Raw genomic sequence first — 55,597 nt, forward strand, 5'->3', positions numbered from 1 at the left:
CGTGTGCATCGCCGATGAGGTACAGGTCGGCTACGGCCGGCTGGGCGAGTATTTCTGGGGCTTCGAGCAACAAGGCGTGGTGCCGGACATCATCACCATGGCCAAGGGCATGGGCAACGGTCAGCCATTGGGCGCGGTCATCACCCGCCGGGAAATCGCCGAGGCGCTGGAGGCTGAAGGCTATTTCTTCTCGTCCGCCGGCGGCAGCCCGGTCAGTTGCCGGATCGGCATGGCGGTGCTCGATGTAATGGATGAAGAGGGCTTGTGGGGCAACACCCGTGATGTCGGCAGGCACTTCAAAGCGCGCCTGCAGGCATTGGTCGATAAACATCCGTTAGCCGGTGCGGTGCATGGCTCTGGCTTCTACCTGGGCCTGGAACTGGTCCGCGACCGCAGCACGCTGGAGCCGGCCACTGAAGAAACCACCTACCTGTGCGATCGCCTGCGCGACCTGGGGATCTTCATGCAGCCTACCGGCGACTATCTGAACATCCTCAAGATCAAGCCGCCGATGTGCACCACGCGCGAAAGCGTGGACTACTTCGTCGACAGCATCGACAGGGTGTTGTCAGAAACGCTCTAACGCGTGGATTGAGCGCCGCTTAAATCGATTGTTATCGGTTTAAGCGGCTTTTTTATGCTTAAATATTTTGCATTGTTGCTTTTAAAGCAGATATTTATCGGATATAAAGTTGTGTATAACACCTGCACTTTAGGCGCTCAATGAGACCGAATGAAGGTGTGCTGGAATCCTGATCATTCAATGACCTCGACACCATGCCTGATGCCTGCGTCGAGCCTTGCAAAGGTTTACTCATGAAAACGCTGAACAGCACTCCACGCGCCGACGGCTTCTACATGCCGGCCGAATGGGCACCGCAAACCCAAGTCTGGATGGTCTGGCCCGAGCGTCCGGACAACTGGCGCTTGGGCGGCAAGCCGGTACAGGCTGCACACGTGACGCTGGCCAAGGCCATCGCCCGCTTCCAGCCGGTCACCGTGGCCGTTTCGGCCGCACAGTACGACAACGCCCGCGCCCGTCTGGACGTGCCGAACGTTCGCGTGGTGGAAATCAGCAATGACGACGCCTGGGTGCGTGACACCGGCCCGACCTTCGTCATCAACAACAGCGGCGAAGTCCGCGGTGTTGACTGGGGCTTCAATGCCTGGGGTGGCTTCGAGGGCGGCTTGTACGCGCCATGGAACCGTGACGAGCAAGTGGCCAGCAAAGTCCTCGAGATGGAACGCTGCGCGCGCTACCACACCGAAGGCTTCGTGCTTGAAGGTGGCTCGATCCACGTCGACGGCGAAGGCACCCTGATTACCACCGAAGAGTGCCTGCTCAACCACAACCGCAACCCGCACCTGAACCGTGAGCAGATCGAAGAGGTGCTGCGCGAGCACCTGGCGGTCGAGACCATCATCTGGCTGCCGGACGGTCTGTACAACGACGAGACCGATGGCCACGTCGACAACTTCTGTTGTTACGTCAGCCCGGGTGAAGTGTTACTGGCCTGGACAGATGATCCTCAAGACCCCAACTACGCGCGCTGCCACGCCGCACTGGAGGTCTTGCAGAACAGCCGTGACGCCAAAGGGCGCACCTTTACGGTGCACAAAATGCCGATTCCGGGACCGCTGTACGCCACTGAAGAAGAGTGCGCCGGCGTTGATCCGGTGGCCGGTAGCCAGGAGCGTAACCCGTCGGTTCGCCTGGCCGGCTCTTACGTCAACTTCCTGATCGTCAATGGCGGCATCATTGCACCAAGCTTTGACGACCCGGCAGATGCCCAAGCTAGAGCGATTCTGGCGCGCGTGTTCCCGGAACATGAAGTGGTAATGATCCCTGGCCGCGAAATGCTCCTGGGCGGCGGCAACATCCACTGCCTGACCCAGCAACAGCCGGCGCCATTCAAAGGTTGAATGTAAGCCGATAAAAAACCCGTCTCCGGACGGGTTTTTTTATGCGTGGGCGACAATCGGCAGCTGCAATGGCACACCTCTTGTATTTGTTTTGCATTGTATTTCAAGCAGATAGAACAGCGATGTTCTGTCACAAAGTATGAGTAGGTTAGCCGCTCACGGCCCAGGGAGTACGTGTCGAAATGAATGCAGTAAGTGAGCCGGCTTCGCCCTCATCATCCATCAACCACGAGTCGCTGCAACGTGTGGCACAGTGGTTGAAACACCATGGAAGCGCCCGGGTCAGGCAGACCAAACACCGACGCACACTGCTGGAACGCTACCCGGCGGGGCTGCTCACCGATGCAGAGCTTGAGGCCTTGCTGGGTGACAGCGCAGGCTGAGTGATGCGCTGGCGGCACAATAGAAAAGGGCGGCACTGCTTGTGCAGTGGCCGCCCCTTTTGCTTGTGCCAGGATCAGAAACTGTAGGTGCCGGTCACCACCAGGCTGCGCGGGTCGCCGAACTGGATCTGCGCGGCGCTGGTCGCCGAGCTGTAGTAGGTCTTGTCGGCAATGTTGTTCAAGGCGGCACGCAGGTCCCAGTCCTTGGTACGGAAGCCTGCCAGTGCGTCCCAACGGCCATAACCAGGCAGCAGTGCAGTGTTCTGGTTGTCGGCATAACGCTCGCCGACCAGGGTCAGGCCGGTTTCGCCATACCAGCCCATTTCCGGCTTCCAGGTGATAAACAGGCTGCCATTGCGCTTGGCCACGTTGCTGACGCGATTGCCTTCCTGGCCGTTGTTGTCTTCAACAATGGTTGCATCCTGAATGCCGATGCCGCCGCGCATGTACCAGTTGCCAACGATATTGCCCATGGCCGTCAGCTCTACACCGCGCGAGCGCTGCATGCCGGTGAGCAGGGTGATGCCCGGGTTGTTCGGGTCGCTGGTGCGGCGGTTGTAGAGCTCCAGCTCATACACGGCGAGGGTGGTGCTCAGGCGTTCGTCGAACCAGTCGCTCTTGATCCCGACCTCTTTCTGGCGGGTTTCTTCAGGGCTGGTCTCGTTGGTGTTACCGGCCGCGCCCGGGGTGATACCGATCAGGCCACCGCCCACCGGCGAGAAGGTTTTGCTCCAGGAGGCGTAGAAGGAATGCTCCTTCCACGGCGAATAGACCACGCCCAGGCGCGGGCTGGTGCTGTTGCTGTCCTGCTTTTCTGAAATGTTCCTGAGCTTGTTGGTGGTCTCGACGTCGAACTGGTCGAAGCGCACACCTGCCAATACCTGCCACTGATCGTTCAGGCGCAGCTGGTCCTGGATGTACAGGCCACGGCTGTCGACCACGGTGTGGTTGTTGCTGGACGGCACCATCAGGCCATTGTGCTGCAGGTGGCGGTTGGGGCTGTTCAGGTCCAGGCTTGGTATCGGCTGGGCGCCGGCACCTCGGGTCGCGGCGGTGTAGAGCAGCGGGTCACGGCGCTGGTTGCCGAACTCAAGGCCGGTGAGCAGGGTGTGTTGCAGGCCGAAGGTGTCGATGTTGCCTTCCAGCTCAAGGGTGTTGAACAGGTTGCGGGTGTTCAGGTCCTGCTGCCAGCGCTGGCGGGTGACCTGATTGGTGCTGGCGTTGTAGCCGGTCTGGTAGGTGTTGTCGAAGTCGCTGTTGAGCTTGAACAGGCCCAGGGTGTGGCGCACCTGCCAGTTTTCACTGAGCTGGTAGTTCAGCCGCGAGCGCAGCGATTGCGCCTTGTCGTCGATGAAGTCGCGCTGGGTGTCGCCGTAGGTGGTGTCACGGTCAACATCCGCCGGGCGCCCGTTAACGCTGGGAATGCCACGGTCGGGTGTGCGGTTGTAGCGGCTGTATTCGTACTGCACCAGCCAGTTAAGCTCCGGGGTCAGCTGCCAGCTCATCGACGGCGCGAACAACTGGCGGCTGCCATCGATGCCATGGCGGAAGCTGTTGTTGTCCTGGTTGCCCATGTTCAGGCGCAGGCTGATGTTCTCGGTCGGGTCGGCACTGAAGTCAGCGTACAGGCTGCGCAGGTCTTCACTGCCGCCCTGAGCTTCAATGCTCGAGCGACGGCCGGGTTCCGGCATCTTGCTCACGCGGTTGACGATACCACCCTGGCTGCCGCGGCCGTACAGCACCGCTGCCGGGCCCTTGAGCACCTCGACCCGCTCGATGTTGTGCAGGTCGCGCACGTACTGGCTGTCGTCGCGAATGCCGTCCAGATAGAAGTCGTTACTGGCATCGAAGCCGCGAATCCGCACGCTGTCGAAGCGGGTGTCGGCGCCGCTGCTGACGTTGGGGATACCGCTCAGTGCCTTGCCCAGATCGTTGGTGCCATAGTCCAGCACATTGCTGGTCTTCACCGAGTCGATCGCCTGGGGAACATAGCGGGCCGGGGTGGCGGTGCGCGTGGCGGTGGTCACCTCTTTGACGCGCGGGTCATCCTGTTCGCGGTCGCTTTGGGCCGTGACCGACACTTCGGGCAGGGTGGTAGTGGCCGCCAGGGCAAGGCCGGAACTGAGGAACAGGGAAACACCCAGGGACAAGGGTGAAAGACGGCAGGGGGCAGGCATGCAAGAACATCCGAGGAGGTTGGCGTGTTAGACGAAAGTCGTACCGGAATTTTTGCGCGGATGATAATGCTTTGCATTTACTTGTGTTAATTGTTTCTGTTGCCCTCGGTTGAATTAGTGTTTCTGGATGTTTCACGTTTAATGCATTGATTTGGATCCACTTTTGCTCGGCTTTGGTGCGCAAAAAATGTAGGAATCTTCCCTTAACGGCTGCAGATCACGTCAATAGTCATCACTTTTTCACGTTTTTTTGACACGGCGATCCGCGCGCGGATAGGATTCGGTCAACGCCTGTAGGCCCACCAGCCAAGAGTCCAAAATAAAAGGCCCGCTGCGATCATTCGCATGCGGGCTTTTTATTTTCTGACCCGTGAGCGTCAACCCACGCAGGGGGCGTGGTTCTGGCGTCGGCTGCAGAGCGTATTTGACTACGTAATAAGGAAAATAAAATGTTGAAAACCAGGATCAGCCTGATCGCGCTGGGGCTTATGGCAGCGACTCAGGCCATGGCCAATGACCAGGCCGCGTCGAAGGGCTTCGTAGAAGACAGCAGCGCAAACCTGCTGCTGCGCAACGCCTTCATCAACCGTGACAAGAAGCATGGCACCGAGGACCAGTCCGAGTGGGGCCAAGCGTTCATCGGTAAGTTCTCCTCCGGCTTCACCCAGGGCACCGTTGGTGTGGGTGTGGACGCTTTCGGTCTGTACGCAGTGCGTCTGGACGGCGGTAAAGGCCGTAACGGCGGCGCCGGTATCGACTTCTTCAAGCCAGGCAATGGTGACAGCGACGAAAACCCTACCGGCTCGCCGCACAACCTCGCCCGTGCGGGTGCAGCGGTTAAATTCCGCGTCTCCAATACAGTTCTGAAGTACGGCGACCAGATGCCGGAACTGCCAGTGCTGCAGTACGACGATGCTCGTCTGCTGCCAGAAAGCTTCACCGGTACTCTGATCACCTCCAAGGAGATCGAGGGTCTGGAACTGAATGCTGGTCGCTTTACTCAAGAAGCCCGCAAAAGCATGGAGCACCGCGATAGCGGTGGTCTGAAGTCGATCAATGTTCTGGGTGGTAGCTACAAGTTCACCGAGAACCTGTCGGCTTCGGTATACGGCTCTGACGTCGAAGACGTGCTGAAGAAGTACTACCTGGGTGTTAACTACGTTCACCCGCTGGCTGATGATCAGTCCCTGACCCTGGACTTCAACGGCTACAAGTCGGACATCGACAAGAAGTATGTCGCTGAAGCTGACCTGACCGGTGACTCCAACACCATCTGGAGCCTGGCCGCCACTTACGCCTTCGGTCCGCACTCGATCACTATCGCTCACCAGCGCAGCACCGGCTCCACCGGCTACCAGTACGGCTGGTACCAGAACGAGGGTGGTGTGGGTGACGGTGGCTCGACCATCTACCTAGCCAACTCCTACTGGTCTGACTTCAACGCTGAAGACGAGCGTTCCTGGCAGATCGGCTACGGCCTGGACTTCGGCGCCTTCGGTATTCCGGGCCTGAAGTACAACGTTGCCTACGTGCGTGGTGACAACATCAACACTCACGGCTTTGGTGAAGGCACCGAGCGCGAGATCTTCAACCAGGTCAAATACGTAGTTCAGGAAGGCCCTGCCAAGGACCTGTCCATCAAACTGCGTAGCTCGTTCCTGCGTACATCTGAAAGCGTTCGCTTGAGCAAGTACAACGATGACGGCAACGAAGTTCGTGTGTTCGTCGAGTACCCGATCAGCATCTTCTGATAGCTGTTTGGTGTTGCTGACAACCCCGGCCTAGGCTGGGGTTGTTTGTTTCTGCGGCAGGGAACGCTTGACCACTGTCGTCTCGCCAGTCTCCGGTTCGAAGCTATCGCTGCGAGCCATCCGCCACATCCGTGCATAGAACTCGCTGTCGATCGAGCCGCTGAGCAACTCACCGGGCTTGAGGAACACGTGCAACTGCGAAAACAGGCGGATTTCGCTGGCGCTGATACGCCGTACCAAGTGTTTCGGCTTGAGCTGGGACGGGTGATCAAGGCCTGCAGCAGCGAGCATCTCGGCCAGTGCATGCAGGGTGTTGCGGTGAAAACTGTAGACCCGCTCGGCCTTGTCCGGCACTACCAGGGCGCGTTGGCGCAGTGGGTCCTGGGTGGCCACGCCGGTCGGGCATTTGTTGGTGTGGCAGCTCTGCGACTGAATGCAGCCAATGGCAAACATGAAGCCCCGTGCCGAGTTCACCCAGTCCGCGCCGATGGCCAGTACGCTGGCGATGTCGAAGGCACTGACGATCTTGCCGCCGGCACCGATGCGCACCTTGTCGCGCAGGTTCAGGCCGACCAAGGTGTTGTGCACGAACATCAGGCCTTCGCGCATCGGCACGCCGATGTTGTCGCTGAATTCACGTGGTGCTGCGCCTGTCCCACCTTCCTTGCCATCGACCACGATGAAATCGGGAACAATGCCGGTCTCCAGCATGGCCTTGGCGATGCCCATGAACTCCCACGGATGCCCCAGGCAGAACTTGAAACCGACCGGTTTGCCGCCAGACAGCATGCGCAACTGGGCGATGAATTCCAGTAGTTCGAGCGGCGTGCGGAAGGCGCTGTGCGCCGCCGGTGAGATGCAGTCTTCGCCGACCGTCACGCCACGGGTGGCGGCGATCTCGGCGCTGACCTTGTGCCCAGGCAGAATCCCGCCATGCCCGGGTTTTGCACCCTGGCTCAGCTTGATTTCGATCATTTTCACCTGCGGGTCACGGGCTTGCTCGGCGAAGCGTTTGGGGTCGAAACGGCCATCGCCGGTGCGACAGCCGAAATAGCCACTGCCGATTTCCCAGATCAGGTCGCCGCCGTGCTCGCGGTGGTAAGGGCTGATGCTGCCTTCGCCGGTGTCATGGGCGAAACGACCACGCTTGGCACCCTGGTTCAGGGCGGCAATGGCGTTGGCGCTGAGGGCGCCGAAGCTCATCGCGGAAATGTTGAAGATCGAGGCCGAGTAGGGTTGACGGCACTGCGGGCCACCGATGGCGATGCGAAACGAGGCGGGGTCGGGGGTGTCTGCCGGCAGCATCGAATGGCTGATGAACTCGAAGCCCGGGCGGTAGACGTCATTGAGCGTGCCGAAGGCTTTTTCCGCGCTTTCATTCTTGGCGCGTGCGTACACCAGCGAGCGCTGGGCACGGGAGAAGGGCAGCTTGTCGTCATCGCCTTCCAGCAGGTACTGGCGAATTTCCGGGCGGATGGTTTCGATCAGGTAGCGGATGTTGCCCAGGATCGGGTAGTTGCGTCGCACCGCGTGGTGGCTTTGTCGCAAGTCATTGAGGCCCACCAGGCTGAGCAGGGCGCTGATCAGGGTGAAGGGCCAGAGCCAGGTTTGGCTCGACAGGTAGTTCAGGCTGATACCGGTAAAGAGCAGACAGCCGACCAGACAGGCGTAACGGCTGGGAAGCGAAGCTTTCATGAATCTTCCGCTGACATATGAGGTTCGCCCTAGGATAGGGTAAGCGTGCGCGCGGAAAACCCGTGAAATCGGTAAAAGACTTTTATCCCCGACGTGCTTGCAAAGGCGCGTTGCAGCGCGTTAGTTCGCTGTTGACTGAACCCAACTCCGGCAGTTGCATAACAGCCGCTCGGCAGCCCCGTGTTACAAGGCTTCTCCCGTCATTTTCAAGTGAATCCGCACGATGTCCGCACCGCGCACCGAAAACGCCGGACAGGGGTTCGGCCTGCTCTGCCTGGCCAGCTACCTGCTGTCGTTGTCTTATGGCTCGACCTTTTTACTGTCGCTGCTGGTCAGTAGCCGGGGCGGCAACGAGCAGGACGCCGGCCAGATCATTTCCCTGGCGATGCTCAGCACCGTGGTTGCCGTGCTCGGCAGCGGGCATCTGGCCGACCGCCTGGGTTCGGCCCGTGCCATCGCGCGTTCGGCGCTGTGCCTGGTTGGCGCCTGCCTGGGCTTTGCCCTGGTGCCCGGCACTGGCGGCGGGTTGATGCTGTGTGGCCTGGTTCTGGGGCTGGGGTGGGGCGCGTTCTATACCCTGGGTCCGATTCTGGTGGCCGAACGGGTCGATGCTCAGCGTCGTACTCACAGCTTTGCCCTGCTCTCGGGCAGCATGATGAGCGGCATCGGTTCCGGGCCCTTGGTGGGCAAGCTGGCGAGCTTTTTCGCCCTGCCGGTACAAACGGCGTTCTACACGGCGGCGCTGGCTGCGCTGATCGGCCTGGTGATATTCAACCACCTGGCACGCCAGCAGCGCCCGGCGAGCAGCCGGGTCAGCATCAGCCGTCGGGCAAGCATCGCGGTGCTGGGTTCAAAAGCGCGCTGGCCGATTCTCATGGTGGGCCTGGGGGGCGCCATTTTTGGCGGCCTGGGCAGTTTCCAGACGTCGTATGCCGCCGGCCGCGGGCTGGACTACTCGCTGTTTTTCATCGGCTTCATGAGTGCAGCGATCAGTTGCCGCCTGCTGATCGCCGGCTGGGTGGTCAAGTGCGATGCTTATCGCGCGTCCTGCCTGCTTTCGGGGTTTATCGTACTGGCGGTACTGGCCCTGGGCTGGCAGGTGCAGGGCAATCTCGGTTACTTGCTGGCCGCCGCACTGCTGGGCGTCGGTTACGGGCTGAACTATTCGGTGATCAACGGCCTGGCCGCCAATCAGGCACCGCTCGGGCACACGCCGCAGGCGCTGTTGCTGTTCAGCCTGTCGTACTTTCTGGGTGTGTTCGGCTTTCCCTGGCTGGCCGGGCACCTGATCGTCAGCGGTGGCACCGAGGCAATGATGGTCTGTTTGCTGGTGGTCGCCCTGCTCAACTGGGCAATCAGCCTGGGTCGACTGCTGGGGCGCCGATTGGGGAAAACCAGTGGAATTATTGATCCTGGTTAATAGTTGTACAAAAAACTCTCCCTAGAATGGTCGCTTCGCACCCTTACAGGGGGATTTGGCATGACGATTATCGTGACCGGCGCCGCCGGGTTTATCGGTAGCAACCTGGTTCAGGCCCTTAATCAGTGCAACGAAACCGACATCATCGCCGTCGACGACCTGACCGATGGCGACAAATTCAGCAACCTTGCCGACAGTGACATCGCTGACTACCTGGACAAGGATGATTTTCTTGACCGCTTCAGTCGCGGCCAGTTCGGCAAAGTGCGCGCCGTGTTGCATCAGGGCGCCTGCTCAAGCACCGTCGAAGGCGACGGGCGCTTCATGATGGACAACAACTACCGCTTCAGCCGCGACCTGCTCGATGCCGCCCAAGGCCTGCAGGTACCGATGCTCTATGCGTCGTCGGCGGCGGTGTATGGCGCCGGGCAGGACTTTCGCGAACAGCGCGAATGCGAGCGCCCGCTGAACGTCTACGGCTACTCCAAGTTTCTGTTTGACCAGCGCGTACGTCGGCAACTGCCGGTGGCGCGCAGCCAGATCGTTGGCCTGCGTTACTTCAACGTCTACGGGCCTCACGAGCAGCACAAAGGTGCCATGGCCTCCGTGGCCCTGCACTGCTTCAACCAGTACCAGGCCCACGGCAAGGTCAGCCTGTTCGGCAGTTATGGCGACTACCCCAGTGGCGGTCATCTGCGTGATTTTGTTTCGGTTGAGGACGTGGTCAAGGTCAACCTGTTCTTCCTTGACCGCCCGCGGTTGAGCGGCATTTTCAACGTCGGCAGCGGCCGGGCCCAGCCCTTCAACGATGTCGCGCTGGCAGTGATCAACCGCCTGCGTGAACAGCAGGGCCAGCCCCCGCTGTCACTGGAAATGGCCTTGCTCGAAGGCATTCTGGAATACAGTGAATTCCCTGATCACTTGCGTGGCAAGTATCAGTGCTATACCTGCGCCGACCTTGAGCGCTTGCGCGCTGCAGGTTTCATGGCACCAACACTGACAGTCGAGCAAGGCGTTGCCCGCTACTGCGACTGGTTGCAGGGAATACAAAGCCCGCCACCTGCTCCGTTCAAGCAAGCGGCGGCTGCTTAATTTTTATGCAGGGCTTTCACATCGCTCTTGGCTGAGGTCTCGCGCAGGTACTCCTCCAGCGAGTCATCCATGGCCTTCAGCCAGCGCGTGTGGTGGGGCACCGCTGCCGTCCCGGTAATCACCGAGCGGTAAGACTTGTCGCGGTAACCCATGATGTCCTGCTTCTTGTCCGTCTTCCATTTCAGGAAGATGCGGTTTACTGCATCGATATCGAAACTCGGATAGTCGGTCTGCTCGATCAGGTGCGCGATGTAGCGGCCCTGGAACTCATACATCGACGCAGTGGTTTCCAGCGCTTGTTCCTGTGCACGCCATTGGGCGTTGTCAGCCTGCATGTCGGCAATAGTCGGTAGCGTGATGCGCCCGAGCATGTAGTCGCGGGCAAACCAGGCCTGGGCGTCGAACAGGTTGAAGCTGTACCAGAGGTCCTGCATGCCGAGGTAGATCAGCTGCGGGTTGTGCTCCCAGATTACGCCCTGATACAACCCCAGCGGCCACAGGCGGTTGTCGGTCTTGAGCGTCAGCTCGTCGGGCAGGAAGGGGAAGTGATGCTGGTAACCGGTGCACAGAATGATCGCATCGATGCGCTTGCTGGAGCCGTCGGCGAAGTACGCCATGTCGCCTTCCACCCGCTGCAGTTGCGGGCGCTCTTCCCAGCCCTTTGGCCATTTGTAGCCCATCGGCTGGGTGCGGTAAGCGCTGGTGATTGAGCGGGCGCCGTATTTGAAGCATTGCGAACCGATGTCTTCGGCCGAATAGCTGCTGCCCACGATCAGCACGTCCTTGCCCTTGAACTCCATCGCCTCGCGGAAATCGTGTGCGTGCAGAATGCGCCCGGAGAAGCGCTCGAAGCCTTCAAAGTCCGGCACGTTGGGCGTAGAGAAATGCCCGCTGGCCACCACCACATAATCGAACACCTGCTCGATGCCTTCACCGCGTGCGTAGTCGTAGGCATTGACCGTGAAGGTGCGGCTGGCCTCGTCGAAACGTACGGCTTTTACCGCCGTGTTGAAGCGGATGTAATCGCGCACACCGGCTTTGATCACCCGCCCCTGAATGTAATCCCAGAGCACCTCGCGCGGGGGATAAGACGAGATCGGCCGGCCGAAATGCTCATCGAAACTGTAGTCGGCGAACTCCAGGCATTCTTTCGGCCCGTTCGACCACAGGTAGCGGTACATACTGCCGTGCACCGGCTCGCCGTGCTGATCCAGCCCGGTGCGCCAGGTGTAGTTCCACATCCCGCCCCAGTCGGCCTGTTTCTCGAAACACACCACCTCGGGCATGGCTGCGCCCTGGGCATGAGCGGATTGAAAGGCACGCAGTTGCGCCAGGCCAGAGGGGCCCGCGCCGATAATGGCAACACGAATAGTCATAAGATTTCCTGACAGAAAACACTGAAAAAAGGCAAAGCGTCTCCAGCCCTGAACGGCATAACCGAGGGCAAGGGAAAGCGAAGAACTTCAGGTGTCAGCGGGCAGGCGGAGGGACGGGTCGCTTGCGTTTATGCGCGAGAAGGATGTCGCGGGGTGGAATCGACAGCGTGTGGAACAGTGTCGAGAGGGGTGAGTGGGTGGTGGGCCCGATCGTCTTGCCGAACAGTGCGGCAAACGGGCCTTGGGGGCGAAAGATACGTGTGGTCTCGTTCATGACGGGCTGATTCTGCCTCTTTTGGTTATGGATGCCTTTTTAGCTATAACGGATGGGGGGTGGGATTACAAGGTTTTGGGCGTCGGCAACATGCTGCGGTACTTCATGGCGAGAGGGAAATGCTGGCTTGGTCATACTGCTGGGCTACCGGCCTTGGCCGAGTGTGCCAGATGCTTGGTAGGTATAGTGTTGATAAATTCAGGTTGGTGGTTATAATAACCACCAGCCGGCTGGTCAAGGATGACTATGAATAGCCGACAGCTCATTGCTCAAATCGAAGCGGACGGTTGGTATCTGGTGAGAATCAGAGGAAGCCACCACCATTTCAAGCATCCAGTTAAATCTGGGCTGGTGACGATCCCTCATCCCAAGAAGGACCTGTTAGCCAGTACTGCGAGCAGCATATTGAAGCAAGCCCAGCTCTGATGAGGATTTCGAGATGCTTTTTCCGATTGCGATTCTCCCTGGTGACGAGAGTCACGCCTGGGGGGTAGAAGTTCCGGACATTCCGGGCTGCTTCTCTGCAGGAGATGATCTGGACGATGCCATGGCGATGGCGCGTGAAGCCATCGAAGGCCATCTGGAGATTCTTGCCCAGGACGGGCAAATGATTCCCAAGGCCAGCAAGGTGACAGCCCACGCGACCAACCCGGCTTATGCGGGGTGCACTTGGGCAGTGATTGATATTGATGTGAGCAAGTATCTGGGCAAGGCCGAAAAGCTGAACATCACACTGCCGGCGTATTTGCTTAGCCGTATCGATGCCTATGTGAAGAACCATCCAGAACAAAAGAGCCGATCAGGTTTTTTGGCAGAGGCTGCGCTGAAAGTCCTGCAGAGTTCCTGACTGTAGGAGCTGGCGGCAGCCTGCGATCGAGCGCGCAGCGCTCGCAAGTTCACTGCTGCTCCGTCGGAATACCTGCTTGCTCACTTGCTCAATCAATTGATTCACGTCATTGTAAAGACCAGTGTCATTACAATGAGGCCGGAACCATGGCATCCATCAATGTCCGCATCGACGACGATCTTAAGGCACGCGCCTACCGCGAGCTTGAAAAGCTCGGTGTCACCCCCTCCGAGCTGATGCGCCAAGCCTTGCAGTATGTGGCAGAGCGTGGACAGCTACCTTTCAAGCCAGTCTTGATGACTGAAGAAGATGAATCACTGCTTGCAACCGTGCGTGAACGTCTCGCCACTCCCCAGAGGGTGAAGGTCTCGCTGGATGACCTATAGCCTTGAATTTGATGCGCGAGCGCTTAAGGAATGGCACCAACTGGGCGACACCGTTCGCCAGCAGCTAAAGAAAAAACTGGCTATGGTTTTGCTCAACCCACGGGTTGAGGCGAACCGGCTGCATAGTTTGCCCGATTGCTACAAGATCAAGTTGCGGTAGCGGCTATCGTTTGGTTTACCAAGTGATTGACCAAGAGGTCGTGGTGTTTGTAGTCGCTGTGGATAAACGAGAGCGGGAGCAGGTTTATCGCAAGGCGGCCGAGCGATTGGGAGATTGAACCCAAGCTTGTGAGCGCGGCGCCTTCCGGGCACAAAAAGGCCCACCTTTCGGTGAGCCTCTTCGGCTGTAGGACCAGCCCAGCTGCTATGCCCTCAACCTGTCATTTCATCGAACTAACCGAAGCTTGCTCCACCGATGGCATCAGCACAGTCATATCCCGCCACTTGACCCAAGCTTCGTTCTGCCAATTCAACACGCTCACTGAGCGCTCTGCCCACTGCAACGCGCTGAAGGATGGCCCTTGTCCAAGTGACGTGGTCGAAGCGCTGCGCAATGCTGGAATCACCTCGTGAGTAAGCCACAGGCGAAGATTCCGGTTCTCGGGAATGTGGTGATACACCATCAGTGCGTACATGCCCGACTCGCTGACCATCAAAGTCTTCTTCGCTTCCCCGTGATAGGTTAGCCAGACAAACCGATGCTGGTCGCTGCCGAGCTTGTGGAGAAGACGCTCATCCAAGTGAAGGCCCATCATGCGGCCAAGCTCGTTAACACTGAACCACGCTTGAGATTCCAGCATCAGCGCGTGGATGACACGATTATTGCGAGTAAACCGGGTTGGTTCGAAATGCTCGTTCATTTTGAAGTGTCCACTAGTCGTGATAACGCCGCTTTCGCGGTCCATGTGTTACCCCACTAGACAGGACGCCAATCCCGTATCGCTAACGTGTAGCGATGGTCGAATCTATCTGGCTGATTCTTGGTTGGGCAAGAGAGAAGAGGTAGTGGTGGCTGTGCGAAATTTCTAATTTTGGTCGGTGCGGAGGTGGCAATGCTGCCGAGGTGTGTTTACGCGTGCGGCTTTTCACCTTGAATTGAGTGCCGGGTATCCGGTCGGGCTGCTTCACTGCCCATCGCTGGCAACACCGGCTCCCACAGGGACAGCAGTGTTTTCCAGGCGCAAACAAAAAAGGCCCACCTTTCGGTGAGCCTCTTTTTTACTGCGTATGGTGCCGGCACCAGGAATCGAACCCGGGACCTACTGATTACAAGTCAGTTGCTCTACCATCTGAGCTATACCGGCACAGGGGCGTCATTATAGCGATCAGTTTGCGTCTGTAAACTACTTCTGCAATTTTCCTTTCAAGGCCCTATTTCAGCGGCTTTCCGGTGGTGATTTCTGGGATGCAGCCAAGGGGAAGAGGGCGCTCGCCTTGGTTTTTGAAGGCGACAAAAATAATTTACAACGCTTTCCGTCGCCTTTAAGGGCTTTCTCCTGAATCCATCCTGAAGGACGCGAGTTTTTATTAGTTATTTTCTATCGCTTTGACTTTAGCGATGTCTTCAGCTAATTTAGTGTCCATTATGTTGAACACTAAAGCGTTTCCGCTCTTCACCTCCCGCCTGGTTTCCCGTGAACGTCACTGGACCGGCGATCTGTAGCGCCTCCCCCGACAAACAGTCTTTCTTCTCTTTTTGTCTGTAGCCGACGCCGCGAGTGCGGTCGGATTGTGTCGCCCGTGGGAGGGCATCATGCGTTCCTGGATCTATCTGTTCATTGCCATCACCGCTGAGGTGATCGGTACCGCGTCGATGAAATTCGCCGCCACTCATCACCCGATTCTTGGTCATGGCTTGATGTATGCCCTGATCGGCCTGTCGTATTTCTTCCTCGCCCTGGCGGTCAAGCGGGTGCCGGTAGGTGTTGCCTACGCGCTGTGGGAAGGTATCGGTATCGTCTTCATCACCCTGATCAGTGTCACCTGGCTGGGCGAAAGCCTGGGCCTGCTGAAGGCCGCGGGCCTGGGCGTGATGATCGCCGGTATCCTGCTGATCAAGTCGGGTACCCGCGCAGCACCTGCCCCGCGTAACACGGAGGCACTGCCATGCTAACCATGAACTGGATTCCCTTTGCCTGGCTGGGCCTGGCTATCGTGCTGGAAGTGATCGCCAACCTGCTGCTCAAGTACTCCGATGGCTTTCGCAAACGTGCCCTGGGTATTGCCTCGATTCTCTGTGTACTGGCGGCCTTTACCGCGTTGGCACAGGCGGTTCGCGATATTGAACTGTCGCTGGCGTATGCCATCTGGGGCGGCTTCGGCATTCTCGCCACGGTGGCCATGGGCTGGGCCTTGTTCGGTCAGCGTCTGGCCGGGCGGGGCTGGTTGGGCCTGGTGCTGTTGCTGGCGGGCATGAGCCTGTTGAAACTGGCCTGATCAACGCCCTTAGAGCCATTCGCTGGAAAGCTTATGCACAAGGCGCATGCCAGGTATGTAGCGCATACATCGGACCAACGCTTGCCGTTGGTCTTTGCGCAAATGGCTGTTTTTGCTGGCCATAAACGGCTGAACAAAAAGCAGCCAGTCGCATAAAGCGCTTGGATCCAAGGTTTTTCAGGGTTTTTTCAAAAGGTTTCCCACAGACTTATCCACAGGCTGCGCACAGTTGCGCGGCAAGCCTAGTGACGCTCTGCCAGTAGCATCAGGTTGCGTGGTGTCAGTGGTTGTTCGCAGAAGACACCCAACTGTAGCTGGTAACCCTGTTCCTGCAAGTACAAAGCACGATCCAGTACCAGCCACAGTTCCAGCGGGCGACGGAACAGGTTGCGCAGCAGCTCAAGGTTGCGCACCTGCGCCAGACGCTGCCAGCCCATGGCCTGAAGGGCACCCCAGTCTGGCTGGTGGTCGATGTGCAGGCCCTTGAGGGCAGCCAGCCCCCGGCAATAGTCGGCATAGGGCTTGTGGAGCCAGCTGACTGGCAACGACGGTGTAGGCAAGTACTCGTCCTCGTCGCGCAGCTGGCGTTGCAGCAGATCGAACCCCAGGCGTCTGGCCATTGATTCGTCGCGCTGCCGGCGCACCCGGGCGCCAGCGGTAACGGTTTCGCTCAGTGGCAGGCCGAGGTCATCAATCGACAGCTGCAGGCCAGAGGCAATGGCCGCAGCAGATAGAGGTTGATACGCCGGCGCTTGAATGCGGTTGTAGCAGCACGGCGCGATCGCCAGCTGACGGCAGCCCTGTTGACTGGCCAGTTGCATCAGGCGCACATGCAGATCGCCGCAGGCATGCAGGGCCACGGCGGTATGTTCCGGGCCCAGTTGCTGTGCGGCGTCGTCAGCCAGTACATCCTGCAGCCGGTGGTCGGCGCCCAGTTGGTGATGCTGGCTGAGTTCGCGGCCGGCTTCGACCAGCGTCGGGTCGAACTCCAGGCAGGTCAGGCGTTGCCGGTCGGCCTGCAACAGGCGTCGGCCGAGGTGGCCTTTGCCTGAGCACCAGTCCAGCCAGTGCTGCGGTGGGCGGGCAAAGTCCAGATGGCTGGCGAAGGCCTCGATCTGCTGCCACTTGCGTCCCGGTACATCCACATTCAGGCGATGGCTCGCGGGTGCCAGGGCAATGCTCGGCAGTTCGCCGACTTCAGACAGTTGCCCGGCCTGTTTTGCCAGCTGGGGAAAAGGCGCGGGTGCCTCCAGCTGTTCAGGGTGGTTGTGCGCCGCCTCGGCCTGCTCCAGTGAACGTTGCCGCAGCCAGTGAGCCAACGCCGGGTGTTCGGCCTCCCAGGGGAGTTGTAGCTGGGTAAAAGGACGTGGTCGCCACAGCGCCTGATGCTCGCGCACAAAGCCGTCCAGGGCCTGGAAGCGGCTGAGCAGTTGGTCGTTGGTGAGCGGGCGTGGGGTGGTCATGGGCAGGTAGAAAAAACGGGGCTGTGATCAGCCCCGTTATACAGGATCAACGACCCTGGCAGGCGTCGACGCGCAGCCAGCGTTCAAGTTGCTTGAACGCTTGCACCAGCAGGAACGAGATCACCAGGTAGAACAAGCCGGCGGCGAAGAAGATCTCCACAGGCAGGTAGGTACGGGCGATGATCGTGCGCGCCATGCCGGTCAGCTCCAGCAGTGTCACGGTGCTCGCCAGGGCGCTGGCCTTGAGCATGAGGATCACTTCGTTGCTGTAGGCCGGCAGGCCGATCCGCGCAGCGCGGGGCAGCATGATGTAGAACAGCGCCTTGGCCCTGGACATGCCCAGGGCACGTGCAGCTTCGATTTCACCGCGAGGGATGGCTTGCAGCGCGCCACGCAGGATCTCGGCGATGTAGGCGGCCGTGTGCAGGGTCATGGTCAGCACGGTGCACCAGAACGGATCGCGCAAGTACGGCCAGAAGGCGCTATTGCGCACCGCATCGAACTGGGCCAGGCCGTAGTACACCAGGAACAGCTGGACCAGCAGCGGCGTACCGCGGAAGAAGAAGATGTAGCCGAAGGGCAGTGCCCGCACATACCAGTGGCGCGACGAGCGCGCGATACCCAGCGGAATGGCCAGGATCAGGCCGGCAATCACGGCGATGGCGACCAGTTCCAGGGTCAGCGTGGCGCCTTGGGCCAGGCGCGGCAGCCACTTGATGATGACTTCCCAGTTCATTGGTTAGGCCTCGCGAAGCCGCGTGCGGCACGTTTTTCCATGAAGTGCATGCCGGTCATGGCAAGTACGGTCAGGCCCAGGTAGATGACGGCGGCGACCATATAGAAGGTGAAGGGCTGCTTGCTCACCGTCACGGCGATCTGCGAGTGACGCATGATCTCTTCCAGGCCGATCACCGATACCAGCGCGGTGTCTTTCATCAGGATCATGAACAGGTTGCCCAGGCCCGGCAGGGCGATGCGCCACATCTGCGGCAGAATCAGCCTGGAGAAAATCCGCCCTTTCGACAGGCCCAGGGCCAGGCCCGCTTCGCGGTGGCCTTTGGGGATGGCGAGGATCGCGCCGCGGAAGACTTCCGTGGCATAGGCGCCAAAACACAAGCCCAGGGCGATCACGCCCGCAGCAAAGGCGTTGAGCTCCAGGCCGGGAATATTCAGGGCTTCGCCAAGCCGGTTCATCAGGCTGACGGTGCCAAAGTAAATCAGCAACACCCAGAGCAGTTCGGGCACGCCGCGAACCAGGGTGGAGTAGAAACCACCCAGCCATTGCAGGGGTTTGTACGGTGAAGTTTTCGCCAGGGCGCCAAGCAGCCCCAGTACCAGCCCCAGACACAGGGCCGACAACGCGAGTTTGACGGTCATCAGCGTTCCGGCCACCAGGGCCGGACCGAATCCGTAGAGATCAATATTCATGGGCAGGTTTGTTCAAGGGACCGGCATCGCCACCAGGGCGATGCCGGTCGGGGCGAATCAATAGATGCTGAACGGGAAGTACTTGTCGTTGATCTTCTTGTAGGTGCCGTCGGCAACGATTTCCTTCAGGGCGGCGTTCAGCTTGTTGCGCAGTTCATTGTCACCTTTGCGCACAGCGATACCGACCTTGTCGCTTTCGTTCACCGGCTCGCCTTTGAACTCGTAGTTCTGGCCTGCAGCAGACTTGAGCCAGTCGTAGTTGGCGTACTTGTCGGCCAGCAGGGCGTCGACGCGGCCCGAGGTCAGGTCCAGGTAGGCGTTTTCCTGGGTGTCGTACAGGCTGACCTTGAAGTCGCCGTCCATGCCGCCGTTATCGTCCAGCCAGGTAGCGGCCTGGGTGGCGCGCTGGGTGCCGAGGGTCTTGCCCTTGAGCGAGGCTTTGTCGGTCTTGAAATCGACTTTTTTCGGGGCGATGAACTGTTGCTTGTTCGAGTAGTACGGGTCGGTGAAGTCCACCGCCTGCTTGCGCTCGTCGGTGATCGACAGCGACGAGACGATGAAGTCGAACTTCTTGGCGTTCAGGGCCGGGATGATGCCGTCCCAGTCGGAGGTAACGACTTCGCACTCGACCTTCATCTTGGCGCACAGGGCATCACCGATGTCCTTGTCGAAGCCGACGACCTGACCGCTGGCGTCCTTGTTGTTGAACGGCGGGTAGGCCGCCTCGATGCCCATCTTCAGTTTCTCGGCAGCCATGGCATTGGCCGAGAACACCAGCGTGGCGGCAGCTGCCAGGAGGAATTTCTTATAGGTCTGCATGCGTGTTGCTCCGTTAGCGGTTGCTGGACATGAATTGTTTACAACGCGCCGAGTTCGGGTTTTCAAAAACCTGCTGCGGCGTTCCCTGCTCTTCGACCAGCCCTTGGTGCAGGAAGATGACTTCGCTGGACACCTGGCGGGCGAAGCCCATTTCGTGCGTAACCAGTAGCATGGTACGGCCTTCTTCGGCCAGGGCGCGGATAACGTTGAGCACTTCCTGGACCATTTCCGGATCCAGGGCCGAGGTTGGCTCGTCAAACAGAATAACCTTGGGCTTCATGGCCAGGGTGCGGGCAATCGCTGCACGTTGCTGCTGGCCGCCGGACAATTCGGCCGGGTAGCTGTGGCGCTTGTTGTGAATGCCGACCTTGTTGAGCAGGGCTTCGGCATGTTCGATGGCTTCGGCCTTGCTCTGGCCGAGCACGCGACGGGGCGCCTCGATAATGTTGTCGAGGATGCTCATGTGCGGCCACAGGTTGAAATTCTGGAACACAAAGCCGATCTCGCTGCGCAGGCGATTGATCTGCTTGTTGTCGGCAGCCACCAGTTCGCCGTTCTTCGCGGCTTTGAGCCGCAGCTCTTCACCGGCGACCAGGATCTGGCCCTGGTGCGGGTTCTCCAGCAAGTTGATGCAGCGCAGCAGGGTGGACTTGCCGGAGCCGGAAGATCCCAGGATCGAGATCACATCGCCATCGCGAGCGGTCAGCGAGATGCCCTTGAGGATCTCCTGGTCGCCGTAGCGTTTGTGCAGGTCGCGGATTTCAAGCGCGGGCGTGGCCTCAGCCATGTGCGGTCCTCATGTGTTCTGGTGCGCTCCTGCTGTTGGCGGCCTTCTTGGCGAGCGCCAAGCTAGCATAGCGGCCGAATGACAGCCAACAACGTCGGGCGGGGCAAGCGGCTACCGGGAGGGCGGGTGTCGCATCGTTGCAGCGGACTGTCGCGCGGATGACCACTTACCCTCGTTTCCAGGGCCGGAGCCTTGATGAAAAAAGGCGCGATGGTGCCAGTTTTGGCCAGTGCTGGGAAGTCGTTTCTGACCTTGCGCAGCGCTTGGGCGGCTGATTGTGGCTGATGGTTGCTCCTTCGGGTTGCTCCTTTTTTGCCCTTGACGTGTGCGTAAGGTGTTACCGCTGCCGGATTTTGGTGCGCCCGGGTAATTGTAAGTGGGTATTTCGGTAATTGAACGTTTGCGCGTATTTTACAGGGGCTTTCGGTCAGGTTATGGCCGAAAGGCCTGTAAGCCTTGTTTTACGAGGGCGTGAGATATTTCGAACGAACGGTCATCGTGCTGGCGCGGATATTGCGATCAAGACCGGCAACAGGATGTAGCAAACTTTTTATCCAAGGCGCGCCTCAGGTCGCAGGGTTAAAACGCAATTCTTGCAAAGGTAGTTTTATGAGCGGTACGCACAATTCCAATGACCTCGCTCAGGGGCTCAAACAGCGGCATGTCACCATGCTGTCCATTGCTGGTGTGATCGGTGCCGGCCTGTTCGTAGGTTCCGGCCACGCCATTGCTGCAGCCGGCCCGGCCGTTTTGCTGGCCTATGCCGCCGCCGGTACCCTGGTGGTGCTGGTCATGCGCATGCTCGGGGAGATGGCGGTTGCCTCGCCGGATACCGGGTCGTTTTCCACCTATGCCGACAAGGCCATCGGTCACTGGGCCGGCTTTACCATCGGCTGGCTGTACTGGTGGTTCTGGGTGCTGGTGATTCCGCTGGAGGCCAACGCCGCCGCGACCATCCTGCATGCCTGGTTCCCCGATGTGGCCATCTGGGTCTTTACCCTGGTCATCACCTTGCTGCTGACCGCGACCAACCTGTTCAGCGTGAAGAACTACGGTGAGTTCGAGTTCTGGTTCGCCCTGCTCAAAGTCGTCGCGATCATTGGCTTCATCATTCTCGGCCTGGCGGCAGTGTTCGGCTTCCTGCCTAACAGCCAGGTCAGCGGTGTCAGCCACCTGTTCGATACTCAGGGCTTCATGCCTAACGGCCTGGGCGCCGTGCTGGCGGCGATGCTGACCACCATGTTCTCGTTCATGGGTACCGAGATCGTCACCATTGCTGCTGCCGAATCCAAGGATCCGGGCAAGCAGATCTCCCGGGCCACCAACTCGGTGATCTGGCGGATCTTCCTGTTCTACCTCGTGTCGATCTTCCTGGTGGTGGCACTGGTGCCATGGAACAGCAGCGAACTGGCTGAAGTCGGTTCCTACCAGACCGTGCTGAACCTGATGGGCGTTCCCAATGCCAAGCTGATCGTCGACATCGTGGTGTTGATCGCGGTAACCAGCTGCCTGAACTCGGCGCTGTACACCTCTTCGCGCATGCTGTTCTCCCTGAGCAAGCGTGGTGATGCCCCGGCCGTGGCCCAGCGCACCACCTCCAGCGGTACCCCGTATGTGGCCGTGGTGCTGTCGACCGCTGCTGCGTTCCTGACGGTAATTGCCAACTACGTGGCACCTGCCGCAGTGTTCGAGTTCCTGCTGGCCAGCTCTGGCGCCATTGCCCTGCTGGTGTACCTGGTGATTGCCGTGTCGCAACTGCGCATGCGCCGTCAGCGCATGGCCCGTGGCGAGAAGATTGCCTTCAAGATGTGGCTGTTCCCGGGCCTGACCTGGGCGACCATTGTCTTTATCGTCGGTATCCTGACCGTGATGCTGATCCGTCCGGATCACCGTATCGAAATCATTGCGACGGGCCTGCTGTCCATCGCCGTGGTTGCGGCGGGGCTGCTGGTAGCGCGCAAGCGCAAGGCCGAAGTGGCTGGGCGTGTGGCATTGAACAACTGATTCAGTGACGCTGAAATGAAAAGGCCGCGATCTGTGAAGATCGCGGCCTTTTTTGTTATTGCCGGAGCCGCGTGGGTTTAGCCGAACTGCTTCTGTTGCTGCTTGGCCACCGCCTCGGAGGCGGAGATGTAGGCGGCCTGGAACTCATCGCTTTCCAGCCAGGCCATGGTGGTGGCCTCATCGGCACCGTCCAGCCATTTGCGGTAGGCGGTGAACACCATGACGATGTAGTCGGTAGCGTGTTCTTCCTTGTGGCCTTTGAGCACCAGGGCCAGCAGCGGGTCGACCAGGAACACCGAGATCAGGGCGACCAGGCCGTTTTCCTGGGCCGCCTTCATCTTCTCGAACAGGGCGTTGTAGCTGCCCGAGTCCATGGCCTTGTTGAATACCTGCTCGACACTGGCGCTGGCGCTCTCGCCGCTGCTCTTGACCGCCTGGCCGCTGCGCACCATGCGGTTTTCCCGGGCCTTGGTGGCGGCGCGCTTGGCGCGTTTTTGCTGTTTGCTGCTGGAGGCCATCGGTGAATCCTTGTGGTAAGCCGGAAAATGCTGCGTATTGAATCGCAGTTGGCCGGGAAACCCAAGTGCATCCGACGACCTCGATCAGGCAGGTTGGGCCAGTTCGCCGCGATCTTCTTCCACCAGCACCCGTGAAGCCCGCTCTACCAGCAGCGGGTCCGGCTGGTGGGCGACGCGCAGGTCTTTGCCCGGGTAGTCCAGCGAATGCAGGAAATGGCGGATGCAGTTGAGCCGGGCGCGCTTCTTGTCGTCGGACTTGATCACCGTCCACGGCGCGTCGGCAGTGTCGGTGTGGAAGAACATGGCCTCTTTGGCGGCCGTGTACTCGTCCCACTTGTCCAGCGACTTGATGTCGATGGGCGACAGCTTCCAGTGCTTGAGTGGGTCGTCGCGGCGCGAGATGAAGCGGCGCAGCTGCTCTTCGCGGTTCACCGAGAACCAGTACTTGAACAGCAGGATGCCACTGTTGCAGAGCATGCGTTCCAGATCAGGTGCCTGGCGCATGAACTCCAGGTATTGCAGGGGCGAGCAAAAGTCCATCACCCGCTCAACGCCCGCGCGGTTGTACCAGGAGCGGTCGAAGAAGACCATTTCGCCGGCAGTCGGCAGGTGCTGGATGTAGCGCTGGAAGTACCACTGGCCCTTTTCCTGCTCGGAGGGCTTCTCCAGGGCGACGATGCGCGCCCCGCGCGGGTTCAGGTGCTCCATGAAGCGTTTGATGGTGCCGCCTTTGCCGGCGGCATCGCGGCCTTCGAACAGTACGACGATGCGCTGGCCGGTTTCCTTGACCCAGCTTTGCACCTTGAGCAGTTCGATCTGCAGGTCGTGCTTGGCCCTTTCGTAGTCGGCGCGGCGCATGCGCGTGCGGTAGGGGTAATTGGCCGGCAGGGCCGCCGAGGTACTGTCTTCGTTCGAGCCGCGCGGGGCCGAAGCGACCTTGAGCGCAGCAGGTTGCTGGCTGATGGCGCTGATCTCGCCGTCACGGCTGACCGGCGCTGGTTTGCGGGTGGTGCGGGGCCGCCGTGCACGGGTAGCGGCGGGTTTGGCGCTGGCCGACGTATTTGGGGTTGGCGAAGGCAGAGGCAGGGCGTTGGAATCTTCGATCATTGTAAAGGCCTGTTAGTGCTTGCGAGTGTCCTTCAGGCAGCTTACGGCGGTGCTGCCAGGGCACATTGACTGCGGTCAACTGCCCTGACGTTCGGGTGCGCAGAAGCAAAGTAATGCGCGAACCAATGGCAAAATTTTTAGCTTTGCTACTATTAACCAGCGGCTTTGAAGCTGGGATCTGCGGCTTGCAACGTCGGCTTCGCTTACCTGATGGTGATCCATTCATTCAATCCGGCCTGAGCATATGGAGTTGCAATGCGCATTCCATTTTTTTACGCGCTGTCAGCTGTCCTGTTCCTGAGTGGAATTCACGGCGTGGCACTGGCAGAGGATGCTGCCGCGCCTGCGCCAGCCAACACTGCCGCACCCGCACCCGCACCCGCACCCGCACCCGCCGCGGCAGCGAACGACGCCGTCTTTACCGAAGAACAACTCGATCAGATGCTGGCGCCCATCGCGCTTTACCCGGACCCCTTGCTGGCCCAGGTGTTGATGGCCACCACGTACCCGGGGGAAATCGCCGAGGCCGTCACCTGGTCCAAGGCGCACCCGGACGCCAAGGGTGACGATGCGGTCAAGCAGGTGGCGAACCAGACCTGGGACCCCAGTGTGCAGGCACTGGTGGCCTTCCCGCAGGTACTGGCAACGCTCGGGCAGGACCCGGTATGGGTGCAGCGCCTGGGCGATGCCTTTCTGGCCCAGCCCAACGATGTCATGAACGGTGTGCAGCGCTTGCGTCACCAGGCGCAGGCGGCAGGCAACCTGCAAAGCAACCAGTACCAGAACGTGACAATCCAGAATGTCGCGCCAGCGGCGCCCGCCGCTGCCCCCGCCAAAGCGCCGGCTTCAGCCCCGGTAGCAGCACCAGCCAGTAGCTCCACCATCATCATTCAACCTGCCGACCCGCAGGTGGTCTATGTGCCCACCTACAACCCGACCACAACCTATGGCACCTGGGCTTACCCGTCGTCACCGCCTGCGTATTACCCGCCGCCGCCCGCCTATTACCCGGGCCAGGCCCTGGTAGCCGGGCTTGCGTTTGGTGCCGGTGTGGCGATTGTTGGTTCGTTGTGGGGTGAGTGTGACTGGGACGACCACGACGTCGACATCAACGTCAATCGCTACAACAGCATCAACTCCAACAACCGTATCGCCAACAACCAGACCAAATGGCAGCACAACCCGGTGCATCGCAACGGTGTGCCCTATCGCGACAGCCGCAGCCGCGAGCAGTTTGGCCGCCAGCTCAATGGCGCTGCCCAGCGTGAGGCGTATCGTGGCGACACGGCCCAGCGTGCCCAGGCACGGGAAAAAGCCCGCAGCTCAATGGAGCAACACGGGTTCGAGCGCCCGGCCACCAGCAACCGTCAAGCCCGTGACCAGATGCGCGAAGCCCGCTCCGCCCCCGGCGGTAACCGCTTGCAGGAAGGTGCGCAGAGGCCGAAGGCGGCGGATCGTAGTCAGAATGCAGCCAAAGCTGCCCGCGAGCGCCAGAATGCCCAGACAACACAGCGCCGCGAGCACCAGCCGCAAGCGCGTCAGACCGCAGCCAAACGGCCTGCGGCCAAAGCCAGCGGTGCCCGTAACAACGCATTCGCCGGTGCGCGCTCATCCTCCCAGTTCAATTCGCAAGCCAACCGCGGCCGGACCAGCCTGGCCTCCGCGCAGCGCCCACACGCTTCGCGACCCGCCGGGCACCAGATCAGTCGTCCATCCAGCCCACCAGCACGTTCACGGGGAGGCCGTCGTTGAATAACAAACCTGGTGTGAAGGCGTTCATGGGCACGCTGTGCCAAGCCCTGGCAATAACCCTTGGCCTTGGCTGGTCATGCCTGGCGGCGGCGCAGGAAGAGTTTGCGACGCCAGAAAAGGCTGCGCAGGCGTTTGTCGAAGCCCTGGGTACCGAGCAGGCAGATCAGGCGCGCTTGTCCTCGCTGCTTGGCAAGGACTGGCACAGCTTCATTCCCCGTGCAGGCTCCCAGCGCAAAGATGTGGAGGCGTTTTTAAAGCAGTACCACGAAAAAAACCACATTGAGAAAGTCAGTGACAACAAAGCCGTGCTGTCGGTCGGCAGCAACAACTGGACGCTGCCCATACCCATCGTAAAAGGCCCGAGTGGCTGGCACTTCGATGTAAAGGCCGGTAGCGATGAAGTGCGTGCGCGTCGAATCGGCAGCAATGAACTGTCGGCGGTGCAGGCGGTGCTGGCGTATCACGATGCGCAGATGGACTACGCATCAGTCGACCGAGACGGGGACGGTGCGCTGGAGTATGCGCAAAGAATATTCAGCACCCCGGGCCAGCACGACGGGCTCTACTGGGCGGACGATGACAGCGGCCAGATCAGTCCGCTGGGCCCTTCGTTCGGCAATACCATCGCCGGCGAGGGCTGGCATGGCTATCACTTTCGCATCCTTGAAGGGCAGGGGCCTTCCGCACCGGGTGGCGCCTACAGCTACCTCATCGGTGACAAGATGAGCCGGGGCTTTGCCCTGATCGCCTGGCCGGAAAAATACAAAGACACTGGGGTGATGAGCTTCATGATCAGCCATGACGGGCAGGTGTTCGAGAAAGACCTGGGTCCCGATAGCGAAAAACTGGCGAAGGCGATGAAACAGTTTGATCCGGATGACAGCTGGAGCGAGGTGACTGTCGACCAGGATTAGGCAGGGACGCTACATGGCGCGACCCGCCAGGCAAAGCTACGCTTGCGGCATGGGTGGGTCGCCTTGAGAAAAACTATAAAATGAAAACCTTTTCAGCGTTTCGCGATGGGGCGTCGACGGTGTTCAAATCAGAATGGCCAACACTGGTGTTGTGGTCATTTCTGTTGTCACCGTTGTTCTTCAGGATTCTGGTCAGTTACCGCTATTCGAAAATCGATCTACTGGTTTTTTACACCATCGCCATTTCACTTTTATGGCTGTTGGCAATCCGGTTTGTTTCGTCCAATCAATTCAAAGTGCATCTCTGGCTGCTGCCGTTTTACCTGGTGGCAAGCATCGACCTGTTTCTGGTACTGAATTTTGGCTCACGGTTGACGGCGGCCTACCTGTTCATCGGGCTGACCAACTATAAAGAGGCCGGGGACTTTCTCGCCACGTACTGGCAGTCGATCACCGCTGTGCTGGCGGCTTTTGTCATTTGCTACGGGCTCGGGCTGGCAGGCCTGTACAAGCGCAGGTTGTATAAAAACAAGGCGTTGTTGCTGCTGGCGTGCAGTGGCTTGCTGCTGGGCTACGGCGCGTATTTCTATAAAACGGTGAAGATGAACTCGTTCGGGCGGGGGGCAGTGCTCGACCTGGTGGCAAAAGATCAAAGCACGCCCGTGGGCTATTTGTCGCAAATGGGCCTGACGGCCACCTTGTACCTGGAGTCGAAAAAGCACATCAAGCAGCGCCTGGAGTCTGAAGTCCAGCTCACCAGCGTTTCGGACCAATCGGACATCGACACCCTTGTGTTCGTGATTGGTGAGTCATCGCGGCCACACAACTGGTCGCTGTATGGCTATCACAAGGAAACCACTCCGAACCTCGCCAGGCATACGGGGATTTTCAAGTTCAACAGCATGTGCACGACAGCGCCTTATACATCGGTTGCGGTGCCGTCGCTGCTCAGCCTCGAGCCAATAGAAGACTGGGATGCAATTGCCTCGACAAAATCACTGGTGGGTATCTACCGCGCCGCCGGGTACGCGACCTATTGGTTGTCCTCGCAGGAAGTCGACAGCTTCGGCGGGATCATTCCGCAGATCGCTGCCGAGGCCCAGCACCGCCAGTATTTCGAGCGCAGCTACGACGGTGCGCTGATTCCGGAGTACGAGCGGATTATTGGGCAGAAGGGCACACAGAAGCAGGCGATATTTGTGCATATCAAGGGCAGCCACTTTGAGTATTCGCGTCGCTACCCCGGCGAGTTTGCCAAGTTTGCGCCGGCATCCGGCAGCGCAAAGGACAAGATGATCGCCGAGTATGACAACGCTGTTTTCTACACCGACTGGTTGTTGGGTGCGTTCATCGAGCGGTTGAAGGCGAGCAACAGGAAAGCTGTGCTGGTGTATGTGTCGGACCATGGCGAAAACCTCATGGATGACAGTCGCGGGCTGCTGGGGCATGGCATGGGCAACGAGTACGACCTGGCGGTTTCGTCTTTCGTCTGGGCGTCGGGCAACATTTCAGCGCCGCAAACGCAAAAGCTCTCGGCATTGAAGGCGCGGGAAGACCAGCGCATCAGCACCGCTTCCTTGCCGCATACGCTGTTGAGCCTGACCGGGATCGTCATGCCGGGGTACGACAGCGCGCAGGATTTGCTGAGCAACGATTTCGTCTCGTCGCGATGCCCGCATCTGCTGGGTACCGGGTATGTGCCGTCGTTCGATTTCGATGCCAGCAAGCTGGTACTGGCAAAATAGCCTCGCTCCTACGGATCGCGTCGCGGCAAGAAATCGCGGGCAATAAAAAACCCCAAGGACATGAAGTTCCTTGGGGTTTTTCGGTATTAGTGGTGCCCAGAGACGGAATCGAACCGCCGACACGGGGATTTTCAATCCCCTGCTCTACCGACTGAGCTATCTGGGCAACGGGGCGCATTAAAAGGCTTTTTCAGGTTTGCGTCAACGACTTTTTAAAAAATTATTAAATTAATTCCGTCGCTTACGGTTTTCTGAGCTCACTCCGCCGGCGGGACGTAGCCTTCGGCCTTTTCGTATTCCTGACCGGAGAAGAATTTGTCCATTTCGCCCTGGAGGAATTTGCGGTCCTCGGCGTTCATCATGTTCAAGCGCTTCTCGTTGATCAGCATGGTCTGCTCTTTCTGCCAGTCGGCCCAGGCCTTCTGCGAGATGTGATCAAAGATGTCCTGACCCTTGGCGCCCGGGTAAGGGGGGCGGTCCAGGCCTGGCAGTTCTTCTTTGTACTTGCGGCACATTACGGTGCGGGTCATCGCGACTCTCCTGCAATCAAAACGTCGGCCGCGCGTTTGAGCAATTTCTTGACCGGGGCAGCAAGGCCCAGGCGCGGCGGGGTGGCGAGGTTATACCAGAGCCAGTCGGCCTCGGCCACGTGGGCCTGGCGCGCGTCGACCCGAACCAGCCAGGGTTCGATGGCCAACTGGAAGTGGCTGAAGGTGTGGGTCAGGCGGTCCAGGGCCTGGCTCCCGGCAAGGCTCAGGCCGTGCTGGTCGGCCAGGTCATCGAGTTGCTCCAGGCTGTCCAGCTCCGGCAGGCTCCACAAGCCGCCCCATAAGCCCTCTGAGGGGCGACGATAAAGGAGGATGGCGCCCTCGTGATTGGCCAGCAGCGGCATCAGCGTACGACGCTGGGGCAGTTCTTTGCGCGGTTTGGGCACCGGGTAGCGGATTTCCTGGCCGAGCATGTGCGCTTCACAACCGAGCTTGAGCGGGCACAGCAGGCAGCTGGGTTTGCTGCGGGTACAGAGCGTTGCGCCAAGGTCCATCATTGCCTGGGTGTAGTGATTGACCCTGGCATGTGGCGTGTAGCGCTCGGCATTGGCCCACAGGGCCTTGGCCACCTTTGGCTCGCCCGGGTAGCCTTCCTGGGCGGTGTAGCGGGCCAGTACGCGCTTGACGTTGCCGTCGAGAATCGGCGCACGCAGGCCCATGCTGATGCTGGCAATGGCACCGGCGGTCGACAGGCCGATGCCGGGCAGGTCGGTGAGTTTTTCCACATCCCGGGGAAACTCGCCGCCGTAATGCTCGACAACGATCTTCGCGGTCTTTTGCAGGTTGCGCGCCCGGGTGTAGTAACCCAGGCCCGTCCACAGGTGCAGCACTTCGTCCTCAGGGGCCGCAGCCAAGGCCTGCACAGTCGGCAGGGCCTCCATGAAGCGGCCAAAGTAATTGAGCACGGTGCTCACCTGGGTCTGCTGCAGCATGATCTCCGAGACCCACACCCGATACGGGGTGATGCCCTGTTGCCAGGGCAGGTCATGACGGCCATTGAGGTCATACCACTCCAGCACGGCGCTGGAAAACTGCTCGGGGCTCATTTTTTGAACAACCCCTTGAGTGCATCCTTGAGTTCCGGGCTGACCTTGTCTCCGAGCTTCTGGTCGATCTTCTCGCTGAGTTTTTCGCTGACCTTGTCGCCTGCCAGTTTGGCGGCAACCTTGCCCAGGCCGTCCTTGTCCAGGCGGCAGGCCTTGGCACCCAGTTCAAGCGGGCCACGGCAGCGCAGCGGCAATTCAAGGCCGACATAGCGCTCGCCCACCTGGCAGGCCGGGTCCGGCATGTCGCGTTTGTCGCCTTCGACGATCACGCCAACCCGATAGTCCATGCCCAGTACGCGCAGGTCGAGGTCGCCCTGGCCGTTGACGCTCAGACCGGGAATACGAGCCTTCAGGTCCGGGTTGCTGGCAACGCCATTACGCAGCACCAGGCTGCCCTTGAGCTCCTGGAACGGTGTGTCCTTGCCGCGTGGTTCGCCGCTCAGGTCCTTGCGGTTGAGGGTGGCGATGGCCTGGCAGAGCTGTTGCTCAAGGTTGGCGTTTACCAGGATGCCGTCGTTGATGACGAAGCTGGCGTTGCCGTTAAGCGTATCGACCAGGGCTTTCTGGCTGTTGCCGGTAGCCGTCAGCTCGCTGTTGAGGGTGAGCAGGCCTTTTACCGGCGGGGTGCCGCTTTCGCTCTTGATGAAGTGCTCGACCGGTACCCGGTTGATCTTGGTGTTCAGGCCGATCTGCGGGACGGCAGGGCGTACGTCGAGGGTACCCTTGGCTTCGAAGCTGCCGTCGTACAGGCCGCCGCGCAGCGTCTCGAGGGTGATCAGGCCCGCTTGCCCCTGAGTCTTCAGGTTGGCGTTTTCGATAGGCAGTTTATCCAGGGTCAACAAGCCGAAATTCAGGTCGGCTTGCAGGTCGAGCTGGCGCAGGCGGTCGACCGGCAGCAGCTTGTCGCTGCTCCAGGCTACCTGGGTCGGCGCATCTGGCAGCGGCGTGGTACCGGCACTGGCCAGGGCGCTCTGCTCCTTGCTCTTGACCTCTGCCTGGCGCGCCGCGGTGGTGCTGGCGGCTGCTTCGCTTTTGGCCAGCAGGTAGCGATCGGCGTCGAACTTGTCGGCCTTGAGCTGGATGCGCAGGGCCTGCTTGGCGAAGTCTTCCACGGCCACGCGGCCGCTGAAGGTGCTGTCGTCGAGTTTCACCGCCAGGTCTTCCAGGGCCAGGCTGGTGGGGCTGCCTTGCAGGCGGCTGACCATTTCGAACTTGCTCAGGCTGGTGGCGTCCGCCGAGGCGGGCAGCGGGTGGCCGATGCTGTCGAGGAAGGTGCGCAGGTCGAGCTGGGCGATGGACAGGCCACCGGTCAGCTGCGGGGTTTTGTCCAGGTCACGCACATTCAGCTCGCCCAGGGCGCGCAGCTGGTTGGCCGAAAGCTTCAGGCCGTTCCATTCGGCAACGTTGGCGGCGAGGTCAGCGAGCAACTGGCCCTGGGCGGCGAACGTCAGGGTCTTGCCTTGCAGTGGCTCGCCAGAGGCTTCGCCACTGAGCTTCATGTCTTCGAGCTGGTAGCGCTTGAGGCGACGGTCGAAACGCAGTTCGCCACTCAGTTCAGTGCGCGCCTTGAGCACCGGTTGCCCGGTGCTGATGAACGCGGTCATTTTCAGCGGTACGTTCACCCCTTCGTGCACGGCACCGGTGCTCAGCTGGATGCTTTCGGCGCTGAAGGTCTGGCCGCTGCGGGCGTCGTTGTACTGCACACGCGCGTTGTTCACCGTCAGGCTGTCGATGTCCAGCTTGACCGGGCGTGCTGCGGCGTCTTCCTTGCGTTCAGCCTTGACGACGGCTTCGTCGGTAGTGGCGGGGGCTGCACCATCGGCAGGGGCAGGTGTGGCCGCCGGCAGCGGCTTGCCGATGTCTTGCCAGTTGCCGTGGCCGTTTTCGTCACGGCTGAGGGTCAGGTTCAGGCCTTCTACCCGGACGTCGCTCATCTGCACTTCGCGGCGCAGGAGGGGCAGCACGCGCACCGACAGGCCGAGCATCTGCAGGTCGGCAAACGGCACTTTCGGATTGTTCAGGGTGGCGATGCTGGCTTCATGCAGCTCCAGCCCCAACCAGGGAAACAGGCTCCAGCCAATATCGCCATTGAGCGTCAGCTCGACGTGGGCTTTGTCGCGTGCCAGCTGGCGAATCTCGTCTTTGTAGTCGTTGGGATCGAAGAGGTGGGTCAGGGCGAAGCCCAGAGCCACAATGATCAGCAACAGCCCGAGAAGCACCAGCCCCAGGATTTTGCCGAACGCTTTCATGGGCGAGTCCTTGTAGTCCAATTCAAATTCAGCCACGGAGTATAGCGCTGTGGCCGTTGTCGCTGGGGGCGACTAAGGATTACTGCAGATAACTCCTACAGCATTGCCAGTAGTAAACACGCACCTTGCCGGCGTGAGTGGGTCAGTTTTCGACAACGACAGTCACCACAGTTCCTTGCGCATGGGGATCAGTTATCCGGCAAGAAACGATATCAGTTTGCTTCCAAGCGCGAACGCAAATGCTACTCTCTCGCCGCTCACCGGCCCTGCTGCGGCGATTTGTCGCGATTTTCAGGGCAATAGTGCCAAAAAACGATCAGTGCCTGGTGCCAAGGTCGTGGGTCGTGGGCTGACCATCTCTACGAGGGAATACAAGAATGAATAGCAGCATCACGGCAGGTGCCTTGGCCGGTAGCCCGGGTTTTCTGTCCAAGGAGCGCATTGTCGCCGCCCCCGGCTTCAACCGCTGGCTGGTGCCACCTGCGGCATTGGCCATTCACCTGTGTATCGGCATGGCGTATGGCTTTTCGGTGTTCTGGCTGCCGTTGTCGCAGGCCCTGGGTATCACCGCACCGATTGCCTGTGCGCCGGACATGGGCTTTTTCGCCCGTCTGTTCAGCGCCGAGTGTGACTGGCAGATCTCGATGTTGAGCTGGATCTACACCTTGTTCTTTGTGTTTCTGGGTTGCTCGGCGGCGATCTGGGGCGGCTGGCTGGAACACGCAGGCCCGCGCAAGGCCGGGGTGGTTTCAGCGTTGTGCTGGTGTGGCGGCCTGTTGATCTCGGCGTTTGGCATCTATACCCACCAGTTGTGGCTGATGTGGCTGGGCTCCGGCGTCATCGGTGGTATCGGCCTGGGCCTGGGCTATATCTCGCCGGTATCGACCCTGATCAAGTGGTTCCCCGACAAACGTGGCATGGCCACCGGTATGGCGATCATGGGCTTTGGTGGCGGGGCCATGGTCGGTGCGCCACTGGCGGCGGCACTGATGAACCATTTCGCCAGCGCCGAGGGCGTGGGCGTGTGGCAGAGCTTTGTGGTGATGGCGGCGATCTACTTCGTGTTCATGATCGGCGGCGCGCTGGCCTATCGGGTGCCACCTACCGGCTGGAAGCCGGAGGGCTGGACGGCACCGTTGAAAAAAGCCAGCAATGCGATGATTACCCACCGCCATGTGCATGTCAGTGTGGCGTGGAAGACCCCGCAGTTTGTATTGATCTGGCTGGTTCTGTGCCTGAACGTGTCGGCAGGTATCGGCATTCTGGGCATGGCGTCGCCGCTGCTGCAGGAAGTGTTCGCGGGCAAACTGCTCGGCAACGACCTCAGCTTCAGCGAACTCAGCACTGCTCAACTGACGCAAATCGCGGCGATCGCCGCCGGGTTTACCGGTTTGTTGAGCCTGTTCAACATTGGCGGGCGTTTCTTCTGGGCCTCGTTCTCCGATTACATCGGGCGCAAGAACACCTACTTTGCCTTCTTTGCCCTGGGTGTCGCGCTGTATGCGCTGGTGCCGAACATGGGCCACCTGGGCAATGTGGCGCTGTTCGTGGCGGCGTTCTGCATCATCCTGTCGATGTACGGCGGTGGTTTTGCCACAGTACCGGCTTACCTCGCCGACCTGTTCGGTACGCAAATGGTCGGGGCCATTCATGGTCGCTTGCTCACCGCCTGGGCGGCCGCCGGCGTGCTTGGGCCGGTGCTGATCACCTATTTGCGCGAGTACCAGCTGTCGATCGGCGTTGAGCGGGCAGCAGCTTACGATATCACCCTGTACATCCTCGCCGGCCTGCTGGTGCTCGGTTTTATCTGCAATGCGCTGGTCCGGCCGGTGGCCGACAAGTACTTCATGACCGACGCGCAACTGGCCGCCGAGCAGGCCCTGAGCCATGACCAGGCCAGTGGTAACGCCCGGGTGCTGGAGTGGCATGCGGCCCCCGGCAGCCTGCCGCTGGTGATCGCCGCCTGGCTGGTGGTGGGGATTCCACTGGCCTGGGGCATCTGGGTGACGCTGCAGAAGACCGCGGTGTTGTTCAACTGACGCGGTGGCGCCGCAATGCTCAACTCACACGGCAAGATTGTGTGAGTTGGGCATTTTCCAGGTAAATCCCCTGCCACATGTCATCTTCGTTTCAAGCCACGCGCTTCTAGGCCTATAATGATCGCCTTTTTCGCCCAATGATTTTGCGGAGCTGGTGATGGTCGAACGTATGGCTTCCGTCGAGCGCAATACTCTGGAAACCCAGATTAAAGCCTCGATCAACCTGGATGGCAGCGGCAAGGCCCGATTCGATATCGGTGTGCCTTTCCTTGAACACATGCTCGACCAGATCGCCCGGCATGGGCTGATCGACCTCGACATCGAGTGCAAGGGTGACTTGCATATCGACGATCACCATACCGTCGAAGACGTCGGCATTACCCTGGGCCAGGCCTTCAACCAGGCCATTGGCGACAAAAAAGGCATCCGCCGTTACGGCCATGCCTATGTGCCGCTGGATGAAGCGCTGTCGCGCGTCGTCATCGACTTCTCCGGCCGTCCGGGCCTGCAGATGCATGTGCCGTACACCCGCGCCTCGGTGGGCGGCTTCGACGTTGACCTGTTCCAGGAGTTCTTTCAGGGCTTCGTCAACCACGCCAACGTCACCCTGCACATCGACAACCTGCGTGGGCACAACACCCACCACCAGATCGAGACCGTGTTCAAAGCCTTCGGTCGCGCCCTGCGCATGGCCATTGAGCTGGACGAGCGCATGGCCGGGCAGATGCCATCGACCAAGGGTTGCCTGTAATGCAGACAGTTGCCGTTATCGACTATGGCATGGGTAACCTGCACTCGGTGGCCAAGGCACTGGAGCACGTTGGCGCCGGCAAGGTACTGATCACCAGCGATGCCGCAGTGATCCGCGAAGCCGACCGCGTGGTGTTCCCGGGCGTCGGCGCGATCCGCGACTGCATGGCTGAAATTCGCCGCCTGGGCTTCGACAGCCTGGTGCAGGAGGTCAGCCAGGACCGCCCGTTCCTCGGCATTTGCGTAGGGATGCAGGCACTGCTCGATCACAGCGAAGAGAACGACGGTGTCGACTGCATCGGCATGTTCCCGGGCCAGGTGAAGTTCTTCGGCAAAGACCTGCACGAAGACGGCGAGCACCTGAAGGTGCCGCACATGGGCTGGAACGAAGTGACCCAGTCCATCGAGCACCCGCTGTGGCACAACATTCCTGACCTGGCGCGTTTCTACTTCGTGCACAGCTACTACATCACTGCGGCCAAGGCCGTGCAGGTAGTGGGGCGTGGTCACTACGGCGTCGACTTTGCAGCCGCACTGGCCGAAGGCTCGCGGTTTGCCGTGCAGTTCCACCCGGAGAAAAGCCATACCCATGGCCTGCAGCTGCTGCAGAACTTCGCTGCCTGGGATGGACGCTGGTAATGAGCAAATCCAGGACCAAGGCACCGATCCTCACCCTTGCGCCGGAACAGGAACGCGAGGCGCTGGATGTACTCAAGCGCTTCCTCGAAGACCGTTTCGAGCTGCAGCTGGGTTCGTTCGAGGTCGCCGAGGTGCTGGACGTGTTCACCAAAGAGATTGCCCCGCACTACTACAACAGGGCGATTTTCGATGTGCAGAACCACCTCAAAGAGCGGTTCGAGAGCATTGAAAGCGACCTGTGGGCGCTCGAGAAGAACTGACTTCTCGAGCATCACTGTTTACCGAATAGACAGGTTTTCCAGATGCTGATTATCCCCGCTATCGATCTCAAGGACGGTGCTTGCGTACGTCTGCGCCAAGGCCGCATGGAAGATTCCACCGTTTTCTCCGATGACCCGGTGAGCATGGCCGCCAAGTGGGTCGAAGGCGGCTGCCGTCGTCTGCACCTGGTTGACCTCAACGGCGCCTTCGAAGGCCAGCCGGTCAACGGTGAAGTGGTAACCGCCATTGCCAAGCGCTACCCGAACCTGCCGATCCAGATCGGCGGCGGTATCCGCTCGCTGGAAACCATCGAGCACTACGTCAAGGCGGGTGTCAGCTACGTGATCATCGGCACCAAGGCGGTTAAAGAGCCTGAGTTCGTCGCCGAGGCGTGCCGCGCGTTCCCGGGCAAAGTGATTGTCGGCCTGGACGCCAAAGACGGTTTCGTCGCCACTGACGGCTGGGCTGAAGTCAGCTCGGTGCAGGTCATCGACCTGGCCAAGCGTTTCGAGGCGGATGGCGTCTCGGCCATCGTCTACACCGACATCGCCAAAGACGGCATGATGCAGGGCTGCAACGTACCGTTCACCGCCGCCCTGGCCGCCGCCACCAAGATCCCGGTCATCGCCTCTGGCGGTATCCACAACCTGGGTGACATCAAGGCCCTGCTCGACGCCAAGGCGCCTGGCATCATCGGCGCAATCACTGGCCGCGCCATCTACGAAGGCACCCTGGATGTCGCTGAGGCGCAAGCCTTCTGCGACACCTACAAAGGCTGAGGAGAACGCCATGGCCCTGGCCAAACGCATCATCCCTTGCCTGGACGTCGACAACGGCCGTGTGGTCAAGGGGGTCAAGTTCGAGAACATCCGCGATGCCGGTGACCCGGTTGAAATCGCCCGGCGTTACGATGAGCAAGGTGCTGACGAAATTACCTTCCTCGACATCACCGCCAGCGTCGATGGTCGCGACACCACGCTGCATACCGTCGAGCGCATGGCCAGCCAGGTGTTCATCCCGCTGACCGTGGGCGGTGGCGTACGCACCGTGCAAGACATCCGCAACCTGCTCAATGCCGGTGCCGACAAGGTTTCGATCAACACCGCTGCCGTTTTCAACCCGGAGTTTGTGGGTGAGGCCGCTGCGCATTTCGGTTCGCAGTGCATCGTGGTCGCTATCGATGCCAAGAAGGTTTCCGGCCCGGGCGAAACCCCGCGTTGGGAAATTTTCACTCACGGCGGTCGCAAGCCAACCGGCCTGGATGCGGTGGAGTGGGCGAAGAAGATGGAAGGCCTGGGGGCGGGCGAGATCCTGCTGACCAGCATGGACCAGGACGGCATGAAGAATGGCTTCGACCTGGGCGTAACCCGGGCGATCAGCGATGCCTTGGGTATCCCGGTGATCGCCTCAGGTGGTGTGGGCAACCTGCAGCACCTGGCGGACGGTATTCTTGAAGGCCACGCCAGCGCAGTGCTGGCGGCAAGCATCTTCCACTTCGGTGAGTACACCGTGCCGGAAGCCAAGGCCTTCATGGCCAAGCAAGGCATCGTCGTTCGCTGAAACTGTGCAGGAGCTGGCAAGCCAGCTCCTGCAGCTTTACCCCAGGTTCTTGCCCAGCAGGGCGTGGTACAGCTCGCTGTCACCCAGAATTCCTACCACCGAATTGCCTTCCTGCAGCACCAGCTTGTTACCGGTCTGGTAACGGATCTGCAGCGCTTCGCGCATGCCGATGCTGGCGCTGACCAGGGTGGGTTTGCGCGCCAGTCCTTCTACCGCTTCACCCGGTGCCCAGTTCTGCAGGTCCATGCCTGTAGCGCCCTGGCGCGCGCCCTTGATGGTGTTGCCTTCGGCCAGGTCCAGCCAGGAGTCACCGCCCGGGTCGATGCATACCGAGCCATTGATGCGTTTGCACTTGTCCAGGGTGCGCATCAGGCTGCGGCCGCACAGCACATTGAGCGGGTTGGTGTGGGCCACGAAGGTGCGCACATATTCGTCGGCCGGATTGAGGACGATTTCTTCCGGCTTGCTGTACTGGATGATCTTGCCGTCTTTCATGATGGCGATACGGCTGCCCAGCTTCAGGGCTTCGTCCAGGTCGTGACTGACGAACACGATGGTCTTGCTCAGCTTGCGTTGCAGTTCCAGCAACTCGTCCTGCAGGCCCTGGCGGATCAGCGGGTCGAGGGCCGAGAAGGGCTCGTCCATCAGCAGGATATCGGCGTCCATGGCCAGCGCGCGGGCCAGGCCAACGCGTTGCTGCATGCCGCCTGAGAGTTCATCGGGTTTTTTGTTGCGCCATTGCGTCAGGCCGACCAGCTCGAGTTTTTCCTCGACCAGCTTGCGCCGCTCTTTCTCCGGGCGGCCCTGCATTTCCAGGCCGAAGCTGATGTTCTCGCGAACGGTCAGCCAGGGCATGAGGGCGAATTTCTGGAACACCATGGCGATGCGCTTGGTGCGCATCATTTTCAGTTCTGCCGGGGTGCAATGGGCGATGTCGATATGCGAACCTTCGTGCTCGACGAACAGCTTGCCGCGGCTCACGGTGTTAAGGCCGTTGATGCAACGCAGCAAACTCGACTTGCCCGAACCGGACAGGCCCATCAGCACGCAGATCTCGCCCTTGTTGATGTCCAGGTTGGCCTTTTCGACGCCGACTACCAACCCGGTTTTCTTCAGGATCTGCTCCCGCGAAAGGCCTTGGTCGAGCAGGCTGAGGGCCTCACGCGGTCGGCTGGAGAAGATAACGTCTACATCTTCGAAGCGAATAATGCTCATGCTTCACTCCTTACCGGTACGTCGGGTTGTTTGCAGATACGGTCGAGCATGATCGCCAGCAACACGATTGCCAGGCCGGCCTCAAAACCCAGGGCGATATCGGCAGTGTTCAATGCGTTGACCACAGGTTTGCCCAGGCCGTCGGCACCCACCAGGGCAGCGATTACCACCATCGACAGCGACAGCATGATGCATTGGGTAACACCGGCGGCGATGCTCGGCATGGCGTGCGGCAGTTCGATGCGCGACAGCAGCTGGCGCTTGGAGCAGCCAAAGGCCTTGCCCGCGTCGAGCAGTTCCTGGGGCACGTCACAGATGCCCAGGTAGGTCAGGCGGATCGGCGCGGCAATGGCGAACACCACTGTCGAGATCAGCCCCGGTACCACACCCAGGCCGAACAGGGTCAGGGTCGGGATCAGGTAAACGAAGGTGGGCACCGTCTGCATCAGGTCGAGGACCGGGCGCATGGCGGTATAGAACATCGGTTTGTGCGCGGCAAGAATACCCAGCGGCACGCCGATGGCCACGCAGACCAGGGTGGCGAACAGCACCTGGGCCAGGGTTTCCATGGTCTCTTGCCAGTAGCCGAGGTTGAGGATCAGCAGGAATGACAGGACACAGAAGATGGTCAGCGCCCATTTGCGCTGGATCAGGTGCGCGATCACTGCAATCAGGCCGATCAGGACGAAGGGATTGAACCAGGTCAGTGCCCCGGTTACACCGTGGATCATGTATTCCAGTGCCGCAGCGAAAGCATCGAAGTAGTTGGCACCGTGTTGCGTCAACCATTCAACGAAGCCTGCGATGTACTGGCCCAGAGGGAGTTTTTCATCGATCAGCATGATAGCGAGCGTCCACCTGCAAAAAATTGAAGACAGCCTGCGGCGGGGTGAGCCCGCCGCAGGCAGTGCTTACTGCGTCAGTTTGGCCTTGGCCGCCTCCAGGCCCGGTTTGCCGTCAACGGTGTTGACCCCTGCCAGCCAGGTGTCGAGGATTTGAGGATTCTTCTTCAGCCAGGCTTTGGCGGCTGCATCGGGTTTCATCTTGTCGTCCAGGACGTTGCCCATCAGGGTGCTTTCCATGTCCAGGGTGAAGGACAGGTTCTTCAGCAACTGGCCGACGTTGCTGCATTCCTGCACATAACCCTTGCGGGTATTGGTGAGTACCGTGGCCTTGCCGTACTCGGGGCCGAAGTAGTCATCGCCGCCGTCCAGGTACTTCATCTTGAAACGGGTGTTCATCGGATGCGGTTCCCACCCCAGGAACACCACATCGGTGCCGCGCCGCTCGGCGCGATCAACCTGCGAAAGCATGCCGGCCTCGCTCGACTCGACTACCTTGAAACCGGCGTCCTTGAGGCCAAAGGCGTTCTTGTCGATCATGCTCTGGATGGTGCGGTTGCCGTCGTTGCCGGGCTCGATGCCGTAGATCTTGCCGTCCAGTTCCTTCTTGAACTTGGCAATGTCGGCGAAGTTTTTCAGGCCCTTGTCGTACAGCGCCTGCGGTACGGCCAGGGTGTACTTGGCGTTTTCCAGGTTGGCGCGCACGGTTTCTACGGTTCCGGCATCACGGTACTGCTTGATGTCGTTTTCCATGGTCGGCATCCAGTTGCCGAGGAACACGTCCATGTTCTTGCCGTCGGCCAGCGACTTGTAGGTCACCGGCACCGAAATCATCGTGGTCTTGGTTTTGTAGCCCAGCGATTGCAGCACCACGCTGGTCACCGCGGTCGTCACGGTGATATCGGTCCAGCCGACATCGGAGAAGTTGACGGTATGACACTGCTTAGGCTCTGCGGCCTGGGCCAACAGCGGCACACTCAGTAGCGCGGTCAGCAATAGCGAGGGTGAACCTTTCATGCGATGGACTCCTGATGTTTTTTCTCGGACGTCCCACGGGACCGCCGTGCTTTATGGTTTGCATTCGGTCGGACCTGACTATCGGGCGATAGCGGGACAGGTGCCGTGCAATCGAGTCGATACCGATCATCTAACAGCGAAAATCAAACGCCTACAGGGTGCGTCGTATCCAGTACAGACAGGGTCGCATCCAGTGTCGATGAGGTCGTTTACAGAGTTTTCTCAGCCCGTAAACGCGGTTTTGCTGCTTCTGCACCGCAAAAAAACGGCGCAGAAACCGTCGTGACAGCTGGCGGCGTTGCTGGGCAAGAACGCGTCGGTTGTAGACGTCAGACGTCCGCTTAAAAGCCTGATGATGCGCGAATTCGGCGGATTGCCGCCTATTCAGCGTAGCAGTTGCAACGCCCTTGACCCGACGTGGGGGTGGCTGCTCAATCAGGAGGTAGGTGGCATGGCCATCAGTGTGTTCGACCTGTTCAAGATTGGTGTCGGCCCATCCAGCTCGCATACCGTCGGGCCCATGCGGGCTGCGGCGCTGTTCGTGCAGGGCCTGCGTGAACGCGGTGAGCTCGACCAGGTGCAGCGCATCGAGGTGCGCCTGTATGGCTCGTTGTCGGCCACGGGTATCGGTCACGGCAGCGACAATGCGGTGATCATGGGCTTGATGGGCGAGTGGCCAGACGCTATCGATCCGTCGCAAATCGGCCATCGCATCGCCGCATTGCGCGAAACAGACACCTTGCTGCTCGATGGCCGCCTGCCGGTGGGCTTTGTCTGGGCACGCGACATGCTGCTGCTCGACGAGAACCTGCCCTACCACCCCAACGCCATGACCCTGATCGCCGAAGGCACTGCGGGCGAGCTGCATCGCGATACCTATTACTCGGTCGGTGGTGGCTTTGTGGTCGACGCGGCCCAGGCCGCCAGCGGCGTGCTCGACGCCGACAACACCGTGCTGCCTTACGATTTCAACAGCGCCGTGGAGTTGCTGGCGCTGTGCAAGCAAAACGACCTGCGCGTGTCGCAATTGATGATGGAAAACGAAAAGGTCTGGCGTAGCGAAGATGAGATCCGTGCCGGATTGCTCACCCTCTGGAAGGCCATGCAGGTCTGTGTCGAAAACGGTCTCAAATATGAAGGCACGCTGCCTGGCGGGCTGAATGTGAAGCGCCGTGCGGCCAAGTTGCACCGCAGCCTGCAGGAGCTGAACAAACCCAATGTGATCGGCTCCACCTTGAGCGCCATGGAGTGGGTCAACCTCTATGCCCTGGCGGTCAACGAAGAAAACGCCGCCGGTGGGCGCATGGTCACGGCGCCTACCAATGGCGCGGCCGGGATCATTCCGGCGGTGTTGCACTACTACATGCGCTTCAGTGATCAGGTCAGTGAAGCGTGCGTGGTCGACTTCTTCCTGGGCGCTGCGGCGGTGGGCATCCTGTGCAAGAAAAACGCCTCGATTTCCGGTGCCGAGGTTGGTTGCCAGGGCGAGGTGGGTTCTGCCTGTGCGATGGCGGCGGCGGGCCTTGCCGAGGTGCTCGGGGCGACCCCGGCACAACTGGAAAACGCCGCCGAGATCGGGCTGGAGCACAACCTGGGGCTGACCTGCGATCCGGTCGGAGGGTTGGTTCAGGTGCCGTGTATCGAGCGCAATGCGATTGCTGCGGTCAAGGCCATCAATGCCGCACAGATGGCGCTGCGTGGTGACGGTGAGCACTTCATCTCCCTGGACCGGGTGATCCGCACCATGCGCGACACTGGCGCCGACATGCACGACAAATACAAGGAGACCTCGCGCGGTGGTCTGGCCGTCAACGCCATCGAGTGTTGACCCGCACTGCGTCGTTTTTGCCCGCCTTTGGCAACCGCGCCACCTTTTAGTGCGCGCCCCTGCCACCCCGGTGTAATCGCCCGTCACCCCGGCCGTTTGCGCCTGGGGTGACAGTCGTGCATGTCGCTTCTGGGCATCCTTCCCACAAGTGCTACCGAATTGCTCACGTTGCCTGCGCAAAGGCACTAGAACGGTCGTTCCGGTTTAAAAAAGCACCCCGGAGCAGCGGCTGTATAGACGCTGCGCGACGTCGTTTTTGGGTTTTATTGAATACGCATTCAATTTCAGGCATGGCATTTGCGTTGTGATTGGCAAAGCCCCTGCATTCGAATCGGGGCCGTGACAAAAAAAGCCCGTGCCTGCCTGAGGCACACCCTGCATTGTGTGAGGAGATACCGCGATGACGTCGTACAACTCCGGGACCCCAACCCAGAACCGCACAACCCCCCAGTCCATCGGTTTTCTGCTGCTGGACAACTTCACCCTCATCTCTCTGGCGTCGGCGGTCGAGCCGCTGCGCATGGCCAACCAGCTGTCTGGCCGCGAGCTGTATCGCTGGAGCACCCTGAGTGTGGACGGTGGCCAGGTCTGGGCCAGTGACGGCCTGCAGATTACCCCCGACGCATCGATGCACAAGGCACCGCCGATGGACACGGTAATTGTCTGTGGCGGCATCGGCATTCAGCGCACGGTGACCCGTGAGCACGTCACCTGGTTGCAGAGCCAGGCACGCCAGTCACGCCGTCTGGGCGCGGTGTGCACCGGCAGCTGGGCGCTGGCCTGTGCCGGTTTGCTCGATGGTTTTGATTGCAGTGTGCACTGGGAGTGCCTGGCCGCGATGCAGGAAGCCTTCCCGCGGGTGAGCATGAGCACGCGCCTGTTCACCCTCGACCGTAACCGCTTCACCAGCTCCGGTGGTACCGCGCCACTGGACATGATGCTGCACCTGATCAGCCGCGATCACGGCCGTGAGCTGTCGGCGGCGATCTCCGAAATGTTTGTCTACGAGCGAATCCGCAACGAACAGGACCACCAGCGTGTGCCACTCAAGCACATGCTCGGTACCAACCAGCCGAAGCTGCAGGAAATCGTCGCGCTGATGGAGGCCAACCTCGAAGAACCGATCGATCTGGACGAACTGGCGGTGTATGTCGCGGTTTCACGGCGCCAGCTAGAGCGCCTGTTCCAGAAGTACCTGCATTGTTCGCCGTCGCGCTACTACCTGAAGCTGCGCCTGATTCGCGCCCGGCAACTGCTCAAGCAGACACCGATGTCGATCATCGAAGTGGCGTCGGTGTGCGGGTTTGTTTCGACGCCGCACTTCTCCAAATGCTACCGCGAGTACTTTGGCATTCCGCCGCGTGACGAACGTGTGGGCTCCAATACCGCACAGCAAGTGGCAATGATGCCGATCCCGCAGGCGCTGGTATTGTCGCCACTGGCCGGGCCAATGTCGGCGTTGAGCCAGGCGCGCAATGAATCGACGTTTGCCAGTGTGAGGCTCTGATACCGAGTCGCTTTTTTCGCGGGCAAGCCCGCTCCCACAAGTCACCTGCTGAGCCTGAGCCGGCGGGATCCTGTGGGAGCGGGCTTGCCCGCGAAGAGACCGGTACAGAACGCTGGTCAGACGCGTTTGTTGAACTGCGCCAATGCCGGCAACAACTGCTGTTCGATGGCCTGGCGCACGGCAGGCAAAATGGTCGCATTGCCGGTGTACATCTGCTCGACCATGCCCTTGAGAGCCTTGGCCCGCGGCTCACTCAAGCCGCGCACGGCACATTCACAGGCTTGCTCGGCGCTGGCGTCGGACGGCATCTCGAAACCCAGGGCGCGCAATTGGCCCAGCAGGTCGTCCTGATCAATCAAGTCCGCATGCATCATGGTGGTAGTCCTTGTTTGCAGGTGTGATCGCCCATCGATTCTGTGGGCGTATGGCACATGCGGCAAGGGCAGATTGTCGCCATGACTGCATTACCTAAGCACAGGTCGTTTTCGGCTAACTCGAGGGAGGGTTACTGCAAACCGATCACCTGGCCAATGTACGTCGGCGCTGGCAAATCGTGCTGTTCGTCGACGATGGCCTGCAGGTGCTCCACGGTGCCGGCTGCAAAGGGTGCTGACCGGGGCCCGGCCAGATCTACATGCAAGAGCATTTGCTCACTGGCAGCCAGTGGCTCGTCAAACCCTGCACGGTGCAGGCTGTGATACAGGTGAAGGCGCTTGCGGTCAAAACCGACGACCTGGCTTTGCACCCACACTGGCGTGCCCAGTTTTACTTCATGCAGGTAGTTCAGGTGACACTCCAGGGTAAACAGTGAGTGGCCGCTGGCACTGCGGTTGTCGCTGTCCAGGCCGATGCGGTCCATGAAGGCGTCGGTGGCGTAGCTGAAAATCAATAGGTAGAAGGCATCGCGCAGGTGCCCGTTGTAGTCTACCCAGTCCGCCGGGACTGGGGTTTCATAGGTGATCAATGCAGGCATCTTGAAGCTCCGGTCAGTCGCTGAAGGCCATGCCGTGCTTGGCTTTGGTGGTTTTCACCGCCTCCAGCACAGCCAGCAGGCAATCATCACGATAGCGCTCCAGCGCGCTGATGCTGCGCTGGCCCAATTGCTCGCTGGTGCCGTCGACGACCGCGTCGATCAGCCCGTCGGTCAGTGCTGGCGCTGGCAGGTAGGTCCAGGGCAGTTGCAAGGCCGGCCCGAACTGCGCCATGAAGTGGCGCATGCCGGCGTCGCCACCGGCCAGGGTGTAGGTCAGAAAGGTGCCCATGAACGACCAGCGCAGACCGGCGCCGAAACGAATGGCGTCATCGATCTCGCCGGTGGTTGCCACGCCGTCGTTGACCAGGTGCAGGGCCTCGCGCCACAAGGCTTCGAGCAGGCGGTCAGCAATGAAGCCGGGGACTTCCTTGCGTACATGCAGCGGGCGCATGCCAAGGCTGGTGTAGACAGTTTTCGCCGCCTCGATAGCCTCCGGTGCGGTCTTGTTGCTGCCAACGATTTCCACCAGCGGCAGCAGGTACACCGGGTTGAACGGATGGCCTACCACGCAGCGTTCAGGGTGCGTGGCCGACTCATAAAACTCGCTGGGCAGCAGGCCCGAGGTGCTGGAGCCGATCAGCGCGTCGGGTTTGGCCGCTGCACTGATCTTGCTGTGCAGGTCGAGCTTGAGGTCGAGGCGCTCCGGGGCGCTTTCCTGAATGAAATCGGCCTCGCGTACACATTCCTCGATGGTGGCGACGAAGCGCAGGCGCTCTTGTGCGGCACCTGGCGCCAGCCCTTGTGTTTCCAGCGCCGGCCAGGCGTTGGCAATGCGTTTGCGCAAGGCGGCTTCGGCGCCGGGCGCCGGGTCCCAGGCCACTACGTCGAGGCCGTGGGCGAGGGCGCGTGCAACCCAGCCGCTGCCGATCACGCCGCTACCCAGGGCGGCGAACGTTTTGATCTCGGTGATAAAGCGCATGGTCAACTCCTCGGCTCAGCGTCGGGTCAGGTTCATTTCTGCGCGGCCTTCGGCAGGGCTCAGCACCCGTGCGCCGAGGCGGCTGAGAATTTCGCAGGCGCGTTCCACCAGCTGGCCGTTGCTGGCCAGCACGCCTTTGTCCAGGTAAAGGTTGTCTTCAAGGCCGACCCGTACGTTGCCGCCGAGCAATACGGCTTGCGCGGCCATCGGCATTTGCATGCGGCCGATGCCGAAGCCCGCCCAGGTGACACCGGCCGGCAGGTTGTCGACCATGGCTTTCATGGTGGCGGTATCGGCCGGTGCACCCCAGGGAATGCCCAGGCACAGCTGGAACAGCGGGTCATCGAGCAGGCCTTCCTTGATCATCTGCTTGGCGAACCACAGGTGACCGGTGTCGAAAATTTCCAGTTCGGCTTTTACCCCCAGTTCGGTGATGCGTTTGGCACCGGCGCGCAATTGCGACGGGGTGGAGACATAGATGCTGTTGCCATCGCCAAAGTTGAGGGTGCCGCAGTCCAGTGTGCAGATCTCCGGCAGCAATGCCTCGACGTGGGCCAGGCGCTCCAGGGGGCCGATCAGGGCGGGGCCGGCACCGAACTCCAGCGGGGTTTCGCCGGGGCCGATCTCCAGGTCGCCGCCCATGCCGGCGGTGAGGTTGACGATGATGTCGACGTCCGCCTCGCGGATGCGCTCCATGACTTCACGGTAAAGGTTCACGTCGCGGCTGAAACGGCCGGTTTGCGGGTCGCGGACGTGGCAGTGGACGACGGTGGCGCCGGCTTTGGCGGCTTCCACGGCGGCTTCGGCGATCTGCTTGGGGGTGACCGGGACCAGGTGGCTTTTGCTGGCGGTGTCGCCGGCGCCAGTGAGTGCACAGGTGATGATGACGTCGTGGTTCATGGTGCAAATCCTTGATGTCGGTGTTGTATTTTTCGTGGGTAAACCCGCTCCCACAGGATCAGCAAGGACCCTGAGACATGCACTGTGGAAGCGGGTTTACCCGCGAATGGGCCGGATCAGTTGGCGCTGAGCTGGAGGTTGTCCGCCGCCGGCTTGCCATCGAATGTGGTCACGCCTTCAAGCCAGCGCTTCTGGTCTTCGGGGTGATCCTTGAGCCACTGGCGGGCTGACGCCAGGGCGTCCTTGTGCTCGAGCAGCGGTTGCATCATGCGGCTCTCGTCTTCGGCGGTGAATTTCAGGTTGGTCAGCAAGCGGTGGGCATTCGGGCAGCGCTCGGCGTAGTCGGGCGCAGTGACGGTCCACACCGTGGCGCGGCCTTCATCCGGGCCCAGGGCGTCTTCGCTACCGCTCAGGTAGGCCATGTCGATGTTGACGTTCATCGGATGCGGCGCCCAGCCGAAGAACACCACGGCTTCATTGCGCCGTACCGCACGGTCCACGGCGGCAAGCATCCCGGCTTCACTGGACTCGACCAGCTGGAACTTGCCCAGGCCGAACTGGTTCTTGCTGATCATTGCCTTGATCTGCGTGTTGGCTCCGGAGCCGGGCTCGATACCGTAGATCTTGCCGCCCAGTTCCTTCTCGAACGTGTGAATGTCGGCAAAGGTTTTCAGGCCTTTGTCGGCCAGGTATTTCGGAACGGCCAGCGTTGCCCGGGCATCGTCGAGGCTGGGCTGGTCGAGCACCTTGACCTGTTTGGCGTTGATGAAGGGGGTGATGGTCTGGGTCATGATCGGGTTCCAGTAGCCAAGGAACATGTCCAGGCGCTGGTCGCGAATGCCGGCGAAGATGATTTGCTGGGAGGCACTGGTCTGCTTGGTCTTGTAACCCAGGCCGTCGAGCAGTACCTGGGTCATGGCGCTGGTGGCCATGACATCGGTCCAGTTGACCACGCCAAGGCGCACGTTCTTGCATTCGGCCGGTTCGGCGGCCATTACGTGGGTGCTGAGGATTGCGGTACCGACGAGCGTCAGCAGGCTACGGCTGATCAATCTGTTCATGGTGGCTCCTCCAACGGCAGTTCTAATTGTTATAGGGGCGGCCTCTGCGTGCCGTGGTGTTCAAACTACGCGCAGCGCCAGCGCAAAATGCGCACCCTGGCGACCAGCACTTGCACAGTGGCGACCTGCAGGGTATTAACCGCAGACCCGTGGCCGTCGAGTCGTTCGCTATGCCCCAGGATTTCTACTTTCTGTTGCTCCCCGGTTTTTCCGCCATCGGCTTCATCTCGGCGATCGAACCGCTGCGGGTGGCCAACCGTTTTCGCAGCGGGTTGTACCGCTGGCAGGTGTTGAGCATAGAGGGCGGGGCGGTGCAGGCCAGTAATGGCATGTCGGTCAATGTCGACGGCACGCTGCAGCCGCTGGCCAAGGGTGCAACCCTGCTGGTGGTGGCCGGGTTCGAGCCGCTGGGCAGCTACACCCCGGCGTTGCAGCACTGGCTGCGCAAGCTTGATCACGAAGGCGTGGTGCTCGGCGGTATCGACACCGGGAGCGTGGTACTGGCCGAGGCTGGCCTGCTTGACGGTCATCGGGTGACCTTGCACTGGGAAGCGCTGGAGGCGTTCAAGGAATCTTATCCACAGCTGCAGGCGACCCAGGAGCTGTTCGAAGTTGATCGACGGCGTATCACCTCGGCCGGCGGGACGGCATCCATCGACCTGATGCTCGACCTGATCGCGCAGGCAAACGGTCCGGAACTGGCGATTCAGGTATCAGAGCAGTTCGTGCTCGGGCGCATTCGCCCACGCCAGGATCACCAGCGCATGCAGATCGCCTCACGGTATGGCATCAGCAACAAGAAACTGGTGCAGGTGATCGGCGAGATGGAGCGCAACACCGAGCAACCGCTCAACACCCTGGTGCTGGCCGAGTCGGTGCAGGTGACCCGGCGTCAGCTGGAGCGCCTGTTCCGGCTGTACCTGCACGACACCCCCAGCGGTTTCTACCTGCGCTTGCGCCTGGACAAGGCGCGGCAACTGCTGCGCCAAACCGACATGAGCGTGCTGGAGGTGGGTATTGCCTGCGGCTTCGAGTCAGCCTCGTACTTCACCCGCTGCTACCGGGGCCGTTTCCAGCGATGCCCGCGGGAAGACCGCAAGGCCAGGGCGGCCAGTCTCAGCGGCGCTTGAGCAACAGCGCGCAGGCGCTCTTGAAGGCTTCGTGCTGGTACTTGTTCAACGAAGCGGGCAGTTCGATGTTGTGTTTCTTGGCCTGGGCGCTGACGGTTTGTGGAGACACCAGCTCCACTTCGCAGTTATCCAGCAACTGCAGCACGCCTTCGATCTTGAAGGTGGTCGGGCCGCCGGCGAAATCGCCTTTTTTGCTGCGCTTCTTGATCGCCAGGTGGCTGATTCCGTGTTCAGCGATGAACTGCCGGGCCTGGCTGGCGAAGGCTTTGACGCTGTCGGCCTGTTCGTCGTCTTCCAGGCCGATCTTTTTCGTTGCCAGGGCAACATGCACCGGGCTTGTGCCGTCCAGTGTGGCGACGGCGAGCAGTGCTTCGCTGCCTTTGATTTCAATTCCGCAGATTTTCATGCTGTTCTCAGTCGGCGTTTTGCAGCCCTAAAGACTGCAGGTATTCGGAGCGGTCGTCGCTGCGTTGGGCGAGGCAAGTGTTCAGGGTCGCATCGAACGCCTTGCCGGGTTTTTCGTCGAAGGTTTCCACCTTGCAGTCGGCATCGCGCAGCTGTTTCCACAGCGTTTCGGCGTCGTTCAGGCGTTTGCTGACTTCGCGGATCTTCGCGTCCTGCCCGGCATACTGCTCCTTGATGCGATCGAGCAGGTCGTTGAATGCGGCGTCCAGCTCGCGTTCGGCCGTGGTGCGGCTGAACAGGGCGCAGTCGTAGTTCTGCTGGTCGGTTTCGACGTTATCGCACGGCGTGCTGTCTTCTTCACTGGCGTGGGCACCCAATGCCAGCGTAGCCAGGACCAGCCAAACCATCGTTCTCATGCAGTCATCCTCCCCGGGGAACATGGGCACCGATTCTCGCTCAGCGCCACGGCAAAGAACAGGGTAGCTGCTAGCCCCGAACCCTCCGAATGAAACTTGCCACGGCCCTTTGTCGCGGTTTGACGCTTTCGGCAATTCCCCTGTCGTTTTTGCATCTTAGCGACCTGGCCCCTAGGCATATGCTGGCTCCAAAGCGCCGGCAGACGATTCGGCGCAGGTAATGCCAATAAAGGGGACAGCCTGATGAGCCCAGCCGAATTACACGCCGACAGCATCGTTATCGACGGGCTGATCATTGCCAAATGGAACCGCGAGCTGTTCGAAGACATGCGCAAGGGCGGTCTGACCGCGGCCAACTGCACCGTGTCGGTCTGGGAAGGCTTCCAGGCCACGGTCAACAACATTGCCGCCAGCCAGAAACTGATCCGTGAAAACGCCGACCTGGTAATGCCGGTGCGCACCACCGCCGACATCCGCAAGGCCAAGGAACGAGGCAAGACCGGCATCCTCTTCGGTTTCCAGAACGCTCACGCATTCGAAGACCAGATCGGTTATGTCGAGGTGTTCAAGCAGCTTGGCGTGGGCATCGTGCAGATGTGCTACAACACCCAGAACCTGGTGGGCACCGGGTGCTACGAGCGTGATGGCGGCCTGTCTGGCTTCGGTCGCGAAATCGTCGCGGAAATGAACCGCGTCGGCATCATGTGCGACCTGTCCCATGTCGGTTCCAAGACCTCTGAAGAGGTCATCCTCGAATCAAAAAAACCGGTGTGCTACTCCCACTGCCTGCCGTCCGGGCTCAAGGAGCACCCGCGCAACAAATCCGATGAAGAACTGAAGTTCATTGCCGACCATGGCGGTTTCGTTGGCGTGACCATGTTTGCACCGTTCCTGGCCAAGGGGATCGACTCGACCATCGACGACTACGCCGAAGCCATTGAATACACCATGAACATCGTCGGCGAGGACGCTATCGGCATTGGCACCGACTTCACTCAAGGCCACGGGCAGGACTTCTTTGAGTACCTGACCCACGACAAGGGCTACGCCCGGCGCCTGACCAACTTCGGCAAGATCATCAACCCGCTGGGCATCCGCACCGTGGGCGAGTTCCCCAACCTCACTGAAACCCTGCTCAAGCGCGGCCACAGCGAACGCGTGGTGCGCAAGATCATGGGCGAGAACTGGGTGAACGTCCTAAAGGATGTTTGGGGCGAATAAGCCGCCAGTCACCGTCTTCCGACCCCTGGCACCGGCGCAGGGGCAGCCAACCAATATTCTGGAGTTCAGTTTCCATGGCCAAGATCGCCCCGCAATTGCCTATCGAAGTCGACAGCGAGACCGGTGTCTGGACCAGTGATGCCCTGCCGATGCTGTACGTGCCACGGCATTTTTTCGTCAACAACCACATGGGTATCGAGGAAGTGCTGGGCGCCGAGGCCTATGCCGAAATCCTCTACAAAGCGGGTTACAAGTCGGCCTGGCACTGGTGCGAGAAAGAGGCTGAATGCCACGGCCTGGAAGGCGTGGCGGTGTTCGAGCACTACATGAAGCGCTTGTCGCAACGGGGCTGGGGCCTGTTCAAGATCCAGGACATCGACCTGGAAAAAGGCACTGCCAGCGTCAAGCTCGAGCACTCGGCGTTCGTGTACGTGTACGGCAAGGTCGGACGCAAGGTCGACTACATGTTCACCGGCTGGTTCGCCGGCGCCATGGACCAGATTCTCGCCGCGCGCGGCAGCTCCGTCCGCACGGTCGCCGAGCAGGTCTACGGCGGTTCGGAAGAAGGCCACGACGACGGCCTGTTCATCGTCAAGCCGCTGTAAGTCGAGGATCCCGCCATGGCTTTCGAAGCAATGTTCCAGCCGATCCAGATCGGCAAACTGACCATCCGCAACCGGGTACTGAGCACGGCGCACGCCGAGGTGTATGCCACCGATGGCGGCATGACCACCGAGCGCTACGTCAAATACTACGAAGAGAAAGCCAAGGGCGGCCTGGGCCTGGCCATCTGCGGCGGCTCGTCGGTTGTCGCCATCGACAGCCCGCAGCAATGGTGGGCCTCGGTGAACCTGGCCACCGACCGCATCATCCCGCACTTCCAGAACCTGGCAGACGCCATGCACAAGCATGGCGCGAAGATCATGATCCAGATTACCCACATGGGCCGTCGCTCGCGCTGGGACGGCTTCAACTGGCCAACCCTGATGTCGCCATCGGGTATTCGTGAACCCGTACACCGCGCGACCTGCAAAACCATCGAGCCGGAGGAAATCTGGCGGGTGATCGGCAACTACGCGCAAGCCGCGCGCCGGGCCAAAGAAGGCGGTCTGGATGGCGTCGAGCTGTCGGCGGTGCACCAGCACATGATCGACCAGTTCTGGAGCCCGCGGGTCAACAAGCGCACCGACGAATGGGGCGGTACCTTCGAAGGCCGGATGAAGTTCGGCCTGGAGGTGCTCAAGGCCGTGCGTGCCGAAGTGGGCCCGGATTTCTGCGTTGGCATGCGTATCTGTGGTGACGAATTCCATCCCGATGGCCTCAGCCACGAAGACATGAAGGAAATCGCCAAGTATTACGACGCCACCGGCATGCTCGACTTCTTCGGCGTAATTGGTTCGGGCTGCGATACCCACAACACCCTGGCCAACGTTATCCCCAACATGAGTTATCCACCGGAGCCGTTCCTGCACCTGGCCGCCGGGATCAAGGAAGTGGTCAAGGTGCCGGTACTGCATGCGCAGAACATCAAGGACCCGAACCAGGCGACGCGCATCCTCGAGGGCGGCTATGTCGACATGGTCGGCATGACCCGCGCGCACATTGCCGACCCGCACCTGATCGCCAAGATCAAGATGGGCCAGGTCGACCAGATCAAGCAGTGCGTTGGTGCCAACTACTGCATCGACCGCCAGTACCAGGGCCTGGATGTGCTGTGCATCCAGAACGCGGCCACCTCGCGTGAATACATGGGGGTGCCGCACATCATCGAAAAATCCACCGGGCCCAAGCGCAAGGTAGTCGTGGTGGGCGCCGGCCCAGCCGGGATGGAAGCGGCGCGGGTGTCGGCCGAGCGTGGCCACGACGTCACCTTGTTCGAGAAAAAGGACGCCATTGGCGGCCAGATCAGCATCGCCGCCAAGGCGCCGCAACGCGACCAGATTGCCGGCATCACCCGCTGGTATCAACTGGAGCTGGCGCGGCTGAAAGTCGACCTGCGCCTGGGCACTGCCGCCGACATCGACACCATCAAAGACCTGCGGCCTGACGTGATCGTACTGGCGGTGGGTGGTCATCCGTTCCTGGAGCAGAACGAGCATTGGGGCGCGGCAGAAGGCCTGGTGGTCAGCAGTTGGGACGTGCTCGACGGCAAGGTGGCGCCGGGCAAGAACGTGCTGGTGTACGACACCATCTGCGAGTTTACCGGGATGTCAGTGGCCGACTTTATTGCCGACAAAGGCAGCCAGGTCGAGATCGTTACCGACGACATCAAGCCGGGTGTGGCGATTGGCGGTACGTCGTTCCCCACCTACTACCGCAGCATGTACCCCAAGGAAGTGATCATGACCGGCGACCTGGCGCTGGAGAAGGTCTACCGCGAGGGCGACAAGCTGGTGGCGGTGCTGGAGAACGAATACACCGGCGCCAAAGAAGAGCGGGTGGTAGACCAGGTGGTGGTCGAGAACGGTGTGCGGCCGGACGAAGCGCTCTACTACGGGCTCAAGGAAGGTTCGCGCAACAAGGGCCAGATTGATATTGAGGCACTTTTTGCGATTCAGCCGCAGCCGATCCTTGGTCAACCCGGCGAAGGCTACCTGCTGTATCGCATCGGTGACTGCGTGGCGCAGCGCAATACCCATGCGGCGATCTACGACGCCTTGCGCCTGTGCAAGGACTTCTGATCGTACAAGGCTTGCTACTACCCCTGTGGGAGCCGGCATCGCCGGCGATGGGATCAGCGCAATAGCGGTTGTTGCGCGGTGTTTGCATCGCTGGCTTCGCCAGCTCCCACAGTGATCCCCTGGCAAGGCACTGAGGTGCCTTTTGGGAGCTTCCCATGTTGAACACCCTGCTTCCCATCCTCCTGTTCGCCGCCTTGGGCCTTGCCGTCCTCGGCGCGTTGCGACGTGTGCGGATGTGGCGCCAAGGCCGACCGTCAAAGGTCGACCTGCTCGGTGGCCTGCTGGCCATGCCGCGGCGCTACATGGTCGACCTGCACCACGTGGTGGCCCGCGACAAATACATGGCCAACACCCACGTGGCCACGGCTGGCGGTTTCGTCCTGGCGGCCGTGCTGGCGATCCTCGTGCATGGTTTTGGCTTGCACAGCAAAGTGCTCGGGTACGCCTTGTTGTGCGCAACGGTGCTGGTGTTTGCCGGTGCGCTGTTCGTCTACAAGCGCCGGTTGAATCCGCCGTCACGCCTGTCGAAAGGACCGTGGATGCGCCTGCCGAAAAGCCTGCTGGTGTTCGCGGCGAGCTTTTTCATTGCCACCTTGCCAGTGGCCGGCATCCTTCCGGAAGGCTCCGGCGGCTGGGTGCTGGTCGCGCTGCTGGGCGTTGGCGTGCTGTGGGGCGTGTCCGAGCTGTTCTTCGGCATGACCTGGGGCGGGCCGATGAAGCACGCCTTTGCCGGCGCCCTGCACCTGGCCTGGCACCGCCGCGCCGAGCGCTTTGGCGGTGGTCGTTCCACCGGGCTCAAACCCCTGGACCTGGAAGACCCGCAAGCGTTGCTGGGTGTCGAGAAACCCAAGGACTTCACCTGGAACCAGCTGCTCGGTTTCGACGCCTGCGTGCAGTGCGGCAAGTGTGAAGCCGCGTGTCCGGCCTTTGCTGCTGGCCAGCCGCTTAACCCGAAAAAGCTCATCCAGGACATGGTCGTCGGCCTGGCCGGCGGTACCGATGCCAACTTCGCTGGCAGCCCGTACCCGGGCAAGCCCGTCGGTGAGCACGCCGGCAACCCGCACCAGCCGATCGTCAACGGCCTGGTCGACGCCGAGACCTTGTGGTCGTGCACCACCTGCCGTGCCTGCGTGGAAGAGTGCCCGATGATGATCGAGCACGTCGATGCCATCGTCGACATGCGCCGTCACCTGACCCTGGAAAAAGGCGCGACGCCGAACAAAGGCGCCGAAGTGCTGGAAAACCTGATCGCTACCGACAACCCCGGCGGCTTCGCCCCGGGTGGGCGGATGAACTGGGCGGCGGACCTCAACCTGAACCTGCTTGGCGATACCAAGTGCACTGACGTGCTGTTCTGGGTGGGTGACGGTGCCTTCGACATGCGTAACCAGCGCACCCTGCGCGCCTTCGTGAAAGTGCTGAAGGCTGCCCAGGTGGACTTTGCCGTACTCGGCCTTGAAGAGCGTGACAGCGGTGATGTGGCGCGTCGCCTGGGTGATGAAGCAACCTTTCAGCAACTGGCCCGACGCAACATCCAGACCCTGGCCAAATACAGCTTCAAGCGCATCGTCACCTGCGATCCGCACAGTTTCCACGTGCTCAAGAACGAATACGGCGCCTTTGGTGGCGACTACCTGGTACAGCACCACAGCACCTGCATGGCCGAGTTGATTGCCGCTGGCGCGCTGAGCCTGGGGCAACACAAGGGCGGTAGCGTCACTTACCACGACCCGTGCTACCTGGGCCGCTACAACGGTGAGTACGAGGCGCCCCGCGAGGTACTGCGCGCCCTGGGTATCGAGGTGAAGGAAATGCAGCGTTCGGGCTTCCGTTCCCGTTGCTGTGGTGGTGGTGGCGGTGCGCCGATCACCGACATTCCCGGCAAGCAGCGGATTCCCGACATGCGCATGGACGACATCCGTGAAACCGCCGCCGAACTGGTTGCCGTGGGTTGTCCACAGTGCACGGCAATGCTTGAAGGTGTGGTTGAACCGCGACCCATGATCAAGGACCTGGCCGAACTGGTTGCCGAT

52 protein-coding genes, 2 tRNA genes and 1 pseudogene (2 of these 55 running past the window's edge) are annotated in these 55,597 nt (G+C 60.6%); 29 read left to right on the top strand and 26 right to left on the bottom strand.

All coding sequences use genetic code 11. From position 1 onward, the window contains the following. From I5S59_RS15810 to I5S59_RS15820, 3 genes are all read left to right on the top strand, one after another. A protein-coding gene (locus tag I5S59_RS15810) for an aminotransferase (RefSeq protein ID WP_197877466.1) crosses the window boundary here: on the top strand, positions 1–583 show its 3' portion. 2,327 nt of this gene lie to the left of the window's left edge; only the last 583 of its 2,910 coding nucleotides appear in the window; its start codon lies off the left edge, out of view; it ends in the stop codon at positions 581–583. A 233-nt stretch (positions 584–816) separates the two neighbouring features. Continuing rightward, positions 817–1,923: an agmatine deiminase gene (gene aguA / locus I5S59_RS15815; RefSeq protein WP_128323285.1), complete on the top strand. Its 1,107-nt coding sequence runs from the start codon at positions 817–819 to the stop codon at positions 1,921–1,923. Between the two features lie 182 nt (positions 1,924–2,105). Next, positions 2,106–2,306 carry a hypothetical protein gene (locus I5S59_RS15820; protein WP_197877467.1) on the top strand — a complete coding sequence of 67 codons (201 nt, stop codon included), beginning with the start codon at positions 2,106–2,108 and terminating at the stop codon, positions 2,304–2,306. Between the two features lie 74 nt (positions 2,307–2,380). On the opposite strand, the gene I5S59_RS15825 is transcribed toward I5S59_RS15820, so the two are convergent. Beyond that, positions 2,381–4,483, bottom strand: a complete 2,103-nt coding sequence (locus tag I5S59_RS15825) for a TonB-dependent receptor (protein WP_197877468.1) — start codon at positions 4,481–4,483, stop codon at positions 2,381–2,383. Positions 4,484–4,932: 449 nt separating this feature from the next. On the opposite strand from I5S59_RS15825, the gene I5S59_RS15830 reads away from it, so the two are divergent. Continuing rightward, entirely contained in the window at positions 4,933–6,234 is a 1,302-nt protein-coding gene (locus I5S59_RS15830; RefSeq protein WP_197877469.1) for an OprD family porin, read from the top strand. A 30-nt stretch (positions 6,235–6,264) separates the two neighbouring features. On the opposite strand, the gene I5S59_RS15835 is transcribed toward I5S59_RS15830, so the two are convergent. Beyond that, positions 6,265–7,929: an FMN-binding glutamate synthase family protein gene (locus I5S59_RS15835; RefSeq protein WP_197877470.1), complete on the bottom strand. Its 1,665-nt coding sequence runs from the start codon at positions 7,927–7,929 to the stop codon at positions 6,265–6,267. Positions 7,930–8,152: 223 nt separating this feature from the next. Here I5S59_RS15835 and I5S59_RS15840 point away from each other — a divergent pair, with 223 nt between their 5' ends. Both I5S59_RS15840 and rfaD read left to right on the top strand, forming a co-directional pair. Beyond that, positions 8,153–9,349 (top strand): MFS transporter, encoded by a 1,197-nt coding sequence (locus I5S59_RS15840; protein ID WP_197877471.1) that lies wholly within the window; start codon positions 8,153–8,155, stop codon positions 9,347–9,349. 60 nt (positions 9,350–9,409) lie between these two features. Further along, positions 9,410–10,441, top strand: a complete 1,032-nt coding sequence (rfaD, locus tag I5S59_RS15845; RefSeq protein ID WP_197877472.1) for an ADP-glyceromanno-heptose 6-epimerase — start codon at positions 9,410–9,412, stop codon at positions 10,439–10,441. On the opposite strand, the gene I5S59_RS15850 is transcribed toward rfaD, so the two are convergent. Next, positions 10,438–11,817 (bottom strand): NAD(P)-binding domain-containing protein, encoded by a 1,380-nt coding sequence (locus I5S59_RS15850; protein ID WP_197877473.1) that lies wholly within the window; start codon positions 11,815–11,817, stop codon positions 10,438–10,440. The two genes, rfaD and I5S59_RS15850, sit on opposite strands and share 4 nt — an antisense overlap. A gap of 520 nt (positions 11,818–12,337) precedes the next feature. On the opposite strand from I5S59_RS15850, the gene I5S59_RS15855 reads away from it, so the two are divergent. The 4 genes and pseudogenes from I5S59_RS15855 to I5S59_RS15870 all read left to right on the top strand — a co-directional run bounded on the left by I5S59_RS15855 (position 12,338) and on the right by I5S59_RS15870 (position 13,602). After that, entirely contained in the window at positions 12,338–12,517 is a 180-nt protein-coding gene (locus I5S59_RS15855) for a type II toxin-antitoxin system HicA family toxin (RefSeq protein ID WP_197877474.1), read from the top strand. Positions 12,518–12,530: 13 nt separating this feature from the next. Then, on the top strand, positions 12,531–12,938 hold the full coding sequence (locus tag I5S59_RS15860; RefSeq protein ID WP_197877475.1) for a type II toxin-antitoxin system HicB family antitoxin: 408 nt from the start codon (positions 12,531–12,533) through the stop codon (positions 12,936–12,938). Between the two features lie 146 nt (positions 12,939–13,084). After that, positions 13,085–13,324: a type II toxin-antitoxin system RelB/DinJ family antitoxin gene (locus I5S59_RS15865; RefSeq protein ID WP_197877476.1), complete on the top strand. Its 240-nt coding sequence runs from the start codon at positions 13,085–13,087 to the stop codon at positions 13,322–13,324. Then, positions 13,314–13,602 (top strand): annotated as a pseudogene (locus I5S59_RS15870) (type II toxin-antitoxin system RelE family toxin). Before I5S59_RS15865 ends, I5S59_RS15870 begins: the two are co-directional and overlap by 11 nt. Positions 13,603–13,704: 102 nt before the next feature. On the opposite strand, the gene I5S59_RS15875 reads toward I5S59_RS15870, so the two are convergent. Both I5S59_RS15875 and I5S59_RS15880 read right to left on the bottom strand, forming a co-directional pair. Next, a complete protein-coding gene (locus I5S59_RS15875) occupies positions 13,705–14,229 on the bottom strand; it encodes a Bro-N domain-containing protein (protein WP_197877477.1) in 525 nt (174 codons plus the stop codon). Positions 14,230–14,552: 323 nt separating this feature from the next. Next, positions 14,553–14,628: transfer RNA gene (locus tag I5S59_RS15880), tRNA-Thr, on the bottom strand. 449 nt (positions 14,629–15,077) lie between these two features. Here I5S59_RS15880 and I5S59_RS15885 point away from each other — a divergent pair. Together I5S59_RS15885 and mdtI are read left to right on the top strand one after the other, a co-directional pair. Next, positions 15,078–15,437: an SMR family transporter gene (locus I5S59_RS15885; protein WP_128323293.1), complete on the top strand. Its 360-nt coding sequence runs from the start codon at positions 15,078–15,080 to the stop codon at positions 15,435–15,437. Continuing rightward, positions 15,431–15,760 carry a multidrug/spermidine efflux SMR transporter subunit MdtI gene (gene mdtI / locus I5S59_RS15890; RefSeq protein ID WP_128323294.1) on the top strand — a complete coding sequence of 110 codons (330 nt, stop codon included), beginning with the start codon at positions 15,431–15,433 and terminating at the stop codon, positions 15,758–15,760. The genes I5S59_RS15885 and mdtI overlap by 7 nt, the downstream gene beginning before the upstream one ends. A 242-nt stretch (positions 15,761–16,002) precedes the next feature. On the opposite strand, the gene I5S59_RS15895 is transcribed toward mdtI, so the two are convergent. From I5S59_RS15895 to I5S59_RS15915, 5 genes are read right to left on the bottom strand one after another with little or no spacing between them, the layout of a single operon-like run. Further along, positions 16,003–17,223: a methyltransferase gene (locus tag I5S59_RS15895; RefSeq protein WP_197877478.1), complete on the bottom strand. Its 1,221-nt coding sequence runs from the start codon at positions 17,221–17,223 to the stop codon at positions 16,003–16,005. Positions 17,224–17,269: 46 nt separating this feature from the next. Then, positions 17,270–17,959, bottom strand: a complete 690-nt coding sequence (locus I5S59_RS15900) for an ABC transporter permease (protein ID WP_197877479.1) — start codon at positions 17,957–17,959, stop codon at positions 17,270–17,272. After that, a complete protein-coding gene (locus I5S59_RS15905) occupies positions 17,956–18,651 on the bottom strand; it encodes an ABC transporter permease (RefSeq protein WP_197877480.1) in 696 nt (231 codons plus the stop codon). Before I5S59_RS15905 ends, I5S59_RS15900 begins: the two co-directional genes overlap by 4 nt. Positions 18,652–18,708: 57 nt before the next feature. Then, positions 18,709–19,470, bottom strand: coding sequence for an ABC transporter substrate-binding protein (locus I5S59_RS15910; protein WP_197877481.1), 762 nt, complete (start codon positions 19,468–19,470; stop codon positions 18,709–18,711). A 13-nt stretch (positions 19,471–19,483) separates the two neighbouring features. Further along, positions 19,484–20,257, bottom strand: coding sequence for an ABC transporter ATP-binding protein (locus I5S59_RS15915; RefSeq protein WP_128323299.1), 774 nt, complete (start codon positions 20,255–20,257; stop codon positions 19,484–19,486). A gap of 609 nt (positions 20,258–20,866) precedes the next feature. Between I5S59_RS15915 and gabP the strand changes: the two genes are divergently transcribed. Continuing rightward, positions 20,867–22,261 (top strand): GABA permease, encoded by a 1,395-nt coding sequence (gabP, locus tag I5S59_RS15920; RefSeq protein WP_128323300.1) that lies wholly within the window; start codon positions 20,867–20,869, stop codon positions 22,259–22,261. Positions 22,262–22,338: 77 nt separating this feature from the next. Here gabP and I5S59_RS15925 read toward each other — a convergent pair whose 3' ends face one another. Both I5S59_RS15925 and ppk2 read right to left on the bottom strand, forming a co-directional pair. Then, on the bottom strand, positions 22,339–22,779 hold the full coding sequence (locus I5S59_RS15925) for a hypothetical protein (protein ID WP_197877482.1): 441 nt from the start codon (positions 22,777–22,779) through the stop codon (positions 22,339–22,341). Between the two features lie 84 nt (positions 22,780–22,863). After that, a complete protein-coding gene (gene ppk2, locus I5S59_RS15930; protein WP_232239791.1) occupies positions 22,864–23,886 on the bottom strand; it encodes a polyphosphate kinase 2 in 1,023 nt (340 codons plus the stop codon). A gap of 255 nt (positions 23,887–24,141) precedes the next feature. Between ppk2 and I5S59_RS15935 the strand changes: the two genes are divergently transcribed. The 3 genes from I5S59_RS15935 (at position 24,142) to I5S59_RS15945 (ending at position 28,297) form a co-directional block, all read left to right on the top strand. Further along, the gene (locus tag I5S59_RS15935; RefSeq protein WP_197877483.1) at positions 24,142–25,638 is read left to right on the top strand and encodes a DUF3300 domain-containing protein; all 1,497 of its coding nucleotides are present in this window, start codon (positions 24,142–24,144) and stop codon (positions 25,636–25,638) included. Positions 25,639–25,664: 26 nt separating this feature from the next. Next, entirely contained in the window at positions 25,665–26,552 is an 888-nt protein-coding gene (locus I5S59_RS15940; RefSeq protein ID WP_197877512.1) for a DUF2950 domain-containing protein, read from the top strand. Positions 26,553–26,632: 80 nt separating this feature from the next. Next, positions 26,633–28,297, top strand: a complete 1,665-nt coding sequence (locus tag I5S59_RS15945) for a phosphoethanolamine transferase (RefSeq protein WP_197877484.1) — start codon at positions 26,633–26,635, stop codon at positions 28,295–28,297. 90 nt (positions 28,298–28,387) lie between these two features. On the opposite strand, the gene I5S59_RS15950 is transcribed toward I5S59_RS15945, so the two are convergent. From I5S59_RS15950 to I5S59_RS15965, 4 genes are all read right to left on the bottom strand, one after another. Continuing rightward, a tRNA-Phe gene (locus tag I5S59_RS15950) sits at positions 28,388–28,463 on the bottom strand. A 91-nt stretch (positions 28,464–28,554) separates the two neighbouring features. Then, the gene (locus tag I5S59_RS15955; protein WP_197877485.1) at positions 28,555–28,827 is read right to left on the bottom strand and encodes an oxidative damage protection protein; all 273 of its coding nucleotides are present in this window, start codon (positions 28,825–28,827) and stop codon (positions 28,555–28,557) included. Further along, positions 28,824–29,891: an A/G-specific adenine glycosylase gene (mutY, locus tag I5S59_RS15960; protein WP_197877486.1), complete on the bottom strand. Its 1,068-nt coding sequence runs from the start codon at positions 29,889–29,891 to the stop codon at positions 28,824–28,826. Before mutY ends, I5S59_RS15955 begins: the two co-directional genes overlap by 4 nt. Further along, the gene (locus I5S59_RS15965; protein WP_197877487.1) at positions 29,888–32,140 is read right to left on the bottom strand and encodes an AsmA family protein; all 2,253 of its coding nucleotides are present in this window, start codon (positions 32,138–32,140) and stop codon (positions 29,888–29,890) included. Before I5S59_RS15965 ends, mutY begins: the two co-directional genes overlap by 4 nt. Positions 32,141–32,517: 377 nt before the next feature. On the opposite strand from I5S59_RS15965, the gene I5S59_RS15970 reads away from it, so the two are divergent. The 6 genes from I5S59_RS15970 to hisF all read left to right on the top strand — a co-directional run bounded on the left by I5S59_RS15970 (position 32,518) and on the right by hisF (position 37,389). After that, the gene (locus I5S59_RS15970) at positions 32,518–34,179 is read left to right on the top strand and encodes an OFA family MFS transporter (RefSeq protein ID WP_197877488.1); all 1,662 of its coding nucleotides are present in this window, start codon (positions 32,518–32,520) and stop codon (positions 34,177–34,179) included. 157 nt (positions 34,180–34,336) lie between these two features. Further along, entirely contained in the window at positions 34,337–34,930 is a 594-nt protein-coding gene (gene hisB / locus I5S59_RS15975) for an imidazoleglycerol-phosphate dehydratase HisB (RefSeq protein WP_128323309.1), read from the top strand. Further along, positions 34,930–35,568 carry an imidazole glycerol phosphate synthase subunit HisH gene (gene hisH, locus I5S59_RS15980; RefSeq protein WP_197877489.1) on the top strand — a complete coding sequence of 213 codons (639 nt, stop codon included), beginning with the start codon at positions 34,930–34,932 and terminating at the stop codon, positions 35,566–35,568. Before hisB ends, hisH begins: the two co-directional genes overlap by 1 nt. Next, the gene (locus I5S59_RS15985; RefSeq protein ID WP_128323311.1) at positions 35,568–35,828 is read left to right on the top strand and encodes a DUF2164 domain-containing protein; all 261 of its coding nucleotides are present in this window, start codon (positions 35,568–35,570) and stop codon (positions 35,826–35,828) included. The genes hisH and I5S59_RS15985 overlap by 1 nt, the downstream gene beginning before the upstream one ends. Positions 35,829–35,870: 42 nt before the next feature. Then, positions 35,871–36,608, top strand: a complete 738-nt coding sequence (gene hisA / locus I5S59_RS15990; protein ID WP_128323312.1) for a 1-(5-phosphoribosyl)-5-[(5-phosphoribosylamino)methylideneamino]imidazole-4-carboxamide isomerase — start codon at positions 35,871–35,873, stop codon at positions 36,606–36,608. A 10-nt stretch (positions 36,609–36,618) separates the two neighbouring features. Continuing rightward, the gene (gene hisF / locus I5S59_RS15995) at positions 36,619–37,389 is read left to right on the top strand and encodes an imidazole glycerol phosphate synthase subunit HisF (protein ID WP_038605774.1); all 771 of its coding nucleotides are present in this window, start codon (positions 36,619–36,621) and stop codon (positions 37,387–37,389) included. Positions 37,390–37,425: 36 nt separating this feature from the next. Here the strand turns inward: hisF and choV are convergent, their stop codons facing one another. From choV to I5S59_RS16010, 3 genes are all read right to left on the bottom strand, one after another. Continuing rightward, positions 37,426–38,604 (bottom strand): choline ABC transporter ATP-binding protein, encoded by a 1,179-nt coding sequence (gene choV / locus I5S59_RS16000; RefSeq protein WP_197877490.1) that lies wholly within the window; start codon positions 38,602–38,604, stop codon positions 37,426–37,428. Continuing rightward, a complete protein-coding gene (choW, locus tag I5S59_RS16005) occupies positions 38,601–39,449 on the bottom strand; it encodes a choline ABC transporter permease subunit (RefSeq protein ID WP_197877513.1) in 849 nt (282 codons plus the stop codon). The genes choV and choW overlap by 4 nt, the downstream gene beginning before the upstream one ends. Before the next feature lie 66 nt (positions 39,450–39,515). Next, the gene (locus tag I5S59_RS16010; protein WP_197877491.1) at positions 39,516–40,463 is read right to left on the bottom strand and encodes a choline ABC transporter substrate-binding protein; all 948 of its coding nucleotides are present in this window, start codon (positions 40,461–40,463) and stop codon (positions 39,516–39,518) included. Between the two features lie 451 nt (positions 40,464–40,914). Here I5S59_RS16010 and I5S59_RS16015 point away from each other — a divergent pair, with 451 nt between their 5' ends. Both I5S59_RS16015 and I5S59_RS16020 read left to right on the top strand, forming a co-directional pair. Continuing rightward, on the top strand, positions 40,915–42,291 hold the full coding sequence (locus I5S59_RS16015) for an L-serine ammonia-lyase (protein WP_197877492.1): 1,377 nt from the start codon (positions 40,915–40,917) through the stop codon (positions 42,289–42,291). A gap of 400 nt (positions 42,292–42,691) precedes the next feature. Further along, a complete protein-coding gene (locus I5S59_RS16020) occupies positions 42,692–43,798 on the top strand; it encodes a GlxA family transcriptional regulator (protein WP_128323317.1) in 1,107 nt (368 codons plus the stop codon). Positions 43,799–43,914: 116 nt separating this feature from the next. Here the strand turns inward: I5S59_RS16020 and I5S59_RS16025 are convergent, their stop codons facing one another. The 5 genes from I5S59_RS16025 to choX form a co-directional block, all read right to left on the bottom strand. Continuing rightward, positions 43,915–44,172 (bottom strand): hypothetical protein, encoded by a 258-nt coding sequence (locus I5S59_RS16025; protein WP_197877493.1) that lies wholly within the window; start codon positions 44,170–44,172, stop codon positions 43,915–43,917. Between the two features lie 131 nt (positions 44,173–44,303). Beyond that, positions 44,304–44,771, bottom strand: a complete 468-nt coding sequence (locus I5S59_RS16030; RefSeq protein ID WP_197877494.1) for a thioesterase family protein — start codon at positions 44,769–44,771, stop codon at positions 44,304–44,306. Positions 44,772–44,784: 13 nt separating this feature from the next. Further along, positions 44,785–45,750 carry an L-carnitine dehydrogenase gene (locus tag I5S59_RS16035; RefSeq protein WP_197877495.1) on the bottom strand — a complete coding sequence of 322 codons (966 nt, stop codon included), beginning with the start codon at positions 45,748–45,750 and terminating at the stop codon, positions 44,785–44,787. 15 nt (positions 45,751–45,765) lie between these two features. Beyond that, positions 45,766–46,650 carry a 3-keto-5-aminohexanoate cleavage protein gene (locus I5S59_RS16040; RefSeq protein WP_197877496.1) on the bottom strand — a complete coding sequence of 295 codons (885 nt, stop codon included), beginning with the start codon at positions 46,648–46,650 and terminating at the stop codon, positions 45,766–45,768. Positions 46,651–46,766: 116 nt separating this feature from the next. Continuing rightward, on the bottom strand, positions 46,767–47,711 hold the full coding sequence (gene choX / locus I5S59_RS16045; RefSeq protein ID WP_197877497.1) for a choline ABC transporter substrate-binding protein: 945 nt from the start codon (positions 47,709–47,711) through the stop codon (positions 46,767–46,769). A gap of 170 nt (positions 47,712–47,881) precedes the next feature. Here choX and I5S59_RS16050 point away from each other — a divergent pair, with 170 nt between their 5' ends. After that, positions 47,882–48,841 (top strand): GlxA family transcriptional regulator, encoded by a 960-nt coding sequence (locus I5S59_RS16050; RefSeq protein ID WP_197877514.1) that lies wholly within the window; start codon positions 47,882–47,884, stop codon positions 48,839–48,841. Here the strand turns inward: I5S59_RS16050 and I5S59_RS16055 are convergent. Together I5S59_RS16055 and I5S59_RS16060 are read right to left on the bottom strand one after the other, a co-directional pair. Continuing rightward, positions 48,828–49,247, bottom strand: a complete 420-nt coding sequence (locus tag I5S59_RS16055; protein ID WP_197877498.1) for a DUF3010 family protein — start codon at positions 49,245–49,247, stop codon at positions 48,828–48,830. The two genes, I5S59_RS16050 and I5S59_RS16055, sit on opposite strands and share 14 nt — an antisense overlap. Before the next feature lie 7 nt (positions 49,248–49,254). Further along, positions 49,255–49,662, bottom strand: a complete 408-nt coding sequence (locus I5S59_RS16060; RefSeq protein WP_197877499.1) for a lysozyme inhibitor LprI family protein — start codon at positions 49,660–49,662, stop codon at positions 49,255–49,257. A 243-nt stretch (positions 49,663–49,905) separates the two neighbouring features. On the opposite strand from I5S59_RS16060, the gene I5S59_RS16065 reads away from it, so the two are divergent. From I5S59_RS16065 to dgcB, 4 genes are all read left to right on the top strand, one after another. Then, the gene (locus I5S59_RS16065; RefSeq protein ID WP_128323327.1) at positions 49,906–50,883 is read left to right on the top strand and encodes a dipeptidase; all 978 of its coding nucleotides are present in this window, start codon (positions 49,906–49,908) and stop codon (positions 50,881–50,883) included. A 74-nt stretch (positions 50,884–50,957) separates the two neighbouring features. Next, complete coding sequence (locus I5S59_RS16070; RefSeq protein ID WP_197877500.1) at positions 50,958–51,488, top strand: DUF5943 domain-containing protein; 531 nt, start codon at positions 50,958–50,960, stop codon at positions 51,486–51,488. A gap of 15 nt (positions 51,489–51,503) precedes the next feature. Next, on the top strand, positions 51,504–53,564 hold the full coding sequence (dgcA, locus tag I5S59_RS16075) for a dimethylglycine demethylation protein DgcA (RefSeq protein WP_197877501.1): 2,061 nt from the start codon (positions 51,504–51,506) through the stop codon (positions 53,562–53,564). A 155-nt stretch (positions 53,565–53,719) separates the two neighbouring features. Then, positions 53,720–55,597: the 5' portion of a dimethylglycine demethylation protein DgcB gene (dgcB, locus tag I5S59_RS16080; protein WP_197877502.1), read on the top strand. The gene runs 72 nt beyond the window's last position; the window shows 1,878 of its 1,950 coding nt (coding positions 1–1,878); it begins with the start codon at positions 53,720–53,722; its stop codon lies beyond the right edge, outside the window.

Source organism: Pseudomonas alkylphenolica, assembly GCF_016009175.1.
In the GTDB taxonomy this organism is placed as follows: domain Bacteria; phylum Pseudomonadota; class Gammaproteobacteria; order Pseudomonadales; family Pseudomonadaceae; genus Aquipseudomonas; species Aquipseudomonas alkylphenolica_B.

Coding starts and splice junctions, on each gene's coding strand:
- I5S59_RS15915 (WP_128323299.1), bottom strand. CDS start 20,257: ATGGCTGAGGCCACGCCCGCGCTTGAAATCCGCGACCTGCACAAACGC.
- mutY (WP_197877486.1), bottom strand. CDS start 29,891: ATGAGCCCCGAGCAGTTTTCCAGCGCCGTGCTGGAGTGGTATGACCTC.
- I5S59_RS16065 (WP_128323327.1), top strand. CDS start 49,906: ATGAGCCCAGCCGAATTACACGCCGACAGCATCGTTATCGACGGGCTG.
- I5S59_RS15875 (WP_197877477.1), bottom strand. CDS start 14,229: ATGGACCGCGAAAGCGGCGTTATCACGACTAGTGGACACTTCAAAATG.
- I5S59_RS15935 (WP_197877483.1), top strand. CDS start 24,142: ATGCGCATTCCATTTTTTTACGCGCTGTCAGCTGTCCTGTTCCTGAGT.
- I5S59_RS16030 (WP_197877494.1), bottom strand. CDS start 44,771: ATGCCTGCATTGATCACCTATGAAACCCCAGTCCCGGCGGACTGGGTA.
- I5S59_RS15905 (WP_197877480.1), bottom strand. CDS start 18,651: ATGAATATTGATCTCTACGGATTCGGTCCGGCCCTGGTGGCCGGAACG.
- hisA (WP_128323312.1), top strand. CDS start 35,871: ATGCTGATTATCCCCGCTATCGATCTCAAGGACGGTGCTTGCGTACGT.
- I5S59_RS15940 (WP_197877512.1), top strand. CDS start 25,665: ATGGGCACGCTGTGCCAAGCCCTGGCAATAACCCTTGGCCTTGGCTGG.
- I5S59_RS16050 (WP_197877514.1), top strand. CDS start 47,882: ATGCCCCAGGATTTCTACTTTCTGTTGCTCCCCGGTTTTTCCGCCATC.
- I5S59_RS15895 (WP_197877478.1), bottom strand. CDS start 17,223: ATGACCACCCCACGCCCGCTCACCAACGACCAACTGCTCAGCCGCTTC.
- I5S59_RS15825 (WP_197877468.1), bottom strand. CDS start 4,483: ATGCCTGCCCCCTGCCGTCTTTCACCCTTGTCCCTGGGTGTTTCCCTG.
- rfaD (WP_197877472.1), top strand. CDS start 9,410: ATGACGATTATCGTGACCGGCGCCGCCGGGTTTATCGGTAGCAACCTG.
- I5S59_RS15925 (WP_197877482.1), bottom strand. CDS start 22,779: ATGGCCTCCAGCAGCAAACAGCAAAAACGCGCCAAGCGCGCCGCCACC.
- ppk2 (WP_232239791.1), bottom strand. CDS start 23,886: ATGATCGAAGATTCCAACGCCCTGCCTCTGCCTTCGCCAACCCCAAAT.
- I5S59_RS16015 (WP_197877492.1), top strand. CDS start 40,915: ATGGCCATCAGTGTGTTCGACCTGTTCAAGATTGGTGTCGGCCCATCC.
- hisF (WP_038605774.1), top strand. CDS start 36,619: ATGGCCCTGGCCAAACGCATCATCCCTTGCCTGGACGTCGACAACGGC.
- I5S59_RS15970 (WP_197877488.1), top strand. CDS start 32,518: ATGAATAGCAGCATCACGGCAGGTGCCTTGGCCGGTAGCCCGGGTTTT.
- I5S59_RS15860 (WP_197877475.1), top strand. CDS start 12,531: ATGCTTTTTCCGATTGCGATTCTCCCTGGTGACGAGAGTCACGCCTGG.
- I5S59_RS16055 (WP_197877498.1), bottom strand. CDS start 49,247: ATGAAAATCTGCGGAATTGAAATCAAAGGCAGCGAAGCACTGCTCGCC.
- I5S59_RS15835 (WP_197877470.1), bottom strand. CDS start 7,929: ATGAAAGCTTCGCTTCCCAGCCGTTACGCCTGTCTGGTCGGCTGTCTG.
- I5S59_RS15820 (WP_197877467.1), top strand. CDS start 2,106: ATGAATGCAGTAAGTGAGCCGGCTTCGCCCTCATCATCCATCAACCAC.
- I5S59_RS15830 (WP_197877469.1), top strand. CDS start 4,933: ATGTTGAAAACCAGGATCAGCCTGATCGCGCTGGGGCTTATGGCAGCG.
- I5S59_RS15985 (WP_128323311.1), top strand. CDS start 35,568: ATGAGCAAATCCAGGACCAAGGCACCGATCCTCACCCTTGCGCCGGAA.
- hisB (WP_128323309.1), top strand. CDS start 34,337: ATGGTCGAACGTATGGCTTCCGTCGAGCGCAATACTCTGGAAACCCAG.
- choX (WP_197877497.1), bottom strand. CDS start 47,711: ATGAACAGATTGATCAGCCGTAGCCTGCTGACGCTCGTCGGTACCGCA.
- I5S59_RS16025 (WP_197877493.1), bottom strand. CDS start 44,172: ATGATGCATGCGGACTTGATTGATCAGGACGACCTGCTGGGCCAATTG.
- I5S59_RS15955 (WP_197877485.1), bottom strand. CDS start 28,827: ATGACCCGCACCGTAATGTGCCGCAAGTACAAAGAAGAACTGCCAGGC.
- I5S59_RS16070 (WP_197877500.1), top strand. CDS start 50,958: ATGGCCAAGATCGCCCCGCAATTGCCTATCGAAGTCGACAGCGAGACC.
- mdtI (WP_128323294.1), top strand. CDS start 15,431: ATGCTAACCATGAACTGGATTCCCTTTGCCTGGCTGGGCCTGGCTATC.
- I5S59_RS16035 (WP_197877495.1), bottom strand. CDS start 45,750: ATGCGCTTTATCACCGAGATCAAAACGTTCGCCGCCCTGGGTAGCGGC.
- I5S59_RS15850 (WP_197877473.1), bottom strand. CDS start 11,817: ATGACTATTCGTGTTGCCATTATCGGCGCGGGCCCCTCTGGCCTGGCG.
- I5S59_RS15900 (WP_197877479.1), bottom strand. CDS start 17,959: ATGAACTGGGAAGTCATCATCAAGTGGCTGCCGCGCCTGGCCCAAGGC.
- I5S59_RS15885 (WP_128323293.1), top strand. CDS start 15,078: ATGCGTTCCTGGATCTATCTGTTCATTGCCATCACCGCTGAGGTGATC.
- I5S59_RS16040 (WP_197877496.1), bottom strand. CDS start 46,650: ATGAACCACGACGTCATCATCACCTGTGCACTCACTGGCGCCGGCGAC.
- I5S59_RS16060 (WP_197877499.1), bottom strand. CDS start 49,662: ATGAGAACGATGGTTTGGCTGGTCCTGGCTACGCTGGCATTGGGTGCC.
- I5S59_RS16020 (WP_128323317.1), top strand. CDS start 42,692: ATGACGTCGTACAACTCCGGGACCCCAACCCAGAACCGCACAACCCCC.
- I5S59_RS15945 (WP_197877484.1), top strand. CDS start 26,633: ATGAAAACCTTTTCAGCGTTTCGCGATGGGGCGTCGACGGTGTTCAAA.
- I5S59_RS15855 (WP_197877474.1), top strand. CDS start 12,338: ATGAATAGCCGACAGCTCATTGCTCAAATCGAAGCGGACGGTTGGTAT.
- I5S59_RS15865 (WP_197877476.1), top strand. CDS start 13,085: ATGGCATCCATCAATGTCCGCATCGACGACGATCTTAAGGCACGCGCC.
- I5S59_RS15910 (WP_197877481.1), bottom strand. CDS start 19,470: ATGCAGACCTATAAGAAATTCCTCCTGGCAGCTGCCGCCACGCTGGTG.
- I5S59_RS16010 (WP_197877491.1), bottom strand. CDS start 40,463: ATGAAAGGTTCACCCTCGCTATTGCTGACCGCGCTACTGAGTGTGCCG.
- dgcA (WP_197877501.1), top strand. CDS start 51,504: ATGGCTTTCGAAGCAATGTTCCAGCCGATCCAGATCGGCAAACTGACC.
- I5S59_RS15965 (WP_197877487.1), bottom strand. CDS start 32,140: ATGAAAGCGTTCGGCAAAATCCTGGGGCTGGTGCTTCTCGGGCTGTTG.
- aguA (WP_128323285.1), top strand. CDS start 817: ATGAAAACGCTGAACAGCACTCCACGCGCCGACGGCTTCTACATGCCG.
- I5S59_RS15840 (WP_197877471.1), top strand. CDS start 8,153: ATGTCCGCACCGCGCACCGAAAACGCCGGACAGGGGTTCGGCCTGCTC.
- gabP (WP_128323300.1), top strand. CDS start 20,867: ATGAGCGGTACGCACAATTCCAATGACCTCGCTCAGGGGCTCAAACAG.
- choV (WP_197877490.1), bottom strand. CDS start 38,604: ATGAGCATTATTCGCTTCGAAGATGTAGACGTTATCTTCTCCAGCCGA.
- hisH (WP_197877489.1), top strand. CDS start 34,930: ATGCAGACAGTTGCCGTTATCGACTATGGCATGGGTAACCTGCACTCG.